This is a genomic window from Candidatus Poriferisodalis sp. (genome assembly GCF_965208485.1).
Taxonomy (GTDB): Bacteria; Actinomycetota; Acidimicrobiia; order Acidimicrobiales; family Poriferisodalaceae; genus Poriferisodalis.
The window spans coordinates 4,417,501-4,473,412 of sequence record NZ_OZ242344.1 but is presented as its reverse complement, the minus strand read 5'-3'; the positions used below and the strand labels follow the sequence as shown (position 1 = coordinate 4,473,412).

At 67.0% G+C, this 55,912-nt stretch carries 58 protein-coding genes, 1 tRNA gene and 2 rRNA genes (2 of these 61 running past the window's edge); 12 read left to right on the top strand and 49 right to left on the bottom strand.

The genetic code is table 11. The features are described from left to right. From atpF to ACOGXQ_RS20340, 15 genes are all read right to left on the bottom strand, one after another. Nucleotides 1-428 carry the 5' portion of a F0F1 ATP synthase subunit B gene (gene atpF, locus ACOGXQ_RS20410; protein ID WP_419945433.1) on the bottom strand. It extends 112 nt beyond the left edge of the window, so the window shows 428 of its 540 coding nt (coding positions 1-428); it begins with the start codon at nt 426-428; its stop codon lies beyond the left edge, outside the window. 9 nt (nt 429-437) lie between these two features. Next, nucleotides 438-692, bottom strand: coding sequence for an ATP synthase F0 subunit C (gene atpE / locus ACOGXQ_RS20405; protein ID WP_419910458.1), 255 nt, complete (start codon nt 690-692; stop codon nt 438-440). A gap of 80 nt (nt 693-772) precedes the next feature. Continuing rightward, the gene (atpB, locus tag ACOGXQ_RS20400; RefSeq protein ID WP_419945432.1) at nt 773-1,585 is read right to left on the bottom strand and encodes a F0F1 ATP synthase subunit A; all 813 of its coding nucleotides are present in this window, start codon (nt 1,583-1,585) and stop codon (nt 773-775) included. Then, nucleotides 1,582-2,019 carry an ATP synthase subunit I gene (locus ACOGXQ_RS20395; RefSeq protein ID WP_419945431.1) on the bottom strand — a complete coding sequence of 146 codons (438 nt, stop codon included), beginning with the start codon at nt 2,017-2,019 and terminating at the stop codon, nt 1,582-1,584. The genes atpB and ACOGXQ_RS20395 overlap by 4 nt, the downstream gene beginning before the upstream one ends. Further along, nucleotides 2,016-2,357 (bottom strand): hypothetical protein, encoded by a 342-nt coding sequence (locus ACOGXQ_RS20390; protein ID WP_419945430.1) that lies wholly within the window; start codon nt 2,355-2,357, stop codon nt 2,016-2,018. Before ACOGXQ_RS20390 ends, ACOGXQ_RS20395 begins: the two co-directional genes overlap by 4 nt. An 18-nt stretch (nt 2,358-2,375) precedes the next feature. After that, nucleotides 2,376-3,644, bottom strand: coding sequence for a serine hydroxymethyltransferase (gene glyA / locus ACOGXQ_RS20385; RefSeq protein WP_419945429.1), 1,269 nt, complete (start codon nt 3,642-3,644; stop codon nt 2,376-2,378). A gap of 72 nt (nt 3,645-3,716) precedes the next feature. Further along, nucleotides 3,717-4,190, bottom strand: a complete 474-nt coding sequence (gene rpiB / locus ACOGXQ_RS20380) for a ribose 5-phosphate isomerase B (protein ID WP_419945428.1) — start codon at nt 4,188-4,190, stop codon at nt 3,717-3,719. A gap of 29 nt (nt 4,191-4,219) precedes the next feature. Then, nucleotides 4,220-5,758 carry a peptide chain release factor N(5)-glutamine methyltransferase gene (gene prmC, locus ACOGXQ_RS20375; protein WP_419945427.1) on the bottom strand — a complete coding sequence of 513 codons (1,539 nt, stop codon included), beginning with the start codon at nt 5,756-5,758 and terminating at the stop codon, nt 4,220-4,222. A gap of 28 nt (nt 5,759-5,786) precedes the next feature. Then, complete coding sequence (gene prfA / locus ACOGXQ_RS20370) at nt 5,787-6,878, bottom strand: peptide chain release factor 1 (protein ID WP_419945426.1); 1,092 nt, start codon at nt 6,876-6,878, stop codon at nt 5,787-5,789. A gap of 32 nt (nt 6,879-6,910) precedes the next feature. Then, nucleotides 6,911-7,996, bottom strand: coding sequence for a hypothetical protein (locus tag ACOGXQ_RS20365; protein WP_419945425.1), 1,086 nt, complete (start codon nt 7,994-7,996; stop codon nt 6,911-6,913). A 93-nt stretch (nt 7,997-8,089) separates the two neighbouring features. Then, nucleotides 8,090-8,347: a type B 50S ribosomal protein L31 gene (locus tag ACOGXQ_RS20360; protein ID WP_419945424.1), complete on the bottom strand. Its 258-nt coding sequence runs from the start codon at nt 8,345-8,347 to the stop codon at nt 8,090-8,092. Nucleotides 8,348-8,431: 84 nt separating this feature from the next. Next, nucleotides 8,432-9,826 (bottom strand): hypothetical protein, encoded by a 1,395-nt coding sequence (locus tag ACOGXQ_RS20355; protein ID WP_419945423.1) that lies wholly within the window; start codon nt 9,824-9,826, stop codon nt 8,432-8,434. 194 nt (nt 9,827-10,020) lie between these two features. Continuing rightward, on the bottom strand, nt 10,021-11,421 hold the full coding sequence (gene thrC / locus ACOGXQ_RS20350) for a threonine synthase (RefSeq protein WP_419945422.1): 1,401 nt from the start codon (nt 11,419-11,421) through the stop codon (nt 10,021-10,023). Nucleotides 11,422-11,445: 24 nt separating this feature from the next. Further along, nucleotides 11,446-12,789 (bottom strand): homoserine dehydrogenase, encoded by a 1,344-nt coding sequence (locus ACOGXQ_RS20345; protein ID WP_419945421.1) that lies wholly within the window; start codon nt 12,787-12,789, stop codon nt 11,446-11,448. Between the two features lie 133 nt (nt 12,790-12,922). Continuing rightward, nucleotides 12,923-13,162: a hypothetical protein gene (locus ACOGXQ_RS20340; protein ID WP_419945420.1), complete on the bottom strand. Its 240-nt coding sequence runs from the start codon at nt 13,160-13,162 to the stop codon at nt 12,923-12,925. Nucleotides 13,163-13,272: 110 nt separating this feature from the next. Between ACOGXQ_RS20340 and ACOGXQ_RS20335 the strand changes: the two genes are divergently transcribed. After that, complete coding sequence (locus ACOGXQ_RS20335; RefSeq protein WP_419945419.1) at nt 13,273-13,509, top strand: hypothetical protein; 237 nt, start codon at nt 13,273-13,275, stop codon at nt 13,507-13,509. Next, entirely contained in the window at nt 13,496-13,837 is a 342-nt protein-coding gene (locus tag ACOGXQ_RS20330; protein WP_419945418.1) for a type II toxin-antitoxin system PemK/MazF family toxin, read from the top strand. Before ACOGXQ_RS20335 ends, ACOGXQ_RS20330 begins: the two co-directional genes overlap by 14 nt. A gap of 49 nt (nt 13,838-13,886) precedes the next feature. Here the strand turns inward: ACOGXQ_RS20330 and lysA are convergent, their stop codons facing one another. Both lysA and argS read right to left on the bottom strand, forming a co-directional pair. After that, on the bottom strand, nt 13,887-15,257 hold the full coding sequence (lysA, locus tag ACOGXQ_RS20325; RefSeq protein WP_419945417.1) for a diaminopimelate decarboxylase: 1,371 nt from the start codon (nt 15,255-15,257) through the stop codon (nt 13,887-13,889). A 19-nt stretch (nt 15,258-15,276) separates the two neighbouring features. Next, entirely contained in the window at nt 15,277-16,956 is a 1,680-nt protein-coding gene (gene argS / locus ACOGXQ_RS20320) for an arginine--tRNA ligase (RefSeq protein ID WP_419945416.1), read from the bottom strand. Between the two features lie 213 nt (nt 16,957-17,169). Between argS and ACOGXQ_RS20315 the strand changes: the two genes are divergently transcribed. Continuing rightward, nucleotides 17,170-17,241 (top strand) — tRNA-Arg (locus tag ACOGXQ_RS20315). 34 nt (nt 17,242-17,275) lie between these two features. Here ACOGXQ_RS20315 and ACOGXQ_RS20310 read toward each other — a convergent pair. The 3 genes from ACOGXQ_RS20310 to ACOGXQ_RS20300 form a co-directional block, all read right to left on the bottom strand. Beyond that, nucleotides 17,276-17,593, bottom strand: coding sequence for a hypothetical protein (locus ACOGXQ_RS20310; RefSeq protein WP_419945415.1), 318 nt, complete (start codon nt 17,591-17,593; stop codon nt 17,276-17,278). Then, nucleotides 17,593-18,144, bottom strand: coding sequence for a Panacea domain-containing protein (locus tag ACOGXQ_RS20305; protein ID WP_419945414.1), 552 nt, complete (start codon nt 18,142-18,144; stop codon nt 17,593-17,595). The genes ACOGXQ_RS20310 and ACOGXQ_RS20305 overlap by 1 nt, the downstream gene beginning before the upstream one ends. Nucleotides 18,145-18,308: 164 nt before the next feature. Continuing rightward, nucleotides 18,309-18,725 carry a TIGR03668 family PPOX class F420-dependent oxidoreductase gene (locus tag ACOGXQ_RS20300; RefSeq protein ID WP_419945413.1) on the bottom strand — a complete coding sequence of 139 codons (417 nt, stop codon included), beginning with the start codon at nt 18,723-18,725 and terminating at the stop codon, nt 18,309-18,311. Between the two features lie 118 nt (nt 18,726-18,843). Between ACOGXQ_RS20300 and ACOGXQ_RS20295 the strand changes: the two genes are divergently transcribed. Beyond that, a complete protein-coding gene (locus tag ACOGXQ_RS20295) occupies nt 18,844-20,028 on the top strand; it encodes a Coenzyme F420 hydrogenase/dehydrogenase, beta subunit C-terminal domain (RefSeq protein ID WP_419945412.1) in 1,185 nt (394 codons plus the stop codon). A gap of 21 nt (nt 20,029-20,049) precedes the next feature. Here the strand turns inward: ACOGXQ_RS20295 and ACOGXQ_RS20290 are convergent, their stop codons facing one another. Both ACOGXQ_RS20290 and ACOGXQ_RS20285 read right to left on the bottom strand, forming a co-directional pair. Further along, nucleotides 20,050-20,604 (bottom strand): hypothetical protein, encoded by a 555-nt coding sequence (locus ACOGXQ_RS20290; protein WP_419945411.1) that lies wholly within the window; start codon nt 20,602-20,604, stop codon nt 20,050-20,052. Nucleotides 20,605-20,665: 61 nt separating this feature from the next. Beyond that, nucleotides 20,666-21,418, bottom strand: a complete 753-nt coding sequence (locus ACOGXQ_RS20285; protein ID WP_419945410.1) for a uracil-DNA glycosylase — start codon at nt 21,416-21,418, stop codon at nt 20,666-20,668. 59 nt (nt 21,419-21,477) lie between these two features. Here ACOGXQ_RS20285 and ACOGXQ_RS20280 point away from each other — a divergent pair, with 59 nt between their 5' ends. From ACOGXQ_RS20280 to ACOGXQ_RS20270, 3 genes are all read left to right on the top strand, one after another. After that, nucleotides 21,478-22,116: an MSMEG_4193 family putative phosphomutase gene (locus tag ACOGXQ_RS20280; RefSeq protein ID WP_419945409.1), complete on the top strand. Its 639-nt coding sequence runs from the start codon at nt 21,478-21,480 to the stop codon at nt 22,114-22,116. Then, nucleotides 22,113-22,628 (top strand): DUF3090 family protein, encoded by a 516-nt coding sequence (locus tag ACOGXQ_RS20275; protein WP_419945408.1) that lies wholly within the window; start codon nt 22,113-22,115, stop codon nt 22,626-22,628. Before ACOGXQ_RS20280 ends, ACOGXQ_RS20275 begins: the two co-directional genes overlap by 4 nt. 122 nt (nt 22,629-22,750) lie before the next feature. Further along, nucleotides 22,751-23,524: an SCO1664 family protein gene (locus tag ACOGXQ_RS20270; RefSeq protein ID WP_419945407.1), complete on the top strand. Its 774-nt coding sequence runs from the start codon at nt 22,751-22,753 to the stop codon at nt 23,522-23,524. A gap of 150 nt (nt 23,525-23,674) precedes the next feature. Here the strand turns inward: ACOGXQ_RS20270 and ACOGXQ_RS20265 are convergent, their stop codons facing one another. Both ACOGXQ_RS20265 and ACOGXQ_RS20260 read right to left on the bottom strand, forming a co-directional pair. Next, entirely contained in the window at nt 23,675-24,637 is a 963-nt protein-coding gene (locus ACOGXQ_RS20265; protein WP_419945406.1) for an electron transfer flavoprotein subunit alpha/FixB family protein, read from the bottom strand. A 2-nt stretch (nt 24,638-24,639) separates the two neighbouring features. Then, nucleotides 24,640-25,419, bottom strand: coding sequence for an electron transfer flavoprotein subunit beta/FixA family protein (locus ACOGXQ_RS20260; protein ID WP_419945405.1), 780 nt, complete (start codon nt 25,417-25,419; stop codon nt 24,640-24,642). Nucleotides 25,420-25,481: 62 nt separating this feature from the next. Here ACOGXQ_RS20260 and ACOGXQ_RS20255 point away from each other — a divergent pair, with 62 nt between their 5' ends. The 3 genes from ACOGXQ_RS20255 (at nt 25,482) to ACOGXQ_RS20245 (ending at nt 27,830) form a co-directional block, all read left to right on the top strand. Then, nucleotides 25,482-26,420 carry a diacylglycerol/lipid kinase family protein gene (locus ACOGXQ_RS20255; RefSeq protein WP_419945404.1) on the top strand — a complete coding sequence of 313 codons (939 nt, stop codon included), beginning with the start codon at nt 25,482-25,484 and terminating at the stop codon, nt 26,418-26,420. 337 nt (nt 26,421-26,757) lie between these two features. After that, entirely contained in the window at nt 26,758-27,114 is a 357-nt protein-coding gene (locus ACOGXQ_RS20250; RefSeq protein ID WP_419945403.1) for a hypothetical protein, read from the top strand. A gap of 485 nt (nt 27,115-27,599) precedes the next feature. Next, on the top strand, nt 27,600-27,830 hold the full coding sequence (locus ACOGXQ_RS20245; protein ID WP_419945402.1) for a hypothetical protein: 231 nt from the start codon (nt 27,600-27,602) through the stop codon (nt 27,828-27,830). Between the two features lie 49 nt (nt 27,831-27,879). On the opposite strand, the gene ACOGXQ_RS20240 is transcribed toward ACOGXQ_RS20245, so the two are convergent. The 4 genes from ACOGXQ_RS20240 to ACOGXQ_RS20225 all read right to left on the bottom strand — a co-directional run bounded on the left by ACOGXQ_RS20240 (nt 27,880) and on the right by ACOGXQ_RS20225 (nt 31,207). Next, nucleotides 27,880-28,593 carry a recombinase family protein gene (locus ACOGXQ_RS20240; RefSeq protein ID WP_419945401.1) on the bottom strand — a complete coding sequence of 238 codons (714 nt, stop codon included), beginning with the start codon at nt 28,591-28,593 and terminating at the stop codon, nt 27,880-27,882. A gap of 77 nt (nt 28,594-28,670) precedes the next feature. Then, the gene (locus ACOGXQ_RS20235; protein WP_419943792.1) at nt 28,671-29,864 is read right to left on the bottom strand and encodes an ISL3 family transposase; all 1,194 of its coding nucleotides are present in this window, start codon (nt 29,862-29,864) and stop codon (nt 28,671-28,673) included. 197 nt (nt 29,865-30,061) lie between these two features. Beyond that, the gene (locus ACOGXQ_RS20230) at nt 30,062-30,364 is read right to left on the bottom strand and encodes a hypothetical protein (protein WP_419945400.1); all 303 of its coding nucleotides are present in this window, start codon (nt 30,362-30,364) and stop codon (nt 30,062-30,064) included. A 99-nt stretch (nt 30,365-30,463) separates the two neighbouring features. After that, nucleotides 30,464-31,207 (bottom strand): helix-turn-helix domain-containing protein, encoded by a 744-nt coding sequence (locus tag ACOGXQ_RS20225; protein ID WP_419945399.1) that lies wholly within the window; start codon nt 31,205-31,207, stop codon nt 30,464-30,466. 197 nt (nt 31,208-31,404) lie between these two features. On the opposite strand from ACOGXQ_RS20225, the gene ACOGXQ_RS20220 reads away from it, so the two are divergent. After that, the gene (locus tag ACOGXQ_RS20220) at nt 31,405-32,517 is read left to right on the top strand and encodes an LLM class flavin-dependent oxidoreductase (protein WP_419945398.1); all 1,113 of its coding nucleotides are present in this window, start codon (nt 31,405-31,407) and stop codon (nt 32,515-32,517) included. Nucleotides 32,518-32,560: 43 nt separating this feature from the next. Here ACOGXQ_RS20220 and ACOGXQ_RS20215 read toward each other — a convergent pair whose 3' ends face one another. The 8 genes from ACOGXQ_RS20215 to ACOGXQ_RS20180 form a co-directional block, all read right to left on the bottom strand. Continuing rightward, nucleotides 32,561-33,049 (bottom strand): type II toxin-antitoxin system HicB family antitoxin, encoded by a 489-nt coding sequence (locus ACOGXQ_RS20215; RefSeq protein ID WP_419945397.1) that lies wholly within the window; start codon nt 33,047-33,049, stop codon nt 32,561-32,563. A 3-nt stretch (nt 33,050-33,052) separates the two neighbouring features. After that, a complete protein-coding gene (locus ACOGXQ_RS20210) occupies nt 33,053-33,259 on the bottom strand; it encodes a type II toxin-antitoxin system HicA family toxin (RefSeq protein ID WP_419945396.1) in 207 nt (68 codons plus the stop codon). A gap of 72 nt (nt 33,260-33,331) precedes the next feature. Beyond that, nucleotides 33,332-34,618, bottom strand: coding sequence for an ATP-binding protein (locus ACOGXQ_RS20205; protein ID WP_419945395.1), 1,287 nt, complete (start codon nt 34,616-34,618; stop codon nt 33,332-33,334). Nucleotides 34,619-34,728: 110 nt separating this feature from the next. Next, nucleotides 34,729-35,256, bottom strand: coding sequence for a type II toxin-antitoxin system HicB family antitoxin (locus tag ACOGXQ_RS20200; RefSeq protein ID WP_419945394.1), 528 nt, complete (start codon nt 35,254-35,256; stop codon nt 34,729-34,731). Between the two features lie 5 nt (nt 35,257-35,261). Beyond that, nucleotides 35,262-35,483 carry a type II toxin-antitoxin system HicA family toxin gene (locus tag ACOGXQ_RS20195; protein WP_419945393.1) on the bottom strand — a complete coding sequence of 74 codons (222 nt, stop codon included), beginning with the start codon at nt 35,481-35,483 and terminating at the stop codon, nt 35,262-35,264. Between the two features lie 58 nt (nt 35,484-35,541). Beyond that, nucleotides 35,542-36,171, bottom strand: coding sequence for a DUF4143 domain-containing protein (locus tag ACOGXQ_RS20190; protein ID WP_419945392.1), 630 nt, complete (start codon nt 36,169-36,171; stop codon nt 35,542-35,544). A 59-nt stretch (nt 36,172-36,230) separates the two neighbouring features. Then, complete coding sequence (locus ACOGXQ_RS20185; protein ID WP_419945391.1) at nt 36,231-37,157, bottom strand: tyrosine recombinase; 927 nt, start codon at nt 37,155-37,157, stop codon at nt 36,231-36,233. 2 nt (nt 37,158-37,159) lie between these two features. Further along, a complete protein-coding gene (locus ACOGXQ_RS20180) occupies nt 37,160-38,839 on the bottom strand; it encodes a CTP synthase (RefSeq protein WP_419945390.1) in 1,680 nt (559 codons plus the stop codon). Nucleotides 38,840-39,042: 203 nt separating this feature from the next. On the opposite strand from ACOGXQ_RS20180, the gene ACOGXQ_RS20175 reads away from it, so the two are divergent. Continuing rightward, nucleotides 39,043-40,536 (top strand): amidohydrolase family protein, encoded by a 1,494-nt coding sequence (locus ACOGXQ_RS20175; RefSeq protein ID WP_419945389.1) that lies wholly within the window; start codon nt 39,043-39,045, stop codon nt 40,534-40,536. A 71-nt stretch (nt 40,537-40,607) separates the two neighbouring features. On the opposite strand, the gene ACOGXQ_RS20170 is transcribed toward ACOGXQ_RS20175, so the two are convergent. From ACOGXQ_RS20170 to ACOGXQ_RS20110, 13 genes are all read right to left on the bottom strand, one after another. Next, nucleotides 40,608-41,726 carry a hypothetical protein gene (locus tag ACOGXQ_RS20170; protein WP_419945388.1) on the bottom strand — a complete coding sequence of 373 codons (1,119 nt, stop codon included), beginning with the start codon at nt 41,724-41,726 and terminating at the stop codon, nt 40,608-40,610. Between the two features lie 37 nt (nt 41,727-41,763). Further along, nucleotides 41,764-42,741 carry a glycosyltransferase gene (locus ACOGXQ_RS20165; RefSeq protein ID WP_419945387.1) on the bottom strand — a complete coding sequence of 326 codons (978 nt, stop codon included), beginning with the start codon at nt 42,739-42,741 and terminating at the stop codon, nt 41,764-41,766. Beyond that, on the bottom strand, nt 42,738-43,793 hold the full coding sequence (locus ACOGXQ_RS20160) for a copper transporter (RefSeq protein ID WP_419945386.1): 1,056 nt from the start codon (nt 43,791-43,793) through the stop codon (nt 42,738-42,740). The genes ACOGXQ_RS20165 and ACOGXQ_RS20160 overlap by 4 nt, the downstream gene beginning before the upstream one ends. A gap of 12 nt (nt 43,794-43,805) precedes the next feature. After that, nucleotides 43,806-44,897, bottom strand: a complete 1,092-nt coding sequence (gene steA / locus ACOGXQ_RS20155; RefSeq protein WP_419945385.1) for a putative cytokinetic ring protein SteA — start codon at nt 44,895-44,897, stop codon at nt 43,806-43,808. An 89-nt stretch (nt 44,898-44,986) separates the two neighbouring features. After that, on the bottom strand, nt 44,987-46,633 hold the full coding sequence (recN, locus tag ACOGXQ_RS20150) for a DNA repair protein RecN (protein WP_419945384.1): 1,647 nt from the start codon (nt 46,631-46,633) through the stop codon (nt 44,987-44,989). Nucleotides 46,634-46,640: 7 nt separating this feature from the next. Then, nucleotides 46,641-47,513 carry an NAD(+)/NADH kinase gene (locus ACOGXQ_RS20145; protein WP_419945383.1) on the bottom strand — a complete coding sequence of 291 codons (873 nt, stop codon included), beginning with the start codon at nt 47,511-47,513 and terminating at the stop codon, nt 46,641-46,643. Beyond that, entirely contained in the window at nt 47,510-48,505 is a 996-nt protein-coding gene (locus ACOGXQ_RS20140; RefSeq protein WP_419945382.1) for a TlyA family RNA methyltransferase, read from the bottom strand. Before ACOGXQ_RS20140 ends, ACOGXQ_RS20145 begins: the two co-directional genes overlap by 4 nt. A 64-nt stretch (nt 48,506-48,569) precedes the next feature. After that, entirely contained in the window at nt 48,570-49,589 is a 1,020-nt protein-coding gene (locus ACOGXQ_RS20135; RefSeq protein ID WP_419945381.1) for a 2-oxoacid:ferredoxin oxidoreductase subunit beta, read from the bottom strand. Nucleotides 49,590-49,676: 87 nt separating this feature from the next. Continuing rightward, on the bottom strand, nt 49,677-51,557 hold the full coding sequence (locus tag ACOGXQ_RS20130; RefSeq protein WP_419945380.1) for a 2-oxoacid:acceptor oxidoreductase subunit alpha: 1,881 nt from the start codon (nt 51,555-51,557) through the stop codon (nt 49,677-49,679). A 95-nt stretch (nt 51,558-51,652) separates the two neighbouring features. Next, complete coding sequence (locus tag ACOGXQ_RS20125) at nt 51,653-52,711, bottom strand: class I fructose-bisphosphate aldolase (RefSeq protein WP_419945379.1); 1,059 nt, start codon at nt 52,709-52,711, stop codon at nt 51,653-51,655. 478 nt (nt 52,712-53,189) lie between these two features. Then, nucleotides 53,190-53,789, bottom strand: coding sequence for a hypothetical protein (locus ACOGXQ_RS20120; protein ID WP_419945378.1), 600 nt, complete (start codon nt 53,787-53,789; stop codon nt 53,190-53,192). Between the two features lie 637 nt (nt 53,790-54,426). Continuing rightward, a 5S ribosomal RNA gene (gene rrf, locus ACOGXQ_RS20115) occupies nt 54,427-54,543 on the bottom strand. 114 nt (nt 54,544-54,657) lie between these two features. Further along, nucleotides 54,658-55,912, bottom strand: a 23S ribosomal RNA gene (locus ACOGXQ_RS20110) (it continues 1,853 nt past the right edge of the window).

The following is a 55,912-nucleotide window of genomic DNA, read 5'->3' as shown; positions in this document are numbered from 1 at the left end:
GACCGCACCTCGGCCATGGCCCGTTCACGGGCGGCCTCGATGTCGGCTTCGGCCTGAGCCCGTCGCTCGGCGATCTCGGGCTCGATGGCCGCAAGCCGTTCCTGGCGGACGGCTTCCGCAGCTGCCCTGGCCTCCTCGATGATGCGCGCTGCCTCGGCATTCGCCTCGGCGATACGGCTGTCATAGGACGCACGCAGTTCCTCGGCCTCGGCTTTGGCGCTGGCAGCAGCGTCCAGGTCGCCCTGGATCCGCTCAGTGCGCGCCTCCATGGCCCGCCGGATCGGCGGCAGCGCCAGCTTCCACATGACGATCAAGAGGAGGAAGAACGCGATCGAACCCCAGATCACCTCGAACCATTCGGGGATGATCGGGTTGGATGTGGCCTCGCCCTCGGTCGCTGCGAGCAGGCTGGATGCCAGCGAGTTCATCGGTGCCTCCTACGCGAAGTTGAGCAGGATGAACACCACGAAACCGATGAGGGCCAATGCCTCAGTGAACGCGATGCCCAAGAACATGGTCGTACGGACCATGCCTGCTGATTCGGGTTGGCGCGCCATCGCTGTGATGGCATTGCCGACGACCAGGCCGATGCCGACGCCGGGGCCGATGGCCGCAAGGCCGTAGCCCAAACCGGCGCCGACAGCCTTGAGGCCGTCGACCGCGTTGTCCGCTTGTGCGAGCAATTCGATCACTCGTCTCTCCTGTTGTTCGGGAACTGTCGGGAACTGTTTGTGGGGATCTGTGGTTGGAGCCGCGGGTGCGGCGGTTGGGCCTAGTGCTCTGGGTGCAGTGCGCCGCCGATGTACACGGCAGTGAGGATCGTGAAGATGAACGCCTGCAGCACCGAGACCAGGATCTCGAAGGCCGTGAGCCCGATCAGCATCAGGAACGGCGCCGGCGTGATGATGACCAGCCACGTGGGCGTGCTGTCGGTGAGCGCCAGCCAGAACACGGTGTGCGACAGCACGGCGAACGTGACCAGCAGCAGGTGGCCGGCGAGCATGTTGGCGAAGAGCCGAACCGCCAGCGAGAACGGCCTGACCACGACCGTCGAGATGAACTCGATCGGCAAGACGATGATCAGCAGCGCCTTGGGGACCCCAGGGGGGACGGTGATGTTCTTCAAGTAGCCGAAGAACCCGTGGTTCTTGATGCCGATGGTGTTGTAGATCAGCCACACCAGCACGGCGAGCGTCAGCGGCATCGCCATGCGGGCATTGCCCGGGAAGTGAATGAGGGGGACTACCTCAGTGATGTTCGAAAACAGGATGAAGAAGAACATCGTCAGCAAGAACGGCAGGTAACGCATCCCATCGGGGCCGATGGTCTGCATGATGATGTTCTCGCGAATGAATTGCACCGAGGTCTCGGCCACCGTCTGGATGCCGCGGGGGGCAGTAATGACTTCCGCCCGGTCGTAGCGACGCTTCGCCATCACGAACATCACCACCGGGGCCACGAAGGCGAAGAGGTAGATGATGCCGACCTTGTTCAGCGCGAACACCGTGTCGTCAAGCCCCGGCAGGACGTTCGGCCACTCCAAGAGGTGTCCGATGTCAGGGAAGGTCAGCGCTAGCAAGTTCACTTCTGCTCCTTGCCGGGACGTTGAAGATCAAGGCCTGGGGCCGCGAGCCGCAGGGAAACATAGCGGATCTCCCACACAAGCAGACCGAGATGGCTCGTGATGATGGTGATCGCGATGGGCACAGGCTCGAAGAAGCTGAGCTGGGCGACGGCGAGCACGATGCACGCAAGCACCGCGAGGCGCGCGATGAAGCCGCCCAGCGTGGCCCCCATGAGCGCGACCGGCGATGTACGCGCACCCCACGCCATGAGCGCCGCGGCCGCCGCGAGATTGCCGATGACCAGCACATAACCAAGTGCCGAGGAGAACGCACCGCCCGTCCCCCAGATGAAACCGCTGACAACAACCCAAGCCGGCAACATCCACAGGCTCCGCCGCGCTATGTCCCGCGCGATGCCCCATTCCGGGGAGCGTTCGTCGCGTTCGGAGCTCACGCGAATGAGTCGGCGTCGACGTCGAGTGAGACACCCGTCGGCAGCGACGCCGACTCGTCGAGGCCCGCGGCGCGGTCTATGCCCCGCGGCTCCGAAGGCCGGCTCGAGGCCATCTCCTGCTCATGAGCCTGCATGCGCTCGGTGTAGCGGTACCACTCGACGAGCAGCTTCAAGATGAACGCCACCATGCCGAAGCTCAGAGCAAGCCACGGTCCTGTGCTCCACCAGTGGTCCAGCCCGAAGCCGGCTGCTGCGAAGATGGCCGGCGTCACGACGATCTCGATGGCCTTGGCCAGACCGTCTTCGCTGCCGCTGCCGCCAACGACGTCGCGTGCCATGTGCACAGGCTACGAGCGTCAGCGGTCGTAAGGCGGAAAGGCGGCGCAGAGTTCGGCGACTTCGGCTCGCACCTGGGCGATGACGCCTTCGTTGTCGGGGGCTCGCAGCACCCGTGCGGTGAATTCGGCGATCATCGCCATCTCGTCGGGGCCCATGCCCTGCGTGGTGACCGACGGGGTGCCCATGCGCAGGCCGCTGGTGACGAACGGCGAGCGCGGGTCGTCGGGGATGGCGTTGCGGTTCAGCGTGATCCCGGCCGAGTCGAGTGCTTCTTGGGCCACCCTGCCGGTCAGGTCGGCGTCGAATGTGCGCAGGTCGATCAGCAGCAGGTGATTGTCGGTGCCGCCCGATACCAACCGGAAGCCGTGATGGCCGAGTCCGTCGGCCAGCGCCGCAGCGTTGGAGACGATGCGTGCTTGGTATGCGGCGAACTCGGGGCGCGCCGCTTCGGCGAACCCCACCGCCTTGGCTGCAACCGCGTGATCGAGCGGGCCGCCTTGGCTGCCGGGGAAGACGGCCGAGTCGATGCGCTTGGCGTACTCCTGGGTGCACAGAATCGTCCCGCCACGCGGTCCGCGCATCGTCTTGTGGGTGGTGAACGTGACGATGTCCGCGTGCTCCACCGGATTGGGGTGCACGCCGCCCACGATCAGCCCGGCGATGTGTGCGGCGTCGAACATGAACACGGCGCCGGTCTCGTCGCAGATCTCGCGGAATGAGGCCGAGTCGATGCGACGGGGATACGCCGTCGCCCCTGCCACGATCAGCTTGGGGCGGTGCTCACGGGCCAGGTCGGCCACGGCCTCATAGTCGATGCGCTCGTCGCTGCGGGTCAGGCCGTAGCTGACGAAGCTGTAGAGCTTGCCGCTGGCGTTCACCGGCGACCCGTGGGTGAGGTGGCCGCCGTGGTCGAGGCTCATGCCCATCACGGTGTCGCCGATGTCGAGCAGTGCCAAGTACACCGCGGCATTGGCCTGCGATCCCGAGTGCGGCTGCACGTTGGCGTGCTCGGCGCCGAACAGCGCCTTGACCCGGTCGATCGCCAACAGCTCGGCCGTGTCGGCATTGGCGTTGCCGCCGTAGTAGCGACGGCGGGGGTAGCCCTCGCTGTACTTGTTGGTGAGCACGCTGCCGGTGGCGGCCATGACCGCCGGCGAGGCGAAGTTCTCCGAGGCGATGAGTTGGACCGTCGTCATCTGGCGCTCGAACTCGGCTGCCAGCACGGCATCGATCTCGGGATCGCCCAGCGACGCCCAGCTCGCTGCGGTCGGGTGCGTTCGGGTCATCAAGCGGTGTCTCCTTGGGTTGCCCGTCGTGTGTGCGGTGTGCCTCGGTTCGCCCTCAGACGCCAGAGCAACTCAGCACCGGCCGAGTGCGTCGATCTTGTCCACCCGTCGCTGGTGCCGTCCGCCTTCGAACGCCGCTGCGAGGTACGCATCCAGTGCGGCGACGGCCCCACGGTCATCCAAGAGGCGGGCGCCGAGGCAGATCACGTTGGCATCGTTGTGCTCGCGGGCGAGCCGGGCCGATGTCTCATCGTGCACGGTGGCCGCTCGGATGCCGGCCACCTTGCCGGCCGCCATAGCGATGCCGATGCCGCTGCCGCACACAGCTACACCGAGGTCTGCCGTCCGGCTCGCCACCGTCTTGCCGACGGCTTCGCCGAAATCGGGGTAATCGACCGATTCCGGGCCGCTCGTGCCCAAGTCGACAATGGCGTAGCCTCCGTTGCGGAGGTGTTCGGCCAAGCGATCCTTCAGCTCCCAACCGGCGTGATCGGACGCGAGCGCGATGACGGTTTCGCCCGGGGTGGACGAGCTGCGGGGGGCCACGGCGTCAGTCTCGCAGCGGTCGCTGCCGCTCAGGTGCCAGATTCGGCAGAAATCTCGGGTAACTCGAGTGAGCCGACCCCGACAGCGCCGTCTCGCAGCACAACGGGCTGGTCCCCGGTGACGTCCACCACCGTCGAAGCGGCGCCACCCGCCGCCCGCCCACCGATGACGCAGGCGAGTCTCGGCGGCGTGACGAGACTCGCCGCTGCCTCGTTGGCGTCTGCCGGTGTCTCGAAGCCGTGCCGGTTGGCGCTCGTGCCGGTCACCGGTCCGACCTCGTCGATGAGCCACCGCAGCCAGCCTGCCGCCGGCGCTCTCACGCCCAGAGTCTCGCGACCGTGCAGCGGGTCCGGACCGCCACGACGGCGGGCTACCAGCGTGAGTCCCCCGGGCCAGTGACGCTCGGCGAGCGTCCGTGCCTGCGCAGAGAACTCGACCAGCTCCTCAGCTTGGGCCAATCCCGACACGAGGATCGGCATCGGTTCGGTGCGGGGACGGTCCTTGGTCTTGCACACACGGGCGACCGCTTCGGTGTCTGCGTACCGAGCCATGATCCCGCAGAGCGTGTCGGTTGGGGCCACGACGAAGTGGCCCTCGCGCAGCAGCCTCGTCGCCTGTTCGATGACGAGACTGTCTGGTTCATTTTGGGGTCGAATGGCGACGAGCACGCGATCGAGGCCAGCAAGGTCGGGTTCGACGCTCACGTCTTGGTAGCCGCGAGCGCTCGCTATCTCGGAAACCGCTGCCCCCTGATCGGAGCCGATCTCCAGTGCCAGGAGCCCGCCTGGCGCCAGCCAGCCGCGGGCATCGCGCACAATCGTGCGCAACGCGCTGAGACCGTCGGTCCCCGCATACAGCGCCTCATGTGGCTCCCAGTTGTCGATTTCAGGCGGAAGAGCCTCCGCGTCTGCCACGTACGGCGGGTTGGACACGATGAGATCGAGCTGTCCTCGAAGCTCCGCTGCGCAGATGATGCCTTGCGGATCGAAGAAGCCCAAGAGCGCCTCGAACCAATCTCCCTGGCAGAGCGAGACCCGGCTCGCTGCACTCCCCAGCCCCGCCAGGTTCGCGGCCGCCAACGCCAGCGCCTCCGCAGAACTGTCGGTGGCCAGTACGTGCGCCTGGGGCACCTCGTGAGCGATCGACAGCGCAATCGCACCGCAGCCGGTGCCCAGATCGGCCACGACCACCTCCGACTGACGGCGGCGTCGCACGGTCTGGAACAGCCAGTCGATGGCGACACCCGCGACGACTTCAGTCTCGGGGCGCGGGATCAGCGCTCGATTGTCGACCGCCAAGTCGAGTTCGCGGAATCCCCATCTGCCGAGGACGTACTGCAGCGGCTCGCCGGCGACACGCCGTGCTGCCATGGCGTCGGCGTGGGACACCATCCGCACCGTCATCGGCGTCTTGGGTGCCAGGGCGATCTCGGCGACATCGCATCCGCTGGCCTCCGCAGCGATATGGCGTGCGCTCACGTCGGGCTCCGGCACTCCGGCCCCCGAGAACTGCTCGCGCAAACCCCGGTACAGGTCTCCCAACCTCAGAGCTTCCTTTGCCGGCGGCACTGGACCTCGCTCGTGGGCTGGGAGGATGTCAGTCGCCGGCGGCAGCCGCGGCGAGCTGTTCGGAACGCTCGGCTTGCTGCAGGGCATCGAAGATCTCGTCGAGCTCGCCGGCCAGCACCCGGTCCAGCTTGTAGATCGTCAATCCCACCCGGTGATCGGTGACGCGGTTCTCTTTGAAATTGTAGGTCCGGATCTTCTCCGAGCGACCTCCCCCGCGCACCTGATTCCGCTTGTGGGCGGCCACCTCTGCAGCGTGGGCCTCCTGGGACAGCTGCAGCAGCCGGGAGCGCAGCACCCGCATCGCCTTCGCGCGGTTTTGCAGCTGGCTCTTCTCGTCCTGCATCGACACGACCACACCTGTGGGCTTGTGGGTGACGCGCACGGCGGAGTCGGTCGTGTTCACAGATTGGCCGCCGGGACCCGACGAGCGGAAGGTGTCGACAATGAGGTCATTCGGATCGATCTCCACGTCCACCTCCTCGGCCTCAGGCAGAACGCTGACCGTCGCCGAGGACGTGTGGACACGTCCTTGGGACTCGGTCACCGGCACCCGCTGCACCCGGTGCGGTCCCCCCTCGTGCTTCAAGCCACGCCACACGCCCGGGCCGCGCACCGCAAAGGTGACGTTGGTGAACCCGCCCATGTCGCTGTCCTGGCGCCCGAGGAGTTCCAGCGACCATCCCGCCTGTGCTGAGACGTACGCGCGATACATCTCGAAGAGATCCCGGGCCCAGATGTTGGCTTCCTCGCCGCCTTCAGCACCCTGGATCTCCACGATGACGTCTCGCTCGTCGTTCGGATCGACGGGCAGGAGCAGGGTCTTGAGGCGCTCGTCGAGGTCCGCGGCGCGTCGCGACGCCGCCTCCAGCATCTGGGTCGCCTCGACGGCATCGTCGCCGTCGCTCGCATCGAGGAGGTCCTGGGCAGCTTCGGTGTCGGCGAGAGCGAGATGCGCCTCCTGGGCGACTTCGATGATCTCGCCGATGCGCGCCAGCCTCCGGCCGAGCTCCGCGAACTGCGCCCGGTCGCCGGACGCAGCACCCTCGCCCAGCTTCCGTTCAAGCTCCGCCCGCTCGGCTTCCAGCGCATCGAGCCGCAGAGATTCGACAGTGCCCGACACGTGTTCAGGCTAACTGGGGGCTTGCTGCCACCTCAGGTGCTCTCGCCCGAAAAAGTGCGCCATCCGTCATCGATCTCAACGATCTCGGCGGGGTTGTCGAGCCTTTCCGCCATGGCTCTGATGACCTCGTGAGCGTCGCGTTGGGGCACGGCAACGGCCAGCTCGGCATCGGGGTCCAAGAACAGCCGGGCGTCAGCCGCGAACGGCACCACATCGAGATCAATGCCGACGCCGGCCACGACGACGATGCGACGGCCATCGGGCGTCAGGCCGTATGCCACAGCCGGCGACGAGTCCTTGGGACCTCCGCGCTCGACGGGCGGCGACGCAGCGCGCAGGCGGCCTGCCCGCACCAGGTCCGGTCGGCGTATCAGCAGCGAACGCAGCCAGCGGGCTGCGCCCATCCGGTTCAGCGGATGGGGCGACGCTCCCGCGCAACGGTGCGTGCGCACCACGTCCGCGACGCGGCGAATGGCCTCGGCGGTGGGCTCGTCGGCATGCAGGAGCGCAAACGCCTCCCGATCGTGCGCACCGACGCCGACTTCGATCTGCCATGCCACCGCAGGGGCGTCGCCGCTGTCGGGATCACCGTCGCCGGGGCTTTCGTCGGTGCTGCTGGCGCCGGTGGCCGCCGCCGAGGCCACGATGCGCGCCACCTCGAGTCCTTCCACCTCACCGGTGATGACACCGTGCTCCACCGCGATCTCGACGCCAGCGCTGGCGAGCAGCGCCACGAGCTCAGGCACCCGCGGCGGGGCGGATTCGGTCGGCCGCGGTGACGGTTCTGCATGCACAGCCGTGTCGCCCTGGATCTGCCACACCGAGGGAGGCTTGGTGAAGCAGACAGCCCGCCTCGCCAACAGACCGCTGTGGTCGTCTGCGAAGACGTGCACAGCGTCGCAGCCGCTGCGAATCGCCAACGCCAGTGCGCCGCCGAGCGCCCGCTCGGGGCGTTCCTGCGCGAGGCAGACCACCGCAGGCTCAGCGCCGGCGGTGACGGCAAGGGCGCCGTCATCGGTGCCCGACACCTCGGCCAACTCCACATCGAGCACCGTGCGGGTCAGAACTCTCAGCTTGGCCGCATGCAGGACTCGGATGCGGTCAGCGTCAAGTGTCATGGCTGCTGTCCGCAGTCACGCGCCGCCGCCTAGCGGCGCTTGGTCATTCGCGATGCTCGCCGCGTCCTGGGACAACACCGTTCCGGAGCGGCGTCAGCTCCGCCGCTTCCTCTGACCGTAGCGCCGCTCGAAGCGCTCCACCCGACCGGCGGTGTCGACGATCTTCATCTGGCCGGTGAAGAAGGGGTGACTGGCGCTGGACAGCTCGACATTGGCCAGCGGGTAGGTGTTGCCGTCGGTCCATTCGATCGTGTGGTTGGTCTCGATCGTGGACTGTGTGAGGAAGGCGAAGTCGGCACTGGCGTCGCGGAACACGACGGGTCGGTAATTGGGATGGATGTCGCTCTTCATCGTGTTCCCTGCGTGGACGGCTTCGGGCAGATCAGCCGTTGATCAGGCTACGGGACTCAAGGCCCAACCGCATCTGTCCATCTTTCAGCGGCGTCCGCCGAGGCTGAAGCTGCGGTCGGAGTCAAGACGGATCTCGCCGGAGTCCAGTTCGGCGGAACCGGGCAGCCCGCCGACGAAGGCGATCTCCAGATTCGCCGCCTCGCGCAGCCGCGCAGCTGCGAGGTCATCGGCGGCGCTGCCGGTCGATGTGCGGGCCGTTGCCACCATGGTGACCGAACCGGCGTCTTCCAAGTTCCGGGCGCCTCCGAAGAAGCGCAGCGTCGATGTGATCGCAGCGCCCACGGCGTCGGCGGGCTGGTTCCGCCCGTTGCCGCTCGCCGCATATGCACGGGCGAGCCGCGTCAACCCGTCGAAGAGGATGACGACGTCTTCGCCCGCCTCCGCCATGCGCTTGGTGCGCTCCAGCGTGAGCTCGGCCACAGCGAGATGCTCCTCGGGCGGCCGATCGAACGTCGACGCCAAGACCTCGCCAGAGGTCTCCAGCCGTCGGGTCAACTCGGTGACGTCCTCAGGCCGCTCAGAAATCAGCAGGACGATCAGGTGAATGTCGGGATGACGCTCTCCGATGGCCGTGGCCATAGCCGCCACAAGCGGGGACGTCGGACGGGTTCCGTCGGCCATGAGCAGGCCGCGGGATCCGATGCCGATCGGGACGCCGGCGTCAATGGCTGCCAGCGGTCCGGTCTGCTGGGGGCCGCACAGCATCAGTGCTTCGGTCGGCAGCACCGCCGTGAGGCTGTCGAACAGCGGCCGGTCGGGCACCTCCGGGGGCGGCTCGCCGTTGAGCGTGTCCAAGCGCAGCAGAGCAGGATTTCGCTCGCTGCGGGCCGCCGGCCGGCTGACACCGGTGATGCGGTCGCCGCGGCGCAGGTCGTACTGGCGGACCTGCCGGGCCGCAACGTACACGTCGTCGGCGGAAGGCAACGGCCCGTTTGTGCGCAGGAAGCCGTACCCCTCGTCGCGCAGGTCCAGCAGCCCGTCGCAGTGGACGGTCTCGCCGACAATCGGCGTGTCGTCACGATCGCGTCCGCGGCGGCGGCTGCGACGGTTGCCTTCCTCGGCCACCGGCACCTCGGGCGAGTGGTCTGCGGCGTCCGGCGATCCCTCGTCTGCTGGAGCATCCTGCGACTTCACGGCGCGGGGTGAGGACGACGCCTTGGCAGCAGGTTCGTTGCGGCCAGAGCCGGGCACTGCTGGGGTACGAGTGCGCGTCGTGGTCGCAGGGGCGTGAGCGATGTCGGCCGTCGGATCGAGTTCATCGCCCGCAGCGCTGCCGACGGTGTCCGGGCCAAGAATGGCGCTGATGATCGTGGCCTTGCGGGCACGAGGTGGTACCTCGGCACCGAGCGCCGCGGCGATCTGGAGCAGCTCGTCTCGCTCCTTGGATTCGAGCAAAGCACGATCCGGTGTGTCCGACATGGCGACCTCAGAAGCTCTTGCCTAAGAGCGCAGCCCTGTTGGGCCGCGCAGCGAGTTTGCGTTTCCTGTGCCGGACTCTGTCGCCCGACCCAGCGATCCGGTCCCATGACGCCCGAGCGAACCCCTCACTGAGCACGCTCTGCACTGGGGAACCGTCGATCGGCGCCAACGCTACCGCCGCGCCGTTGGCACCGCTACTGCGATGCTGCTGCGATGACGAAGTCGCGCAGGGTGGCGAGGTCGTTCGGGAGCGCAGTGAGGTGCTCGTCACGATCAGCCAGGGCGGCGAGTGCCGGGGGCAACTCCGGCTCGATGCCTGTTGCCTCAGCTACTGCTTCGCCGAACTTGGCCGGATGGGCGGTGGACATGACCGCCATGGGCGTCGTCCAGCCTCCGGCGGGAGCGTCGCGGCGGGCCACCGTGCGCGCGACCGCTGTGTGAGGGTCGATGAGCCGGTCGTCGGACTCGTGCACAGCGGCGATGGTGGCCGACACCTCGTCCTCGCTCGCCGAGCCGACATCGAAGCCTGCGCGCAGTCTGGCGAGCACGTCGGGCGCCAGCACGAGCGCGTCATCGGTCCGGAAGCGGGCCATGTCGGCGGCGAGCGCGGCGCCGCGGCGGCCGCCCAGCTCGAACAGCAGACGCTCGAAGTTGCTGGACACCCCGATGTCCATGGCCGGGCTGGTGGACGGCCGCACTTCGGCGATGGCCATCTCGCCGGTGCGGTGCGCGCGGGCCAGGATGTCGTTGTGATTCGTGGCGACCACGAGTCGATCGATCGGCACGCCCATGCGGCGGGCCACGTCGCCTGCGAGCACATTGCCGAAATTGCCGGTCGGCACGCAGAACGACACCGCATTGACGGGTGCTCCGAGCCTCACGGCAGTGATCGCGTAATACACGGTCTGCGCTGCGACCCGGGCCCAGTTGATGCTGTTCACGGCGCCGAGTCTCATCCGCTCGCGGAACGGCCGGTCGGCGAACAGTGCCTTAACCAAATCCTGGCAGTCGTCGAACGTGCCGTCGATGGCCACGTTCGTGATGTTGGGACTGTCCACCGTGGTCATCTGCCGCCGCTGGATCTCAGTGACCCGGCCCGCCGGGTGCAGCATCACCAGTTCGATGCCCACCCGGTCGCGGCACGCTTCGATGGCAGCCGAACCCGTGTCGCCCGAGGTGGCGCCCACGATGGTCAGGGTGGTGCCTCGCCGGACAAGTTCGTGCTCGAACAGGCGGCCCAATAGCTGGAGCGCCACGTCCTTGAACGACAGCGTCGGACCCCAGTACAGCTCAGTGAGATGCTCGCCCGTCGACAGCTCGCTGGTGGGCACTACGTCGGGATGGCCGAAAGTCGAGTACGCGTCGCAGGTCAGCACCGCCAAGTCGTCGATGCTGAGCGACGGCGCAACGAAAGGCTCCAGCACCCGCGCCGCTACCTCGTGGTACGGCAGGCTCGCGAAGTCGGCCAGATCGCTGCGGCTGATGGCCGGCAGCTCGGCGGGCACATACAGCCCGCCGTCGGCCGCCAGACCTTCGAGCAGCACATCGCCGAAGTCCAAGACCGGGGCGTCGCCCCGGGTGCTCACGTAGCGCATGACCGAGCCAGCCGATCTCGCCGGCTACTCGCCGATCACACGGATCGCGTTGCCGATGCGCCGCACCGCATCAAGCTCGCGCACGTCGCGCAGCGTGGATGCTACGTCAGCCTCGCGAGCCCGGTGGGTGATGAACTCCAGGTGAGCGATGTCGTCGGCGGCTGCGCCCCGGGTGGTCTGCTCGACCGAGCGGATCGACACCCCGTGCTCGCCGAACACGCCGGCCACCGCAGCCAGCACGCCGGGCTTGTCGGTGACATCGAACTGCAGGTGGTAGGCGGTGCAGGTCTCGTCGATGGGGCGCAGGCGCGCAGCGGTCAGCGGACCGAACCCGTCGCACACGCCCCGGCGCAGGTTCTGCGAAACGGTGATGAGGTCGCCCAGCATGGCGCTCGCCGTCGGGAACCCTCCGGCGCCGCGCCCATACAGCATCAGGTCTTCGACGGCTTCGCCCTCAAGGAACACGGCGTTGAAGGCGTCGCGCACCGATGCCAGCGGGTGGTCGATCGGCACCATGGCCGGATGCACCCGCACGGCGATCTCGCCGTCCTGCCGCTCGGCCACGGCGAGCAGCTTGATGACATGGCCCATCCGGGCGGCGGCTGCGATGTCACCCCTGCCGATCGCGCTGATGCCTTCCTGGTGGACGTCTCCTGCCACGACCTTGGCGCCGAACGCGGTCATGGCCAAGATCGCTGCCTTGGCGCCGGCGTCGAAGCCCTCCACGTCGGCGGTCGGATCGGCTTCGGCATATCCGAGCCGCTGGGCCTCGCCCAGCACATCGGCATAGTCGGCACCGTCCTCGGTCATACGGGTGAGGATGTAGTTGGTCGTGCCGTTCACGATGCCCATCACCCTGGTGATGCGCTCGCCGATGAGCGAGTTGCGCAGCACCCCGATGAGCGGGATCCCGCCGGCCACGGCCGCTTCGAAAGCCAAGTCGACGCCGTTGGCCTCGGCGAGAGCGAACAGCTCGTCGCCGACGTTGGCGATCAGTTCCTTGTTGGCCGTCACGACCGGCTTGCCGGCTTCGAGAGCGGCGCTGACCAAGTGCCGGGCCGGCTCGATGCCGCCCATCGCCTCGACGACCACATCCACGTCGTCGGCGACCACCAGCGACTCGCTGTCGCTGGTCAGCACGTCGTCGGGAACTGCAACCGAACGCTCGGCACTGAGATTGCGGACCGCGACGCGGCTGACCGAGAAGTCGAGCGAGGTGCGACTCGCGAGGTGTGAGGCATCGCGCAGCAGCAGCGACACGAGGGACGCCCCGACGTTGCCGCAGCCGAGGATGCCGACGCGCACCGGTTGGGACGCTTCCGCATCGGGGGCGGCGAGGCGTGCTGACTCGGATCCGGCTCCAGGCACGACCGAAACGGTACCGTCAGTGCCCGCATCCTCCCGCAAGGATTTCCGCAGTCCACTGTCACCACGGCTCGTCGAGGATCGCCGCGGTGCCCGCTGCGGCCTGGGATGACGATGCCGACAACCGCAGCCGGCATCAATCGACGTGCATCAATCGACGCATTGAGGCCACCCACACCAGCGCCGCGCCTTGCACCGCCCACAGCCCGACGGCGACCAACAGCCCGAGTCGCAGCCAGACAGCAGATGTCTCTGCGAACACGAACCAGCCAGCACCCCACGCCAACGCGATGACCCACAACCGGGTACGCCAAGCCTCGAAGCACGACGAGCGTCGTAGCGACTCCGATCTGACCAACCCCCAGGCCGCCACCACGACCGCACCGAGTGCATCAGCAGCAGAGGTCAGACGAATTGGCCGATCGTAGCTGGCTCCCGTAGATATTTTGTAGACATTGATGCAGATGACCGCGCTAGCGTCAGCCCATGGAGACCACCACGATCCGCGTCGATCGCTGCACACATGCCCAGCTGGTCGAGATGAGCCGTGCCAACGGTGACAGTCTGACCGAGACGGTCCGTCAAGCCGCTGATGCGCTGCGCCGGCTGAGACTCGGATTGCGAGTGCAGGAGCAATACGCCGAATTGCGCAGCGACCCACAGGCGTGGGCCGACTACTTGGCCGAGGCCGAATCGACTCACGTGGGCAATGGCATCGATTGACGAGCTCTGGCTCACCGACTTCGGCGAGTCGTACCCGAGCGAACCTGCCTCCCGCCGGCCAGCGCTTGTGATCGGCCCGCCGGACATCTTCGGCTCTGACTTCCCGATCGCGATCGTGGCGCCCCTGACGACGACTCATCGGGGACTGGACCTCCATGTCGAAATCTCCGCAAATGCACGCACGGGCCTGCGCGAGACGAGCTACGTGCAATGCGAACTTCTGCGATCCGTCAACACCAACCGCCTAGTGCGCCCCCTTGGCGTGATCGACGTCAACACCAGCTGGCACGTCAGCGAGATCGTCAGGACGCTGCTGAACCACCCGTAACCCGCCGCGAGCGAGTCACCTCACGTCGGTCGACTGAATCCGCTGTGCTTCAGGAGAGCGCATCGAGCGCCAGCATGTCGTCGACGGTTTCGCGCCGGATCACGAGGCGAGCGTCGCCGTCGGCCACGAACACCACCGCTGGGCGGCCGATGCGGTTGTAGGACGAACCCATCGAGTAGCCGTACGCGCCGGTGACGGGCGTGGCCACCAAGTCGCCCGCATCGATGCCGACGGGAACCGGGGCTGAACGCACGATCACGTCACCGGATTCGCAGTGCTTGCCCACCAGCCGCACCCGGCTGGGCCGGGGCTCGCTGACCCGAGCGGGCATGAAGGCGGTGTAGTCGCTGCCATAGAGCATCGGGCGAGGGTTGTCGCCATAGCCGCCGTCGACCGCGACGTAGGTCCGCACCCTCGGAATCTCCTTGACGCTTCCCACCGTGTACAGCGTGACCGCGGCCGCTGCGGCAATGGCGCGCCCTGGCTCGGCCACCAGACGGGCACCCAAGCCGTGACGGGCGCTCAGCGTGCGCCAGCGATCGCTCAGCGCCACGCCCCACTCGGAGATCGTCGGGGCATGCTCGGCTTCCACGTAGGCAACGCCGAGGCCGCCGCCGATCGACAGATCCTCCAAGCAGCCGGCCGCCGGCCCGCCGTCGCCGAACAAAGGTGCGGCGAAGTCCGTGACCACCTCCAATGCCTTGGCCAGGCTCTCGGTCCGGAAGACCTGGCTGCCGATGTGGCAGTGAACGCCGGCCAGCTCGATCCCCTCTGCAGCCGCGGCACGCTCGACCGCTGCGGTCGCGGCACCAGAGCCGATGCCGAAGCCGAACTTCGAGTCAGCCTGCCCGGTGGAGATGTACTCGTGCGTCTCGGCGCGCACGTCAGGCGTCACACGCAGCAGCGCCCGCGGCACCATGCCGTCAGCACGGTGCAATTCGTCCAAGATGTCCAGCTCTTCGAACGAGTCGACGACAAGGCGGCCGACCCCTGCTGCGCGTGCCATCGCCAGCTCGGCAGCCGACTTGTTGTTGCCGTGCAGCACGACGCGCTCGGCCGCCTCGCGGGCACCGCCGTCGCCGAAGGACCGCAGGACCGTCTGCAGCTCGCCGCCGCTGGACACGTCGATGTCCATGCCTTCGGAGATCGCCAGGCGCGCCATCGCCGCGCACAGGAACGCCTTGGCGGCGTAGGCCGCTCCTCCATCGAAGGCCGCGACCGCTTCGCGGCATCGTGCGCGCAGGTGCACTTCGTCGTAGACGAACAGCGGCGTGCCGAACTCTGCGGCCAATTCGACGAGGTCGCATCCCCCGATGCGCAGGCGTCCCTGCCCGGACACCGCAGACGTGTCGGGGAGCAGCCGGAACGGGATCGGCCCGCTGGGATCGTCCGCCGCGGCTTGCGGTGCATCAGCACTCATCGCCAGACCTCCGCCACGCTCACATTGCCTCGGGCGCGTTCACGCCGAGCAACCCGAGACCGATCGCCAAGCCGATCCGCGTGCCCTCGGTGAGGCACAGCCGGGCGTCGCGCACCTCCGGCGGGTTGTCGCTGTGCAAGATCGGGCAGTCGTGGTAGAAGCCGTGGAAGGCTGCTGCAAGGTCGCGCACCCAGGTCGTCACTTTGTGGGGCGCCCGCTCGCGCAGCGCGATCTCGACCACTGACGGCAGCACTTCGAGCGCCCGCAGCAGCGCCACTTCCCGCCCGCCGATCAGCGTTCCCAGATCGGTGCCCGCCGGCGGCACGGGTGCGACCCCCATCGACTCGGCGCGCCGGGCGACCGAGGCAATCCGGGCGTGCGCGTACTGCACGTAGAAGACGGGATTCTCTGCCGCTTGGGCCGACAGCAGGTCGATGTCGATGGTCTGGCGCGAGTCGATCGACTGCAGCAGGAACGCAAAGCGCGCCACGTCTGGGCCCACAGCATCGATGAGCTCGCGCACCTCGACCATGGTGCCGGTGCGCTTGGACAGCTCGATGACCTCGCCGTCACGCATCAGCGTCACGTTCTGGCCGACGATGGCCTCATAGGACTCGGGCAGGTGCCCGAGCATCTGCATGGCAGCGGCGATGCGAGGCACGTAGCCGTGGTGGTCCGCCCCCAGCACGTCGATCACCAAGCCGATATCGCGGTCACCGCGACGGAACTTCTGGTGGTGGTACGCGATGTCGGGCAAGAAATACGTGGGCTCGCCGTCGCTGCGTCGCAGCACCCGGTCCTTGGAGTCCTCGAACTTGCTGGTCGCGAGCCATTCGGCGCCGTCAGAGGTGTAGGTCCAGCCGGCGTCGCTCAGGCGCCCGATGATGTCGTCCATGGCGCCGGAAGCCACCAGCTCGTTCTCGCTCTGCCAGTGGTCGAAGCCGACGTTCATCGCTTCAAGCGCTTCGCTCACATCACGAAGCGCCCGGTCACGTCCCCACGACGTCGCGTAGGCCGAGCCGCCGAGCGCATCGAGCGCCGCCCCGAGATCAGCCTCACCCAATGAAGGGCCAGCCCCCAGCTCTGTCGCGAGCTCCTTCGCCCACTCGGCGACGTACTCGCCGTGGTAACCGTCGTCGGGCACTGGCCGGCCAACCAGTCGGGCCGCCAAGGAACGCCCGAACAGCTCCATCTGGGTGCCGCGGTCATTGACGTAGTACTCGGTGTGGGTCTCGTAGCCGCAGCGGCGGAACAGGCGGGCCAGGCTGTCGCCGAAGGCCCCCCAGCGACCGCCGCCAGCATGCAGCGGCCCGGTGGGATTTGCCGACACGAACTCGAGATTGACCGTCTGGCCGGCACCGAGGTCGTGGCGCGCGTAGGCATCGGCGCCGAGGCGCAGCACCGCTCCGAGCACTTCGTGCAGCCAGGTCGGCGACAGGTACAGGTTCACGAAGCCGGGTCCCGCCACCTCGGCTCGCTCGAGATGTGGCAATCCGGCACCGTCGAGCTCTGCGGCAAGCCGCTCTGCCAGCTCGCGAGGCGCCATCCGGGCGCTCCTCGCGTTCACCAGCGCTGCGTTCGTGGACCAGTCGCCATGATCGACGCGTGCCGGACGTTCGAGGCCGAGGCGCGACGGGTCAACGTGCACGCCGAGGCACTCGAGTGCGCTCGAGATCGCAAGCCTCAACTCAGCTTCCATCATCGAAGCGACGCTACCCCTGCATCCCCACGAACTCGGGGCCATTTTCTGCCTCGCGAATGCAGTGCCGCGTGGCAGTCGCTGGGCCGCCGCTGCGGCGCTACGGGGCGGTGAGGCTGTGGAAACGAGCAGTCGCCGCCAGAGTGGGGCGCGAGAGCGGTCGATAGCTTGACCGGGCATCGGGTCCGGGAATCGAATCCAGCCGGACCTCTAGCCCTCGTAGCTCAGGGGATAGAGCAGTGGCCTCCGGAGCCATGTGCGCAGGTTCGAATCCTGCCGAGGGCGCTGCGCCGGCACCATGCCGGCCGGGGCAGTCGGTTCAGTCGTTCGGGTCGTCTTCGATCATGTCCCAATAGTCAGGGTCGACCTCGAAGTCGGCGATCTCGACCACACCTGGCTCCACGAGCACGCCAGCGAACACCAGAGCCCCAAAGACCGGGTCGATGATGTGGAGCGTACGGATCTCCGGGTAGAAGTCGAACAGCAGATTCTCGAAGTCCCGGAACCCGATGAGCGCAGCAGCGAGGGGTCCGGACCAGAAATCCCACTCCGACGGCCGCCCGCCCGCGCTTCGCTCGGGACCGTACGTCCTCGTGACCTTGTCGGCTGCGGCCTCGCCGACACGAACCTCGAACATCAACCGGCGGTCGCCAACCCGTATCGCTCCGCAACCGACTGGGAAAGCCGCTCGCTGGTCGGGGTCGCAGTTTGCGGAAAGTCGAGGAAGGCAGTCGAGAACGGGATCGTCTCGCCAATCTCGGTCAGCCGCCAACCTGGCTCCTGATGAGAAAGCTCGCTGACCTGCGTACCCGTCATCCCCTCCAGCTGGGCGAGCACATCGGAGACGGTCTGCATCTCCGCGTCCGTGAACCAAGTCAGATCTGCATCGCGCTTCGGCACCAATCGGTGCTGAGGGCGGCCGAGAAAGTCCTCCTCGATCAACTCAGCTGCGCCGGAGTCGATCAGCCGTCGCCGGACTGGGAGCAGCTGATGCGGAGCCGGCCCGTGAGGGAGCTTCTGGAACTGACAGCCCGATACCACCTCGTGATGCCGCCGCAAGTGCGTGAACTCGACGAAGAACAACACCTTATTGAGCTTTGTAGCGCCCCCTGCGAGGTCGCCCTGCAACCGAGCAGCGACATGCAGCAGCAGCTCAGCGAACTTGTCCTCGACGTAAGCGACATCCACGAGGTCCATCGTAGGAGGGGGGTGTGATTTGTTGGCGGAGCATCACAGCCGGCTGTGCCCCGACGAGTGGTTCGAGGATCCGTTCGCGAGCGGGCGATGCCTGCCTTCGGTGCCGGCCGAGCTCTATGCGCCGGCACTATGCCGGCCGGGGGCGCTGCGCCGGCTCAGGCCGTCGCTGACCAGCCGGTCAGTTCGGTGCGCTGGATGACGATGGCGGCGCCGACCGGCGGCTCGGCGGCGTACTGCGGGTAGCGCTCGCACAGCAGTTTGATCGCATTGCGATACTGCGTGCCTTCGGTGCGCACCGCGGCTCGGCCTCGCAGGCGCACCCACCACAGGCGCTCCCAGTTCTCGTCGTCGTAGTGCTCGATCAGCATGGTGACCTCGGGGAAGCGTCGAACGTTGTCCAGCCGCTTGAGATCCATGGTCGTCTTGGGCTTGTGGTCGACGGCGGTCACCACGACATCGTCCTCGAACGCATAGGTGCATGGCACCAAGTCGACGCGCCCGTCGGACCGGATTGTCGCGAGGGTTGCCACCCGTCCCTCAGACAGCAGCTCCAGCAGTTCAGCCTCGGTCACGGCGGGCCACCCTAGAGCCCTGAGCAGCGGTTTCAGCGTTCTGCGCGCCAAGACCGATCGTGTCGCCCTGCGAGGTGGTCGCTGTTCGTTCCTGAGACGGCTGCCGTAGTCTGGCGACATGGCAATGACCGGGGAAACGACTGAGGCCCCTCCCGCATCCAACGGAGCGCCGCAGCGCTGGACGTTCCAGTGGAAGGAGCTGTACGACGAGGTCATCACCACCGGACTGTGCACCGGCTGCGCCGGCTGCGTCATCTCCTGCCCGCACGACGTCATCGGCTACGAGCACATCGGGGGCGGCTTCACACCGTTCCATCTCGAAGACGAGCTCGGGCTCGCGGACTGCGGTCACGGCCAGAAGGGCTGCACGAGCTGCACCCGGGCCTGCCCCCGGTTCCGCACCTGGGAGGACGAGGCCGACGACTTCATGTTCGGCCGCCATCGCACCGCCGAAGAACCCTCGGGCGTCTTCAAGGACATCATCCTCACGCGGGCCTCTGACGAGTACGTCCACGAGATCGGCCAGGACGGCGGCCTGGTCTCGGCCATCCTCATCTGGGCGCTCGACCACGGCTACATCGACGCCGCCCTGACGTCCTACGTGGGCGAAGGCGAAGGCAACCAGTGGACTGCCTCGCCGGGGGTGGCCTTCAACCGGGAGGACGTGCTGCGGGGTGCCGGCAGCCGCTACACCTATTCGGCCAACACGCTGGCGTACAACGAAGCCGTCGAAGCCGGCGCCCGCAAGCTCGCCCTCGTCGGCATGAGCTGCCAGAGCTCGATCGTGCCGGTCGCCAAGTCACGCAAGGTCGGCAAGGTCGGCAACCGGTTCGTGCTGAACATCGGGCTGCTGTGCTCGAAGTCGTTCGACGAGGCGATCTTCGAAGAGCTCTTCGAGCAGAAGTACGGACTCGACCGTCATCGCATCCGCAAGACGAACATCAAGGGCGTGTTCCAGATCTGGACCCACGACGGCGGCTACTACGAGATCAACCTCAAGGAGTGCCATGCGTGGACGCGCGAGGGCTGCATCCACTGCCCCGACTTCGCTGCCGAGCACGCCGATATCTCCACCGGCGGCATCGGCAAGTACAACGACTGGACGCTCACGATCGTCCGCACCGACATCGGCCGCGAGATCATCATGAAGATGCTCGCCGACGGGTCGCTCATCGGCCGTCCCGGCGACGAAGACCCCGGTGCCATCGCGTTGATGCACAAGCTCAGCGAGAAGTCGCGGGTCCGCTGGCCGAAATTCGCGTGGGACAAGCCAGCGCTGCTGCCCGAACCAACCAAGAAATAGCTCCTCGCCGGCACGACACCCTCAGACGCACTCGTTGATGAAGTCGACGATGTCGGGCTGCACCTCGGTGCTCGCCAGGAAGTCGCCCAGCCGGTGTGCCGGCACGACGTCCTGAGCGCGGGCAAGCGAGCAGGCGCACAGGATCTTCAGGCGATCGGCGCCGGCAGAGCACTCGTCGAGGTACAGCTGCTGCCGAGCTTGGGACCACGCAGGCGGCGGCGGTGCGTCACGACAGTCGACCAGCGCGGACGCGAGGTCGGGCGAGAACTCCAACGCGCCTGTCATGCGGTCCTCGAACACCACGAGATCGATCTCGCTCAGGCTGCCCTCCATCCGCGAGGCGGCGCAATGGCAGGGCCCGACCAGACCGGCGTCGGCAACGCACGCATCCATGAACGCCGTCAGAGGTTCGATCGCGAGCAGCCCCGAACCGCTCTCAGCAGGCTGCGTCGGCGACGCAAGCGTGCCCGGATTGCCCAGTGGCACATCCGTGGGGGTCGCGCCCGCACCGGTGGGAGCGGGTTCCACCTCGACCACGGTCGCTGAACAGGCGGCGACGCCGAGCAGCACCAGCACCGATGCGGCCCTCCGGACGATCGGCCGCAATGCGGACCGCCGCGCCGACGCCCCAGAGAGCTCAGTCGACGAGCGGCAGGTTGGCCAGCCGGCGCGCATCGCGCAGCACCGTATCTGTCATGTCGGCGGTGAGACGGCCGGTGAACGTGTTCTGCTGGCTCGGATGGAACGAGCACACGATGTGCGAGATGCCGCCCAAGCCCCCAGCCCTGCCTGAGCGGTCTGCGGTAGGCATAGCGACGACGACGCCGTGGCCGAAACGAGGCCGGGGCCGGATGTGGGCCAGGGTGCACAGCACCCCGTACGCGAACGCACCGAGGACAATCGCGACGCGCGCATTGCCCAGCAGCGCCAGCTCACGCTCCAAGAAAGGCCGGCAGGCGTCCCGCTCTTCGGGCGCGGGCTTGTTGGCCGGCGGCGCGCAGCGCACCGCCGCAGTGATGTAGGCATCGCGCAGCTCGAGCCCGTCGCCGGCATGTACCGACGTGGGCTGGTTGGCAAAGCCGCAGCGGTGCAGGGCGGCGTAGAGGAAATCGCCCGAGCGATCGCCGGTGAACATGCGGCCCGTTCGGTTCGCGCCGTGCGCTGCGGGCGCGAGTCCCACCAGCACGACGGCGGCGCCGGGATCGCCGAACCCCGGCACACCGCAGCCCCAGTAGTCCTCGTCGGCAAATGCCGCACGCTTCTGCGTCGCTGTCTGGGTGCGCCATGCCACCAGCCGTTCGCAGCGCTTGCACGCCCCGATCTCAGCGCTCAGCAGGCGCAATGCCGCCGAACTGGGTGCGCCGGCGTCGCCTTTGGAATCAGCGGCCATCGTGGGAGTGTGCCAGCCGGCACCGAACTCGCACGACGCAGGCCAGTAGCGTCAGCACGGTGCCCCGGAGCCCCCGCCCCACGCTGTTGCTGCTCGTGCGCCACGGTCTGACCCCCACGACGGGCGTCGAACTGTACGGCCGGCGGGCGGGTGTGCATCTCTCTGATGCAGGACGACAGCAGGCACAACGAGCCGCCGAGCGCATCGCTGCGCTGCGCAAAGGGGTCGCGGCGGTCTACGCCAGCCCGCTGGAGCGGGCACAGGAGACTGCAGCCCCTATCGCTGCAGCGGTGAGCCGCACGGTGCGGACGCACGACGGCCTCAACGAGGCGGACATGGGCCGCTGGACAGGCCGAAAGCTCAACCAGCTGCGCAAGCTCGCCGCCTGGTCGCAGGTGCAGCGCTACCCCAGCGGCTTCGGCTTCCCCGAGGGCGAGACCTTCCGCCAGATGCAGGCGCGCATCGCCGCGACCGCCAGCGATCTGGCGAGTCGTCACCGCGGATCGACCGTGGTCGCCGTGAGTCATGCCGACCCCATCAGGGCGCTCGTTGCAGATGCGATGGGAACCCATCTCGATCTGTTCCAGCGGATCATGGTGTCGCCATGCTCGGTTACTGCGATCCTGTACGCCAATGACGGTCCCATGGTGCTGGCCACCAACAGCACGTCGGACCTCGCAGCACTCTCCCCGGCATGACTGACGACTTCGACCTGCGCAATCCGGACAGCTTCGTGGCGGGCACCGTCGGGCCGCCCGGCCAGCGGATCTTCTTCCTGCAGGCGGCAGAAGCAGGCCACATCGTGTCGCTCAAGCTCGAGAAGGGCCAGGTCTGGGCGCTGGCGAACCTGCTCAGCGAACTGCTGGAAAGCGAGAACTACGACGGTCCCGCGACCCCCGTCGGCGAACTGGCAGAGCCGGTGGCTGCCGCGTGGACCGTCGGTCGCCTGGCGACGGGCATGGACACCGAAGGCAAGGTGATCGTGGTCATCGCCGAAGAGATCGATGACAGCGAGACCGACGAAGCGCTCGGCCCCGACCCTGATGAGGACGAGGCCGCCGCAGTCGATGACGATGAGCACAGCGGGGGTCGCGCCCGCTTCCATCTCGACTACGCGTTGGCGCTGGGGTTCGCGCAGCAGGCACTGCTGCTGGTGGAAGAAGGGCGCGACTTCGGCATGCGCAACGGGCACCGGCCGCCGCGCGACTGAGAGGAAACGCGGAGAGTGAGCCTTCTCGCGGTCGCAGCAGTCGCTTCCCGCTCTTGTTCGCTGTCGCTCACGGGCCGCTCGGGCCACGGCTTCGCCTATCGGCTCAGCCTCTAGGGGTCGGCGTGAGCGAACCGGCCCCGCATCACCTGTTGCCGAAGAACGAAGACGGCACACAACTCGAGCTGCCGGTCATCTGGGATGCGTCGACAGCCAACGCACTGCGGCTGCTGCGCGAGGGCGAGATCTCGGTGCTCGGGCGGATGCCATACAGCAGCAATGCAACGTTCTTGGTGCAGGTCAGCCACCCGACAACCTCCACCGCTGCGATCTACAAGCCCGAGCGAGGCGAACGGCCGCTGTGGGACTTCCCCTCTGGGCTGTATCGCCGCGAGATCGCCGCCTTCGAGCTGTCCCACGCGCTCGGCTGGAGCGTCATCCCGCCCACCGTGGAGCGCGACGGTCCGTTCGGCGTGGGATCGGTCCAGCTGTTCATCGACGCACACTTCGAAGAGCACTACTTCACGCTGGTCTCCGAGGACCGGCACCACGCCGACCTTCGCAGGATCTGCGCGTTCGACCTCATCGCGAACAACACCGACCGCAAGTCGGGTCATTGCCTTGCGTCGCGTTGGGGGCCGATCTACGGGATCGACCAAGGGCTCTGCTTTGCGAGCGATTTCAAGCTGCGCACGGTCATCTGGGACTTCGGCGGCGAGGCATTCGACGACGATCTGGCTGCAGCTATCACGAGAGCTGCCGACCCGCCCGAATCGCTGGCCGACTGGCTGCGTCCGGCCGAGTTCGACGCGCTGACCGATCGGGCCGAGTGGCTGGCCTCGTTCGGCAAGTTCCCCGCTGACGACGGCGGTCGGCGCTGGCCCTGGCCGCTGGTCTAGCCAGCGGTAACGCGACAGCCGCTCGTCTAGCCAGCGGGAACGCGACAGCCGCTCGTCTAGCCAGCGGGAACGCGACAGCCGCTCGTCTAGCCAGCGGGAACGCGACAGCCGCTGGTCTAGCCAGCGGTAACGCGACAGCCGCTCGTCTGACTATCGGGACTTGAGCGCCTCGATCAGCGCCGGCATCACCTTGTGCACGTCGCCCACGATGCCGAGGTCGGCCACGCCAAAGATCGGTGCTTCAGGGTCCTTGTTGATCGCGACGATGTTCTTGGAGCCCTTCATGCCCACCAAGTGCTGGGTCGCGCCCGAGATGCCGCAGGCGATGTAGACGTTCGGCTTCACCACCTTGCCGGTTTGCCCGACCTGTTTCGCATACGGAACCCAGCCGGCGTCCACGATGGCCCGCGATGCGCCCGAAGCTGCATCCAGCAGCCCGGCGAGCTCGTCGACCATCGAGTACGCGTCGGGTTGGCCGAGTCCGCGGCCGCCCGACACGACGACCGCTGCATCGTCGAGCTGCGGACCTGAACGCTCTTCGGCGTGGCGGCCGGTCACCACCGCCCGGCCCGCTTCGCCTGGGTCGACCGCTGAGACGCTCTCGACAGCGGCGGCGGCATCACCGCTCGGCTCAGCCTCGAAGCTCTTCGGCCGGAACATGGCCAGCGCCGGCGCGGGCGCGCGGTACGCCGTGAAGATGTTCTGCGTGCCGCCGAAGATCGGCTCCTCGGTGATCAGCGTTCCGTCGAGGACGCTGACGCCGACATTGTTGGTCGACACGGGCCGGTCCGCCAGCACTGCCAGCCTCCCAGCGGTGTCGCGGCCGTCGGTCGTCTGGCCGAAGAACACGGCATCAGGTGCCGCTGCCTCGATGTGACCAGCGAGCGCTGCTGCGGCGTGCGCGCCCACCAGCCGATCGTCGAGGCCCTCGAGCGCGTAGACCGTCGATACCCCGTGCGCACCGAGTTCGGCAGCCATGGCGCCGCCGTGGGCCGGGGCGAATGCCGTCACGGTGTCGGCCAGATCTCGGGCCTTGGTGGCCAGCTCGAGCGTGAGACCGGAGGGACCCTCGGCGTCGCCCTCGGCGAACAGCAGAATCTGTGCAAGCGTCATGTTCAAATCACCTTGAGTTCGGCCAGGAATTCGACGATGTTCTGGTGGGCGTCGCCCTCGTCGGTGATGATCTCGCCGGCTTCGCGCTCGGGCGCATCGGTCACTTCGACGGTCTCCTGGCGAGCGCCTGCGGAGCCGACTGCGGCTGCGTCGATGCCGAGGGCCGTGATGTCTTTCTCGGCGACCGGCTTCTTCTTGGCCGCCATGATCCCCTTGAAGGAGGGGTAGCGCGGCTCGACTACGCCGGCGGTCACCGAGACAACGGCGGGCAGGGCGCATTCGACCTGGTCGTAGCCGGCCTCGGTCTGACGCTGGACGCTGGCTACGCCATCGGAGATCTCGATGTGCTTGGCGAAAGTGACCGAGGGCAGCCCCATCACGCCGGCGACCATCTCGGGCACCGTGCCGGTGTAGCCGTCGCTGGACTCGACGCCGGCGAGCACCAGGTCGGCCGACAGCTCGCCGATGGCGGCGCCGAGCACCTTGGCGGTGCCGAGCGCATCGCTGCCCGCCAGTGCGTCGTCGCTGATCAGCACCGCATCGTCGGCACCCATGGCCAGCGCGGTCCGCAGCCCGCTCGTCTCCGAGCGCGGCGCCATGGATACGAGCGACACCTCGCCGCCGCCCGCCGCTTCGACGAGCTGGAGTGCCATCTCGACGCCGTACGAGTCGGACTCGTCGAGAATCAGCTTGTCGTCCCTCGCCAGGGTGTTCGTTTCGGGATTGAGCTCGCCCGGGATCGCCGGATCCGGGATCTGCTTGACGCACACAACGACCTTCATGGGGCGAGAGTCTGCCGACTCACAGCAGCGTTGCCACACCACTTGTCTGTGAGACTTGCGCTGTGCGCGTCTTGCTGCTGGTCAACGACTCCGCGTCGTCCACAACTGCGCGTACCCGCGTGCTGATCCACACTGCGCTGTCCGAGCGGCACGACACCGAGGTGGCGTTCACCAACCGGCGCGGACATGCGGCGCGGCTGGCGCGCGGCGCGGCGACAACCGGCACCGATGCAGTCGTCGTGCTGGGCGGCGACGGCACGCTGAACGAGGCGGCGAACGGCATCGCCGGCACCGACTGCGTGCTGGCTGCGCTGCCGGGTGGCTCGACCAATGTGTTCGCCCGGACCATCGGCACACCCGACGACCCGCTCGACGCAACCGCTGCGGTGCTCGAGGCCCTCGACACCGGCAACGTCACGACCGCCGGGCTTGGCTACACCTGCGGCCGCTATTTCCTGTTTCACTGCGGGATGGGACTCGACGCCGCCATTGTCGAGCGGGTCGAGCGCCACCCGACGCTCAAGCGCTACGTGGGACATCCGCTGTTCCTGCTCGCGGGCATTGACACCCTGCTGAGACGGCATGACCGCAGCACCCCAACGCTGACGGTCCGGACTTCCTCATCGTCATCGAGCGAGATCGACGGCTGCTTCGTCGTCGTGGCGGCGAACACCGACCCGTACACGTTTCTCGGCAGCCGCCCGGTGAGCATCGCCCCGGCAGCGACGCTCCACAACGGGCTAACGGTCGTCGGGCTGCGCTCGCTGCGCTTCGCCGACGCAGTCGAGGTCATTCGAGCTGTCTTCGGCGCAAACGACAGTCTCAGCGACGTCGACTCGGCCGTGGTGCAGCGCATCGACGATGTCCACGACCTCAGCGTGAGGGGTGCGCACCCCTTCGGTCACCAGATCGACGGCGACCATCTCGGCAGCGTCGAAGAACTCCGCCTCGAATGGGTGCCCGACGTGCTGCGGCTCGCCATTCCCACAACATCTCGCTGAGTCTCGTGGCCTGCCGGTATCGGAACTTCGGCGAGGCACCGACTCCCGGACCTGCGGCTGCCGCCTAAAGCCGCTGGTCAAAAGCGGTTTTGGAGCGTACGTAAAACGTTCGTATTGTAGACAGACCCGCGGGCACCCGTCAAGCCGACGCACCAGCAGCCCAGCCCGAAGCCCGCACAGCGCCCCCAAGGCCGCAGACCCGCGCCACTGCTGAGGATCCCGCGTCCTAGCGTGACTGCCGCGCGCCGCTCGCCCGCTCCCTCCGACGTGTCCGTTTCTGTCCGATTCCCGCGTACCGAAAACGAAGGAATCCCGACCAGAAAGGACGGACCCGCGGATGACACTCACCGCATCACTGCCAACCAAGGCACTAGCGAGCCTGCTCGCAGCACTGCTGCTCAGCACCACCCTCGCCGTAGCACTGCCTGCGAGAACCGAGCTGCCAAGCGTGCTCAGCGCACTCGACGTCGCCACCGCCGACGCACACTCAAAACCGCACTGCTACGACGAGACGGTGCCAGTACGGAACATGGACGGCACCGGCGAAACCCGCACCACAACACGACGCGTGTGCGTCGAATTGGCACACAGCCACTGGTACCGACCCATCCATATGGGCGCTGCCCTAGGAGGGTGGTCGGAAAAGGGGATCTTGCCGACACAGCAAGTCCCTGACCTGCGGGTTTGCATCTGACAAACGCCGAAATAGCGGCTTTCCGACCAGCCTCCTAGGACTCTCCTGCGGAGCGCTTGGCCTCGCCATGGGCGGGGCGGTCGGTGCGTTGGTGCTCGCAACAACGTGCGGCGCTGCAGGCGGCGCACTCGGCGCCGTATCATGAACACGGCTGGAATAGTCTTCCAAGCGAGAGGACAGGCCGTGGGCATGGAACCAGATGACCCGAATGCGCCGAGGCGTGGCAGCCGGAGCGGCCGGGAGTTTCTGGCGGTCATGTTTGCCGCAGTGCTGACTTCGTCGCTGTGCAGCGTCTTCTTTGCCGTGATGGCGGGGTGGACGGCACTGTTGGCGAGTTTCGCCGTGGGGTGCGTCGGCACCTCAGGTGCGCTTTGGTGGCAGTTCCGTGGGCGTCAGAGGTTTCCGCTCAAGAAGCCGCCGCGGGTCAGCCTCCTCTCCGCTCGCCGAAGCAGTGACACGGAGCGCCTCGTGCGTTTTGTCTCGCAATGATCTTGGCGTCGTTGTCGCTCATCTCCTGTGCTCGAGCCCCCGGCGAGTCGCAGTCATGCCAGGCGGCGGCATTGCAGCAGACGCTCGCCGAGCAGGCCTATGGCACGGCGGTGGAGTCGCATGAGGCTGCTCACGATTCGGGCGTGGACCACTCGGACGATGAGATCTTCGACGCCCGTGTGGCGATGATCCTCGCTGGGGCTGAGACCCGGCACCAGTGCGGCTGAGGCCTCGCCCCATGGGGCGAGGCCTCTCCGCGCAGCGGAGCCAAGAGTGCTATTGCTCGTGTTGCTCAGCGTTGTAGCGAGCGGCGTTGTCTTCTGCTTCTTGGTCGAGCCGGGCGGTGCGCAGCAGGGATTGGACGCTGGAGGGTGACCAGATGCGCTTGCCCGTGGGTGTGCGCAGCCCGGCTTCCTCAAGCGCAGCGCCGATCTTGCGCAGGCTCAGACCCTCTGAGCGCAACTTCATTGCCAGTTCCTTGGCCTCTTGGGACTGCCGGCTCGGCCGACCGAGCCGCTCGCCTTGGCCATGTGCCACTGCGAGGGCTGCTCTGGTTCGTTCGCTGGTCATCGAGCGTTCAAGCTCGCCGAACGCGCCCACCACAGTGCGCATGAACGAGCCAACGGCCACGTCGGAATCACTGGGCAGGTTGAGGCAGATGAACTCCCAGCTGCCGCTCTCGGAGAGGGTCAGCAGGGTCTGCAGGTCGCACATGCGGCGAATGAAGCGATCGAGGCGTACTGCCACTATCGCATCGGCCTCACCGGCGTCGAGCCGCTCGAACGCTGCACCCAATGCGGGTCGACATGTGGGTTCGATATTGGACGACACACCGTCGTCGGTGCAGGTGTCGACGATCTGCCAGCCTCGTTGGAGTGCTGCCAATCGCACCGCCAGGTGTTGGGCTTCGATGCTCAGACCTGACATCGCCTGAGCGCCGGTGGAGACACGTGCGTAGGAAATGACGCGCATCGCCGTGGTCTCACTCATAGGATCATGCATGAGACGAACGTTAGTACTTGAGCCTTCGTCCTTTTGTGGGATTCGGGCTGCTGGGTTCGGCGGGGTCAGGTTAGTAGCAGGCCGCGGGCTTCGAAGTTCGTGTAGTTGGTGAAGCCGTGGGCTTTGCGGCGCAGGATCTGCAGCAGGTTGTTGGTTCCTTCGATGGGTCCGTTGCTGGGCCGGCCGGCTTGGTGCCAGTCGAGGATCTGGGGGTGCCACGCCAAGAAGGTGTCGACTGTGTCGCTGAACTCGGGGATCAGCCCGGTGCCGTAGATGTCCGCGAACCGGTCGAGCGCTTCGAGGGCGCCCTTTCGGTCCTTGGCGAGATAGAGGCCGTGCAGCTCGCCGAGCGCGTCCCACGCGGCTTTGAGCCGCGGGTGGGCGGCGAACAGCTCCTCGAGCCGTTGGCGTTCGGCGGCGTCGAGCTTGTCGGGCCGTCTCATGAGCAAGAACCTGGCCCGGAACACGTCGCGGTCGAACACAGGCTTGGAGCCTTCGGGGCGGCGCTGCACGTCTCGGCGCACCGCGGTCAGCCCGGCGGCGAACCATCGGATCACATGGAACCGGTCCAGCACGTGGCGGGCGTGGCCGAGCCGCGCCTCGATGGCGGCCTTGTATGCCTTGGAACCGTCGGACACCACGACTTTGACGCCTTTGCACCATTTGTGGCCCTGAGCAGCCAGAAACCCCGACAGGGCTTGGCTGTTGCGATGCGGCACCATGGCGAGCACCTCGCCGGTGTCGCCGTTCACGAGCACCGTCACATAGCGGTGCCGCTTGCGGATCGAGGTCTCGTCCACCAACAGAACACGGCACCGTCGGCGGCGTCGATGACCGGCGACCAGCCCCGCATAGGCGACCACCAAAGCATTGACCAGCTTCCAGCCCACCTGATGGCGCTTGGCTGCCGCGTTGACCGTCATCGCGCGTGCGTCCTGGACCACCCGCCGCGCCAGACGCGCCGTGACGCTGCCCTCGAACGCCGGATGGTCCTCCATGAACCGCCGCCCGCACGGCTCGCACACCATCCGCCGCCGATCCCACACCAACGTGGTCGGCCGGCCCGACACCTCCAAGTCGCGGATCTCGCGGTCCCGGCGGTCATGGACCCTCCCGCTCGGCGTCCCACAACCCGGGCACTCGGGGCGACGCACCGCCGAGCGCACCCGCACCACCAGCTCCAAAGGCGCGTCGACCGCGACCTCCAGCACCTCAATACGCGGCAGCCACAGCCGCACCGACATAACATCACGCTTCATCGAGGCCCCCTGGGGTTCGGCGTCTCTCAAACACCGATCCCAGCAGGGCCTCGACCCCTACAAGCGGACCCTCAACCGCCCCTCATCCCACAAAAAGGCGAAGGACCTAGTACTTACATACATTCATGGCAACAACAGACGTTTGACCACTGTCCTGCCATACCCTTGTGACGATGTCCGCTTCGTCGGCCCTCAACTCACGAAGCAGAACTGAACGCCAGTCGGTCGATCCGGTCGGGCTTGGCGGGGCGGAAGATGTCGGTGAGGCGGCGAGCGTGTGAGGGGCTCATGCCGATGCGGCGGGCCATCTCCGCCGCAGTGACGTTCGCATCGAGCATGGCTTCGTGGAGGGCGAACCGCGCCGCGACTGGCGGTGACACTGCCACGAGCACCTGACCGGGTTCCGGCTCGCTGGGCTCCGGCAGGGGTTCGTTGCTGTCGACGCAGAAGCTCAGCGCCGTTTCGAGGCAGTCTCGCAGGTTGTCGTTCACTTCCTGCACCGACCAGCCACAGTATGTGCCGCGTGGACGTCCGGAAAGACAGCGAGGCACCAAGACCTGCTCGCCGAGTGACGGATACGGCGCGGCGCGGCGTCCGAGCTACTCGTCGGGGTTGTGAAAGCGAGCGGCTTTGGCGAGCTCGCGGACCTCGGCGCGCTCATCCGGCGTGAGGCACTCGAAGTCAGGTGCGTGCAGCTTGTCGGTGAGCGATTCGATCTCGTCGCGTGCGTCAGCGAGGTGGCTGACGTCGGGATAGGGCTTGGGCCAGCCGAAGAACTCGGCGTTCCACTCGCCCGCCGGACCCGACAGGATTGCCTCGAGCGGGCCCATGCCAAGCGCTTGCACTGCGACAGCGTGACGGCCAAAACGCAGCTCTCGCATGATCTGGGCCATGAAGAACGCATGCGCGGCCCCGGGCCCGTCGGGCCGAGGCATGTCTCGCCAGCCGACGAACGTCGGTGCACCTTGGGGGACAGCGGCGTCCACAACTCGCTCGAGCAGCTCGCCCATGCGGCCGGCGCCTTCCATCCCGGCGAGCCGCTTCTCGCCGTACTCGGTGCAGATGTCCGCCCAGATCAGCGCCCCCTGCGACGGATTCATGACCGCACGGCCAGCTTCGGTCGCCGAGCGCATGGTGTCGGGATTCCAGAAGAAAGCTGCCCCGATCACGTTGTCGACAGGGCACTCGCCGAGCACACCCAGCCGGCCGGTTGCATACGCACCCAGGCCCTCTGCCATGCCGCGCTGCGCTGCTTTTTCCAGCGTGGACGGGTCCATCAACCAGTCCATCGCCAGCATTCCCACTGAGCCGCGCATGCTGCGCGCTACCGCCGTCGTCTCCATGACTGAGTTCCCCCCAGTGTTCTCCTGCTTCGAGTCGGCCTGACGCTAACCGCCCTGCCCTCGATCATGCATGGCTCGTCGCGTCCAGCCCGGCGCCCGGTTGGCGCCCTTGAATCGCCACGGCCGCGGCGTGGCGAGAATCTGCCTAACATTAGATTTTGGCCCCGACATCGGCGGCCGGACCCAGGGGGCACGTCATGCACGTCGGTTATTCGGCCGTCTTCCAGAACCCGGAGAATGCGCTCTCAGACCGGGAGGTTTGGGATCAAGAGATCCTCATGGTCGAAGAAGCTGAGGATCTCGGTTTCGATTCGATCTGGACGGTGGAGCACCACTTCACCGACTACACGATGTGCCCCGACCCGGTGCAATTCCTGACGTGGGTTGCCGGCAAGACGAACCTGCAGCTCGGCACGGCGGTGATCGTGCTGCCGTGGCACGACCCGATGCGAGTCGCCGAGCAGGTGACCGTGCTGGACAACCTGTCCGACGGCCGGCTCATCCTGGGCATCGGGCGCGGCCTTGCGCGGATCGAGTACGAGGGTTTCCGGGTGGACATGAACTCCAGCCGGGAGCGCTTCCTGGAGTACGCCAAGATGCTCATCGAGGGCCTCGAGCAGGGGTACGTGGAGCACGACGGCGACTTCGTGCAGCAGCCCCGCCGCGAGATCCGCCCCCGGCCCGAGCACTCCTTCAAGGGTCGCACCTACGCCGCGGCTGTTTCGCCCGAAGGCATGCCGCTCATGGCACAGCTCGGCATCGGTCTGCTGGTGATCCCCCAGAAGCCGTGGGAGATCGTCGAGGCCGACTTCGCCGCCTATCACGGCGAGTGGGTCAAGCATCACACCGCGCCGCCGCCCCCACCGCTGTCGGGCGGGTTCTGCTTCGTCGACACCAAGGCCGATCGTGCCGAGGAGAAGGCGATGGAGCACATCTGCAACTACTACGGCACGGTCATGAAGCACTACGAGTTCGGCCCCAAGCGGCCGCACGAGGGCGTCAAGGGCTACGAGTTCTACGAGGGCATTTCCAAGTACATCGATCGTCACGGCGCGCGTGGCGCTGCCGAGGACTTCGCCCGCCTGATGCCGTTCGGCACGCCCGATCAGGTGCTCGAGAAGATCCAGGTCATCAGAGACAAGATCGACATGGCGGCCTTCTTCCCGAACCTGAGCTTTGCCGGCATGACCTGGACCGAGGCCCGCCGCAACCGCGACCTGTTCGCCACCGAGGTGCTGCCCGTGCTCAAGGAATGGGACACCCCGCCCGTCGGCCTCGCAGCCACCGAACTCGCCACCGCCGCCGCATAAACGACTGCGCGGGCCACATGCCTGCCGCTTCGGGCGCTGCCGCCTAGACGGCCGGGGCAGGATCGGGGGTTGGTGCCCACTGTTCGAGCGGGGAGGCTTCGGTGACCATCTGGATGCCGACAGCGGCGAGTGCTCGTTCGATCCGGTCGGGTTTGGCGGGCTTGAAGATGTCGGTGAGGCGACGGGCATGGGAGGGGCGCATGCCGATGCGGCGGGCCATCTCCGCAGCAGTGACGTTCGCAGCGAGCATGGCGTCATGGAGGGCGAACTGCGCGGCGACCGGCGGCGACACCGCCACGAGCACCTGACCCGGTTCGGGTTCACTCGGTGTCGGTAGCGGCTCACCGTCGTGCAGGCAGCCGCTCAGCGCGGTCTCGAGGCAATCCCGCAATCGGCCGTGTGTTTCCTGCACAGTGTCGCCGCAGGTGTGCGCGCCGTGTACATCGGGAAACGTCGCGTTGTAGCCCTCGCGCCCTGTGTCGCGCAGGTGCTCTTCGTCAAGCCAGATCGTGCACGGATACTCGTACTTCATCGCTCAGAACTCCCGCTTGTCAATTCCGAGGTCACGCAGAACGCTGCGGAGCGTCCCCGGCTTCATCTCGCCTCTCGGCAAGTAGGTCCGTCGCTCTCCCAACCGCACTTCGGCGTGGCTGCCCTTGCCGAGTTCGGGCCGATAATCGACCGCCAAGCCACGATTGCGAGCGTAGCGGCGCAGTCTGCGCAGGAACTCCCGGTCGGTCATGCGCGGCAAGACCACTTCCGCAGCGACCTCGCGTCAACCGATTTTCTGAACGGGCACTTGGGATGCGGGCTGTCAGGGTGCGAGTTGATCGAGGGGGACGATGGCGATGCCGTCGGTGGTCTCGTATGCGTGTCCCGACGCGGTGATCACGATGAGCCGTCGGGGGGCGCCGACGCGCTCGGTGTCGACGTGGTCGCGCAGCCAGCGCAGCGACGTGACAGCCCGCTCAATGAGCACCGGGCCTCCGAGCTTGATCTCCGCCGCCGCCCAGTCTCGGTGGCCACGGGTGATGACGGCGTCGATCTCGTGGCCGGCGCTGTCCTGGCAGTAGCGGACCTCGGCTCTGCAGGCCTGCGCGTAGACGCGCAGATCGCGGATCGCGAGCGACTCGAACAGCAAGCCGAGCGTTTCGAGATCGCCGTGCAGACCGTGCGGGGTGGCGCCGATCGCCGCGGCCGCCAAAGACGGGTCGACGAAGTAGCGCTTGGGCTTGACTCGCAGCGTCGCCTTGCTGCGCAGATGCGTCGCCCACGCTGCGAGCGGCTCGATGACGAACGCCTCGATGAGCCGCGCGGTATGGCGCCGGACGGTTTCGCGGCTCGTGGCGCCGCCGGCACCGGCGGTGTCGTCGATCAGCGTCTTGACCGATGCTGCGGTCGCCTCGTTTCGTCCCAGCGAGGTGAGCAGGGCGCGCATCTTTGCCGGATCATGCGCCGGCGGGCCGCCGGTGGCGAGGTCGATGCGTGCGATGTCGTCGAGGTAGTCGCGCAGGCGGTCGAGCGCGTCCAGTGGGCTGAGCTCGATGAGGTCGGGCAGACCGCCGCGGCAGACGAGGTCAGCCGCTCGGCCGATGCCGGAAGCGCCCGCGCGGCCAGTGTCAGCGGCGCACGGCTCGCCGTCGAGGAGCCCTCGCAGCGATATGGCGCCTGTCGAGTCTCCGGACTCGAACAGCGACATCGGGCGCATCCGCAAGCGGGCGACTCGCCCGGCACCGCTGTGATCGGTCAGCTCGTGGGTGGGCTTGACCGAGCCGGTCAGGATGAACTGCCCCCGCAGAGCACGGTCGTCGCACGCGTGGCGCATCGCGTTCCACAAGCCCGACGCGAGGTGCCACTCGTCGAGCAGCCTCGGCGTGGCCCCCTCCAGGAAGGACCGCGGCTCGATGGCCAGCTGCAGCCGGGTGGAGTCGAGCTCGTCGAAGCGAACCTCGCTGGCCGCGAAGCGCCGGCCTGTCCACGTCTTGCCGCACGCTCTCGCGCCCTCTACGACCACCGCTGGCGCGACCTGAAGCAGCCGTTCCATCTGAGCGTCGACCACGCGGGGCAAATAGCCCGCCGGCGCCAGCAAACTTAGCTCCATCGAGCAAAATATAGCACTTGCATAGTGCAGAAAACATGAAATACACTATGCAAAAAACAAGTTCAGCACTGTGCAACTTGAAACCGCTGCCCGACAGCGGTCCATTTCGATCAATGAGCCGGCCCGCTCTTTCGAGCGGTGTGGGTTGACTCGAGGGCCGGGGCAGGATCGGGGGTTGGTGCCCACTGGTCGAGCGGGGAGGCCTCGCTGACCATCTGGAGGCCCACGGCGGCGAGTGCTCGTTCGATCTGGTCGGGCTTGGCGGGCTTGAAGATATCGGTGATGCGGCGAGCGTGGGAGGGGCGCATGCCGATGCGGCGGGCCATCTCCGCAGCAGTGACGTTCGCAGCGAGCATGGCGTCATGAAGGGCGAACTGCGCGGCGACCGGCGGCGACACCGCCACGAGCAGCTGGCCCGGTTCGGGCTCGCTGGGCTCCGGCAGCGGTTCGTTGCTGTCGATGCAGAAGCTCAGCGCCGTTTCGAGACAGTCCCGCAAGTTGTCGTTCACTTCCTGCACCGACCAGCCACCCGTATGTGCCGCGTGGACGTCCGGAAAGACAGCGAGGTAGCAGGTCCGTCCCGTTGCAGCAGCTTCCTCTTCGTCGCGTTCGATGATGCAGGGATACACGTAACGCATCGGCTTCAGAACTCCCTCTTGTCGATGTCGAGATCCCGCAGCATCGTGCGCAGCAAACCCGGTCCGAGTTCCCCACGCCGCACGGTAGTCGTACGATGGCCCAGTCGAATCTGCGCATGACTGCCCTTGCCGCGGTCGGGCAGGTACTCGACCCTCATGCCGTGTCTGCGCGCGTAGCGGCGAAGTCTGCGCAGGAACTCCTGGTCGGTCATGCGCCGCAACACCACTGCAGCAGGTTCCTCGCGTCAACCGATTTTCTGGACGGGTACCTCGGACGCTGAGTTGTCAGGGCGCCAGTTGATCGAGGGGGACGATGGCGATGCCGTCGGTGGTCTCATATGCGTGTCCCGACGCGGTGATCACCATGAGTCGTCGGGGGCGCCGAGGCGCTTGGTGTCGACGTTGTCGCGCAGCCAACGCAGCGACTTGACGGCCCTCTTGATGAGCACCGGGCCTCCGAGCTTGATCTCCGCCGCCGCCCAGTCTCGATGTCCACGGGTGATGATTGCGTCGACTTCGTGGCCGGCGCTGTCCTGGCAGTAGCGGATCTCGGCTCTGCAGGCCTGCGCGTAGACGCGCAGATCGCGGATCGCGGATCGCGAGCGACTCGAACAGCAAGCCGAGCGTTTCGAGATTGTCGTACAGACCGTGAGGGGTGGCGCCGATTGCTGCGGCTGCCAGCGACGGGTCGGCGAAGCAGCGCTTGGGCTTGACGCGCAGCGTCGCCTTGCTGCGCAGATGCGTTGCCCATGCCGCGAGCGGCTCGATGACAAATGCCTCGACGAGCCGTGCGATATGGCGCCGGACGGTTTCGCGGCTCGTGGCGCCGCCGGCACTGGCGGTGTCGTCGATCAGCGTCTTGACCGATGCTGCGGTCGCTTCGCTTCGTCCGAGCGAGGTGAGCGGAGCGCGCATCTTTGCCGGATCATGTTCATATTCGGCAACTGCCCAAGACCGGCTTTTTCGGCGCCCTGCTAGTAGCGGGCGCGGGGGTGGGCTTGGCGGTAGACCTCGGTCAGGCGTTCCTGCGAAACCGCCGTGTAGCGCTGGGTGCTGGAGATCGACGCATGACCCAGCATCTCCTGCACGCTGCGAATGTCTGCCCCGCCGTCGAGCATGTGAGTCGCACAAGAATGCCGCAGCACATGGGTCGTGAGCTGGTCCGGTCCGAGACCGACCCGCTCGCCGTGGCGCCGCACGATCAGCCACACCCCCTGGCGGGTGATCCGGCGACCCCGGGCATTCAGGAACAGCGCCGCCGCATCATCGCGGGATCGCCACTTGACAGGCTCGATGGCGCCCCGTCCGGCGCCGCTCAGCCACTCCCCTACGGCGAATGCAGCGTGCCGGCCCACCGGCACGACCCGCTCCTTGCCTCCCTTGCCCCACACCCTCATCAGCCGCTCGTCGAGGTCCACGTCGCCCAGCGACAGCGCCACCAGTTCGCTGGCACGCAGCCCCATGCCGTAGAGCACCTCCAGCATCGCTCGGTCCCGTCGCGCCAGCGGATCGTCCCCGACCGGGGAGGCCAGCAGATCGGCAACCTGGTCCTGGCGCAGCGCGCGTGGCAGCCCGGCCGGCGTGCGCGGCACATCCAGGGCTCCCGCGGGATCCGACGACGCGAAGTCCTCTGCGACGAGAAACCGGTACAGGCCGCGCAGGCTCACCGCTGTGCGCGCGACCGTTGAGGGGGCGCGCTGCAGCTCGTCGCGTAGGTGCGAGAGGTAGGCGGCGATATCGCCTGAACCGGCGGCCAGCAGATCGGCGTTCCGTTCGGTCAGCCACGCCGAGAACGCTTTGAGGTCGGCCCGGTAGGACGCCACCGTGCGCGCCGCCCGGCCGCGTTCGTTCGACAGCCAGCCCAAGTAGTCCTCTGCCTCTACGGCCAGTCCAGCGGCCACGGTCAGTCCGGCGGACGAATGCCTGGCGGTTCGGTGCCGAGCGCTCCCGCGGCAGGAGTTGCAGGCAGCAGTTGCGGGTTGCGTCCCTCTGCCCGGGCGAGCGCAGCGCCCACTAGGCCGCAGAACAGCGGTGCCGGCCGGTTGGGGCGACTCTTGAACTCGGGGTGCGCCTGGGTGCCCACCCAGAACGAGTGACCGTCCAGCTCGATGAACTCCGCCAGGCGACCGTCGGGCGAGAGCCCGCTGCACTGCAAGCCGGCCTCTGCCATGCGCTCGCGGTAGGTGCTGTTGACCTCGTAGCGGTGGCGATGCCGTTCGTTGACCAGTGTGTCGCCGTACATCGCGGCGACCCGGCTGCGAGGCGCCAGCCTCGCAACGTAGGCGCCGAGCCGCATCGTGCCGCCCTTGTCGGAGATGCCGCGCTGGGCGTGCATGAGGTCGATGACCGGGTGCAGCGTGTTGGGGTCGAACTCGGTCGAGTTGGCGCCCAGCAGGCCGAGTTCGTTGCGGCAGAACTCGACGACCATGACCTGCAGGCCCAGACACAGGCCGAGGCAGGGAATGTCGTTCTGGCGGGAGTAGGCGGCCGCGGCGATCTTGCCTTCGATGCCGCGTGAGCCGAACCCACCGGGGATCACCATGCCGTCGAGGTGCCGCAGCCGCCCAGCGGCGAGCAAGCCCTCGATTTCCTCGGAGCGGATCCACTCGATGTCGACTTCGACGCCGTGGTAAGAGGCGGCGTGGCGCAGCGCCTCGACGACCGAGAGGTAGGCGTCAGGCAGCGTGACGTACTTGCCGATGATGCCGATGCGCACCTTCGCCTGCGGCGCATTGATGCGTGCGAGCATCGCCTCCCATTCGGCGAGGTCCGGCTCGACGTCGTCCAAGCCCAAGATGCTCAAGAGGAAGCTGTCGAGTCCTTCGGATCGCAGCACCATCGGTATCTCGTACAGGATCGACGAATCCGGTGCGTTCACGACCCCGGCCAGCTCGACGTCGCTCAGATTGGAGATCTTGTTGCGGAGGCCATCCTCGATGGGTCCTTCACTGCGCAGCACGATGGCATCGGGCTGCACCCCGCGGCTGCGCAGCTCGGTGACCGAGTGCTGGGTGGGCTTGGTCTTCTGCTCGCCCGACGGGCCGATGAAGGGCACCAGCGTGACATGCACGTAGCAGATGTTCTGCCGGCCGACCTCGAGACGCATCTGGCGGATTGCCTCGAGGAACGGCAGGATCTCGATGTCGCCGACAGTGCCGCCGACCTCGGTGATGACCACGTCCACGTCGCTGGTCGCCAGCTTGCGGATGCGTTCTTTGATCTCGTCGGTGATGTGCGGGATGACCTGCACGGTCCGGCCGAGATACTCGCCGCGACGCTCGTCCGCGAGCACTTTCTGGTAGATCGATCCGGTCGTGGCGTTCGAGTCGCGGGTCAGCGACACGTCGATGAACCGCTCGTAGTGGCCGAGATCGAGGTCGGTCTCGCCGCCGTCGTCGGTGACGAACACCTCGCCGTGCTCGTAGGGGTTGAGCGTGCCGGGGTCGACGTTGATGTACGGGTCCAGCTTCTGCATCGTGACCCGCAGGCCCCGCGCCACGAGCAGGCGCCCGAGGGACGCTGCGGTGAGTCCTTTGCCAAGGGAGCTGGCTACTCCGCCGGTGACGAAAATGTGCTTAGCCACGCGGCTGGGCCTGTGGCCTGGCAGCGCGTGAACCCGTCTCCGACGAGGACGGGGAACGAGATCGGAGAGCAAGAGGTTCGTCGACAAAAACGCCGGGCCGAGACATGTTCCTTCCTCGCTGGCTCTCCCGCATGTGTTCTCAAGCTACCGTCGCTTCGGACAGGGCTGGCTGATGCAGGGCTGGCTGATGCAGGCGGGAGGCCATGAGCGACACCGGCGACCGACCAGAGGGCGTTGCACAGAACCCCGCGCCAGCGGATCTGCTCGTGCACAGCGCAGACCTGCTGGCCACATGCGACTCACAGCGTCGCGAGATCGCCGACGGCTGGGTCGCGATCACCGATGGGATGATCAGCGCAGTGGGCGGATCATCCGAGGCGCCTCCGCCCGCAACGCTCCGCATCGATGCGCGCGGCTGCTTGGTGACGCCTGGACTCATCAATACCCATCACCACATGTACCAGAACCTCACCCGCTCCTACGCTCCGGCGCTGCGGGGCGGCCTGTTCGACTGGCTCACCACGCTCTACCCGCTGTGGGCGCGCCTCGACGAACAAGGCGCGTACTTGTCGGCATGGGTCGGTCTGGCCGAGCTTGCCCTGGGAGGCTGTACCACCAGCACCGACCACCTCTATGTGCATCCCCGTGGCGCCGGGGACCTGATCGCTGCGGAGATCAGAGCGGCGACCGAACTGGGCATGCGCTTCCACCCCACCCGGGGCTCGATGTCGCTGGGCCAGTCCGGCGGCGGGTTGCCGCCCGATGAGGCCTGCCAGACGCGCGAGGAGATCCTGGAGGACTCGGAGCGGCTGGTCGCGACCCACCATGACCGTTCGCCGGACGCGATGGTCCGCATCGCGCTTGCGCCGTGCTCGCCGTTCTCGGTCTCGACGGATCTGATGACAGCAACAGCCGAGATGGCCGAACGCCTCGATGTGCGGCTGCACACCCACCTGTGCGAGGACCCGGGCGAGGACGGCTTCTGCGTCGAGATGTTCGGCATGCGGCCGGTGGAGTATTTCGAGCACTGCGGGTGGGGCACAAGTCGTTCGTGGATCGCGCACGGGGTGCAGCCCAACCCTTCCGAGATCGCTCGTCTGGGCAGATGGGGCACTGGCGTGGCGCACTGCCCGAGCTCGAACCTGCTGCTCGGCGTGGGTCTCGCGCCGGTGCGCGAGCTGCGAGCTGCCGGTGTGCCGGTGGGCCTCGGCGTGGACGGCTCGTCCAGCACCGATTCGGCATCTATGTGGACCGAAGCGCGCAACGCGCTGCTGGTCGGGCGGCTGCGCGACGGCCAGCGCAACCTGAGCGTCGAGAAAGGCCTGGACAGCGGTCGCCCTGCCGCTGACGCCAACCGAGACGGCCCCGAACAAGACAGCACCGTGTACTTCTCCGCCCGCGATGTCCTGGATGCGGCGACCCGAGGCAGTGCAGGGTGCTTAGGCCGGGAGGGCGAGATCGGAGAGCTGACTCCCGGTGCGTGCGGCGACCTGGTGGTGTGGCAGTTGGACGGGCCGGCTTTCGCCGGCGCACTGTCCGACCCGATCGAAGCCTGGCTGCGCTGCGGCCCGCTGTCCGCCCGCGAGACCATCGTGGCCGGCCAGCCCATCGTGACCGACGGCCGCATCGTCCATCCCGCCCTCGACGAACGACTCGCGGCGCATCGGCTCAGCGCCGCTGCCATGCAGCGGGCATAAGACCCAGCGCCGCTGCCATGCAGCGGGCATAAGACCCAGCGCCGCTGCCATGCAGCGGGCATGGCTGAAGCTCAGCAATGGCGGCAGGGCGAGCCAAGCCGATCCAGCCATCGCAGCGGGGGCACTGCGTCGATGACCCGGCTGAACGACCAGCGCTCGCTGGCAAGATTCAGCGCCGCCAATGCTGCCAGCACTGCCCATTCGACCGTCGCTGGGTACGCCGCGACGGTGGCCATTCCCAGCAGGGCACCGAGCGGATTCACTCCCACATCGCCCTGCATGTGCTGTTCGGCCATCTCGCTGCGCAGCAGCCCCACTGCGGCCCCCACTGCCGCCGCAGCCCAGATCACTGACTCGGCGGTGTCAGCTCCCAGTCCGAAGCGGCCGGGCGAACTGGACGCCACGATCGCCGCTGGCGCAAGTCCCACCAGCCACCACGCCAGCGCCGTCTTCGTGGCGCGCCCCGGTACCCGGTCCAGCAGGTTCAGCAGGTTCGCCCCGAGCGCAACGATCAGCGCACCACGCACCAGTGCCATCAGGCTCCACATCGCCTCGGGACCCGTGCGCAGCCCCAAGGCGTGCAACACCGGATCGAGCCAGTCCGCGGAATTCGCTCCGGCGATGCGACGAGCCTCCCCCGGGTCGCCCCAGAGGGCGACCTGCGCTCCGATCAGGGCCACGACGGCGCCGCCCACGGCTTTCTGCAGGCCGGTCGTCAACGCCCGCTGACGCCAGCTCAGACGAAGATGGCCGATGAACCCGCTCGATACGCGCTGATCCGCCTGGCTGCCACGTTGGTCGTCGCGGTAGCCGAGCCACCCGAATCCCACCAGCAGCACAAGCGCAGCGATGCACCCGGCGATCGTGGCCGCGTCCGGAGAGCGGGCCAGCAGCATTTCTTGCTGCGGCGGATGAACGGCCCACTGCCGTTCTCCTTCGGGCAGCGTGGCCGACACGATTGCTGCGATGACGACAACGACGGCAGAGGCAGCGATGACGATGAGACCTGAGACTGCGACCACCCGATGGTCTCGGTAGTTCGGTCGGATCCAGCGCTCTCGCCTCATGCGCCGCCTGAGCCAGCGCCAGATCACCGCTGCCAACGCCAGCGCAGAGACAAGCGTCGCGAGCAGCACCACCGATGCCTGCGGCCCGCTGGAGATGTAGGCCAAGCACGGTGCGGCAGTCATCGCCCGGTGTCGGCAGGCGCGGAAAAGACCTGCACGCTCACGAGTCGTTCGAGGAGCGGCGCAGCCGCAGTCTCAGCCAGGTCCGCGCCCGCTGGCGCCACCTCACGCCGAGTCGTGATTCGATACGCCGCCATTGGATCGACCTCAGCCGTGACGTGGCGTTGCGCAGCGACGGCTGCCGCAACGAGCGCAACCGCCGCCCAGGCCACGAGCGCAGCGCCGATCGCCGGCGACTCAACATGCGGCGACCTAGACGGCGCCGTTGCCCCGATGCCGGCTGAGACCTGCGTCGCCCAGAAGTCCGCACTCGGCTGAGCAGCGATGCCGCGAGGTGAAAGACCGTCTTGGAGCAGCCAGCGCGAGACACCGCCGCCCTCCAAACGTCCCGGCCGATGCGGGCACGGTGGACGAAGCCGCTGAGGTCGCGCCCGCTGGGTCGGTGCTCGAAAGCGATCTCGATCTCACGGATCGTGGCGCCACGGGCGGACGCGTCGAGTGTCAGACCGAATTCCAGCCCGAAACGCTCGGCGAGATCCACCGAGCGCAGCAGCGATCCCCGTACCGCGCGCTGACCTGACAGCGGTTCGGCCAGCTCCAGGCCCGTCTCGGCGCGAGCGACCTGGGCTGCGAGTGCCTTCACCAGGCCGAACCCGCTGGGCCGGTCCGGAGGGCCGAGCACCGCGATCGCCATGTCGGCCAGTCCTTGCGCGACCGGTTCCAGCAACCCGCCTGCCAGTGCTGCGCTGTCGCCCAAGTCAGCGTCGATGAGCAGGTACACCTCGGGGGCACCCGAGGCGGCGACCCCCGCCGCGATCGCATCCCCCTTGCCGCGGTTGCGGGCGAACTCGACAACGCGGGCCCCGGCGGCCGCCGCAACGGATGCGGTGCTGTCTGCCGATCCGTCGTCCACGACGATGACATCGAGCACGTCGGGCACCGTCCGCAGCGCCGTCACCGTGGCGCCAACGGTGTCAGCCCGGTTGTACGCCGGCACAATCGCTACCGCATGCGTCATGGGGGACCCAATCCGTGACTGACGACTGACGACGAGTAATGGGTGACGTCGGGCAGCTTCGTCAGCGCGACCAAGAGCGCCAAGTCTCCCGAGAACGTGTGCACCTGATCGACGGTCGAGAATGAGTTCCACAGCAGCGGGTCAGACTGGACCCGAGCAGTCACCGCGCCGTAGGCAGCGCTCGCTGCACCCACGGCGGGGACCTCGACGACGACACCGGTGCCGTCGTGCCCCTCATCGGCGATCGCGCGGAGCAGTTCGAACACAAAGTCCTCATTCAGCCCCGCAGCAGCAGCGTCAGTGACCACGACGAGCCGCAAACCCTCCCCGCCGAGCAGATGCAGCGCCACGGCGCCGGTGCCGTCGTGGGAGACCAATCCGAGATCGCGCAGCACGGTGAGCGCAGTGCGCGTCCGCGGCACCGAGGAGAACCCGCGCGAGAAGCCATCGAGGGCGCCGGCGTCGGTGATGGCACCGACATCGGCCGTGGCGCCCGATCCCGCTTCGGCGGGCCGGAACAGCGCCTGCGGCACGAGAAAGCGCAGGGCTCTCTGCACTGCAGCGCGGCTGCTGCCGGCAAGCGAGTACGCCTCGGCAATCTCGGTGCGCACCGTCTCGTCGTCGAGGCGCAGGTCGTCGCTGAGCCACAGCACCCCGCCGAGTTGGGTCTCGGTAGCGGAGATCCGGTCTCGGATTGCGGCGACGGTCGCGGGGTCGACGGTCTCCGCTGCGACGACCAGCGTCATGGTGTCGCTCAGGCGTCCCTGCGGGAGGTAGGGACGCACGAGATCCTCCACCTCGAATCGCTCCGAGCGCGCTCCTTCGACGCTTGCGAGTGCTTCATCGCGCGCAGCCAAGGCTTCGTCGCGGACCGCCTCAGCCTGCGCTGACCGGTCGATCGCATCCTGCGTATCGGCCTGGAGCTGGTCCACGCGCGATTCGAGGTTGCTCACCAGCACCGAGTCCACGAACGTCGAACCGAGCGCCAGGCCGATCGCCAAGGCCAGGAATACTGCTGCGATGGACACGATGTGGTAGCGGAGATTGATCACGCTGCAATCCCGTCAGAAGCCCATGTTGATCCACAGCGTGCGCAGCAGCAGGCGACCCGGCTCGGTCACGGCGGCGATGACGGCGATCGTGAGGAGGGCCGAGACGATGAGCATCGCCATGTCCCGTTTGCGCACCTGGGTGCGGTACAGCCGGCTCACGCCCTTGGCGTCCACCAGCGCTGATGAGACCTGCATGCGGGTGAGGAACGTCGATGCCATGCCGCTTCGACCCTTGTCGAAGAAATCGACCATGGAAGTGTGCGATCCGACTTCGACGATCTGTTCTGCTCGCTGCTCGAACGCCAGCCGCAAAGCAAGGTCCTCGCTGGTGCCCGGCGCCGCAATGACGTCGTAGTCAAGGCCCGCGTCCTCGAGTCTGCGAGCTCCCGGCGCGCCCCCGGAGGGGTAGCCGTGCACGATGAGCTGAGCCCCGCAATTCAACGCTCGCTGCGAGACCGAGTCGAAGTCGCCGATGATGATCTGGGGTGTGAGACCTGCTTCGAGCAGCGCGTCGGCGCCTCCGTCCACACCGATGATCACCGGCCGCATGTCGGCCATGTAACCCGAGCGCCGCAGCGCAGCCAGATCCTCCCGGTAGTCGATGCCGCGCACCACCACCAGCGCGTGCCGGTGCCGCAGATCATGGCGCAGCACGGGGACCTCCAACTCGTCGGTGAGTATCTGCGGCTCTTGATCCAAGTACTCCAGCGTGTTGCGGGCGAAACTCCCGAGCTCGCTGCGCACTGCGACGCGAGCCGTTTCGAGCACGCTCTCGAAGTACTCGGCATCGCGGCGGTAGCCAGTGCCGATCAGCACGCCCTCACGCAGCACCTCGTCGTCCGCGACCATGATCTCGTCGCCGTCTCGCAGGGCCTCGAACGCCTCGATGCCGACGTCGTCCAGCACCGGCACACCGGCTTGAGCGAGCGTGAGCCCGCCCAGCGCGGGATACCTGCCGCTCATCGTCGGCACGGCGTTGACCACAGCGGACGCTCCCGCAGCGAGGAGTCCGTCCGCAGCGACCCGATCCAGATCCAAGTGGTGAATGACGGCGACCTCGCCGCGTTCGAGACGCGGAAGCAGGTTCTTGGTGCGGCGATCCACGCGACACCGCCCGGCAACCCCCGCATGGCGGTTGTTCCGGCGGTGACGCCAGCGCCGACGTGCCGAGTTCGCTCGCCGGCGGGTCGTTCTCACGGGACTGGACTGCCGATGGACGGGCTCTCAGCGGATAGAGGCGCGGACTGCAGGTGCGGTCGCTGAGCAGCAGCGCTCTCGAGCAGATCGCTTGCATGCTGGCGACCGCTGTCCCAGGACGGCTGACCTGAGAGCATCCGCGCCAATTCGGTCACGCGATCCGTCCCGCTCACCACGACGAGATCGGAGGCCACCGAGACTCCGTCGTCGGACTTGCGCACGGCTACGTGATGGTGAGCAAAAGCCGCTACCTGCGGCAGATGCGTCACCACCACGACTTGGTGATGCTCCGTCAACGACACGAGGGCCTGACCGACCGCCAGCGCGGCCTCGCCGCCGATGCCGGCATCCACTTCGTCGAACACCAGAGTGGGCGGGCCGTCGGTGAGGACCAGCCGCAGCGCCAGCATCACCCGCGCCAGCTCACCGCCGGAAGCGGCCTTCGACAACGGTCCCGGCGGCGAGTCCCGGTTGGCGCTGAAGAGCAGCTCGACGCCGTCGCTTGGCGGATCACCGGCAACGCAGACCTCCAGTGTCCCACTGGCCAGCGCCAGCGACGTCAGATGCCGTCGAACTGCTTCGGCGAGACCGGGTGCTGCGGCCCGGCGAGCGGAGGCCACAGCCTGAGCTTCGTCGCCGACGCGGAGCTGCGCCGCAGCAATGCCCTCCTCCAACTCGGAGGCAAGCTCCGCATGACGCTCGAGCTGCGAGAGACGCTCTGCTGCCCGGGCGCCGAACGCTGCCACTTCCGAAAGCGTGTCGCCGTACTTGCGAGTCAGCTCGCGCAGCAACTGATGCCGCGCACGCACTTCGGCCAGCGCCCGCGGATCGTCCTCGATGGCGTCGAGCACGCCTCTCAGCTGCGTCACCGTGTCGTCCATCTCCGCTGCCGCTGCCGACAGCCGATCATGCACAAGCGCAAATGCCTTGCGGCCGGCCAGAGCTGCCGCAGCGCTGCCCAGTCTGTCGATGGCACCGTCGTCGCCGGACAGCGCGCTGCGTGCTGCGTGGCCGTCGACAAGGTGGGCTGCGGCATCCGCCAAGAGATCTTCCTGCGCAGCGATCTGTTCGAGCTCGCCAGGATCGTCCAACCGGGCAGATGAGATCTCGTCGACCTGGTACCGGAGCAGGTCCATCTCCTGCACTCTGGCGCGCGCATCCCCTCCGAGCGCCCGCAGATTGTCCGCCAGTGCGCGTAACTCGTCTCGTGCGATCCGCAGCGGCCGCAGGTCGATGCCGCCCCAGCGGTCCAATGCGTCGCGCTGGGTGCGGGGACGCAGCAACGACTGGTGCTGGTGCTGGCCGTGCAGATCCACGAGTCCGATGCCGAGCTCGGCAAGCTCAGGCGCCGACGCCATGGCGCCATCCAGATAGGCGCGACTGCGACCTGCGGCAGGAATGACACGGCGGAGCAAGCGCTCGGCGCCGTCGGGGCTGACGAACCGGCCCTCCACGACCGCTTCGTCTGCACCAGCTCGCACCATCGCGGGGCCCGCGCGGCCCCCCATGAGCAGCTGCACCGCTTGGACGACGAGCGTCTTGCCGGCACCGGTCTCGCCGGTCAGCGCCGTCATGCCGCCGCCGAGCACCAGCCTGGCGCTCGAGATCACGCCAAGATTGCGCACTGCCAGCTCGGCCAGCATCGTGGACTCAGCGATCCTTGAGGCCGAACTTGTGCTTCAGCACGCGATGGAAGCTGTCGCCCCCTGCGGTGACGAATCGAGCTGTGCAGGCGGCACGCGTGACCACGAGCTCGTCGCCGGTCTGCAGCATCGTGGCGGATCGACCGTCCACGGCCGCCAGTGCCGGCCGCTCGCTGATCACCCGGATGCCGATCTCGGTGTCCGCCCCCAGCAGCAGCGAGCGATCGAACAGCATGTGCGGCGCAACCGGCGTGACCTGCAGCGACGAGTGCGTCGGGGCAACGACGGCCCCACCTGCCGACAGGCTGTAAGCAGTGGAGCCAGTCGGCGTCGACACGATGATGCCGTCCGCTGCGTAGGTGGCGAACATGTCGCCGTCGAGCCGTACCTCCAATCTGACGGTGTGGCCCGTGTCGCGCTTTTCGAGGACGACCTCGTTCAAGCCTGTCCACACCGCACCCTCATCGGGGTCGTCGGGTTCGGCGCCCGACGCCCTGCACACTGTTGCGGCGACCATCATCCGCTCGGAGATGCCCAGTGATCCCGCGAGGGCCGATGCGACAACGTCGATCAGCTCGGCTGGCTCGAACTCTGTCAGGTAGCCGAGGTGGCCGACGTTCACCCCGAGCACGGGCACTCCCGCGGCAGCGACCAAGTCGAACGAGCGCAGCATGGTGCCGTCGCCCCCGACGCTCACGGCGAGGTCGAGAGCCGTGCGAATCGGCTCGGCTGCGATCAGATCGCTGCGACCGATGGCTACCGCTTCACTGCGTCCCATCTCGACGGCATGGCCCTCATCGGAGAGCCAGTCCACCAGCCCCTTGGACGCCGACAGCGCCTCTGAGCGCTCAGCGTGGGCGACGACGAGCACCGCACTCATCGGGCACGTCCTGAGCAGGCGGATGCAGAGCCGAGTCCTCTCGTCACGTCACCTGTTCCTTCCCGCCCTTGTTCCTCATTCTCATTGGATATGGACTCACGGGCCGCTCGGGCCACGGCTTCGCCTGCCGGCTCAGCCTCTGGCGCTGCGTGGATCAATTCGGCGCGCCGTACCGCTTCGGCGGAAGCGTCGGCAAAATCGAAGCCGTCCGTGCCAGCGGGGTGGCCGGCAGTCGGCGGCCCGCCGCTCGCTGTCCGTCGGCAGTGCAGGAAGAACTCGACGTTGCCTGCCGCACCGCGTACCGGAGAAGGGACGACACCCGCTGGCGCGACGTCATGGGAGGACGCCGACGCTGCAACCTCGGACAGCACTCGTCTCCACACCGCCGAATCGCGCACGACGCCCTTGCCCCGCGAGGCCTCGCGGCGGCCGGCTTCGAACTGCGGCTTGACGAGCAGCACGAGGTCGCCGCCTGGTGCGATGCACCGGGCCAGGTTTGCCATCACCGTCCGCAGCGAGATGAACGACAGATCGGCAGTCACGAAGTCGGCCGACCCGCCTATGTCATCGGGTCCGAGATGTCGCACATTGCAGCCTTCTCGTACTGTCACGCGGGGATCCGAGCGCAGGCCCGCATCGATCTGTCCGCGACCGACGTCGATTGCCACGACTTCGGCTGCGCCGCGCTGCAGCAGGCAATCGGTGAATCCCCCAGTGCTCGCACCGGCGTCGAGTGCGCGCCGGCCGCGAACGTCGATCTTGAAGGAATCGAGGGCTGCATCGAGCTTCTGACCACCCCGTGACACGAACCGAGCGCGCTCGCCGCTGATATGGACCGGTTCGGATGCAGCCACCATCCGCGACGCCTTGTGCGCGACCGCACCGCTGACAAGCACCCGGCCACCGGAAATGAGCTCCTGCGCGGCAGTTCGAGACGGTGCCATGGCTCGGCGCACTAGCTCTCTGTCAAGGCGTCGTCGCACGGCTGTCATATGGCCGAAAGTACCAGCGCACTCGGCCGCCGCCGCAGAGATTTCTGGGCGAAAAGAGAACTCGTCAGACGAGCCAAGTGCCGCGTGAGCGCAGCATCTGGCCGATGTCGGCGGGACCCTGCTTCTGCTGGGCCGCGGCCAGCTGCCGCGTCGTGGCCATGGCGTACTCGCTGCGCCGCACGGCGCGGAACACGCCGATCGGTGTCGGCTCGAAGGGGCCACGAGCCAGCCGGGCCAGCATGAATGCCGTCGAGGGGTCGTGCTTGGACTCGTCATGAACCAGCAACTCGCCGGGACTCACGTCAGCGGTGTGGACGACCCGGGCGCAGCCGGCCTCATCGATCACGCCGAATTCTCCGTCAGCTCCGAAACGAATGGACTCGCCGTTGCGCAGCGGGATGAGGTTGGCGTCGCGATTCTGCTTCTTCGTGACGCCCTCGAATGCGCCGTCGTTGAAGACATTGCAGTTCTGGAAGACCTCGACGAACGCCGCTCCGTCGTGGGCATGCGCCCGACGGAAAGTGTCCATCATGTGCTGGCGGTCCATGTCATGAGTCCGGGCCACGAACGAGGCCTCTGCCCCGAGCGCGACTGCCAGCGGGTTGAACGGCGCATCCAACGAGCCCATCGGCGAACTCTTGGTGACCTTGCCGATCTCGCTGGTCGGGCTGAATTGGCCCTTGGTGAGACCGTAGATCTGGTTGTTGAACAGCAGCAGCTTGATCTTGACGTTGCGCCGGAGCGCGTGGATCAGGTGGTTGCCGCCGATGGACAGCATGTCTCCGTCGCCGCCGATCACCCACACGTCAAGGTCGGGGCGAGCCATCGCCAAGCCGGTCGCAATGGCTGGTGCGCGTCCGTGGATCCCGTGAACGCCGTAGGTGTTCATGTAGTACGGGAATCTGGCGGCGCAACCGATGCCCGAGACGAACACCGTGTTGCGCGGCTCGGCGCCGAGGCTCGGCATCAGCATCCTCAGCGCGGTGAGGATGGAATAGTCGCCGCAGCCAGGACACCACCGCACCTCCTGGTCGGAGGCCCAGTCGCCGGGCTGAGTCGTCGCTGTGAAGGACGTGTCGGTCATCGTGGTGCTCGCCTCTATGGGTTCTCTATGTGCTCGATGCTGTCGGTTTGCGCAGTTTTGCGCAGTCTTGTCATGCCGTGCGGGTGCTCACACCGATGCAAGCGACTCGAGTCGCTTGCGAACGGCGTCCGTCACTTCGCCGGTGGTGAACGGCACACCATCGATCTTGCCGATGTGCTCGACGTCGATCAGATACTTGGCGCGCACGATGTCGCACAACTGCCCCTTGTTCATCTCGGGGCATACCACGGCGCGGTAACGCCGCAGCACCTCGCCGAGGTTGGCCGGAAGCGGATGCAGATGGCGCAGATGCACCTGCGCCACTTCGAAGCCGGCCTCGCGCAACCTGCCTGCCGCCGCGTCGATGGCGCCCCACGTCGATCCCCAGCCCAGCACGACCAAGTCGGCGTCGGCATCGCCGACGACCTCGACGTCAGGCACGTCGACGCCGTCGATCTTGGCCTGTCGCAGGTCGACCATCAGCTGGTGATTCTCGGGCTCGTAGGAGATGTTGCCGGTGCGGTCCTCTTTCTCGATGCCGCCGATTCGGTGCATCATCTCCGGCGTGCCGGGAATCGCCCACGGTCGGGCCAGCGTTTCAGGGTCGCGCAGGTACGGCAAGTAGATGCCGTCGCCGTCCTCGTTGGTGCCGTTGAATTCCGTGGCGAAGTCGACGCCGATATCGGGCAGCGAATCGACGTCAGGCAACAGCCACGGCTCGGAACTGTTGGCCAAGTAGCCGTCGGACAGCACGATCACCGGTGTCCGGTACTTGAGCGCGATGCGACATGCCTCTATCGCGATGTCGAAGCAGTCGGCCGGGCTGCGCGGGGCCACGACCGGCAGCGGCGACTCGGAGTGCCGCCCGTACATAGCCATCATCAGGTCGGCCTGCTCGGGCTTGGTGGGCAGGCCGGTGGACGGACCGCCGCGCTGGATGTCCAAGACCACCAGCGGCAGCTCCAGGCTCACCGCCAAGCTGAGCGTCTCGCCCTTGAGCGCCAAGCCCGGACCCGACGTGGAGGTGAACGCAAGCGCCCCCCCGAATGCCGCCCCAACCGCGGAGGCCGCAGCGGCGATCTCGTCCTCGGCTTGGAAGGTCCGCACGCCGAAGTTCTTCTTCATCGACATTTCATGCAGGATGTCCGAAGCAGGGGTGATGGGGTACGAACCCAAGAAGACCGGCAGGCGGGCCAGCTGTCCCGCAACGATGCAACCCCACGCCAAGGCCGTGTTGCCGTTGACGTTGGTGTACTCGCCGGGCGCCAGCGGCGCAGGCTTCACCTCGTAGTGCGCCTCGAAGATCTCGGCGGTTTCGCCGAAGTTGTATCCGGCCTTGAAGGCTGAGGTGTTGGCATCGATGACCTGGGCGCGGCCCCGGAACTTGGTGTTGATGAACTCGAGCGTCGGCTCGACGGGGCGGGTGTACATCCACGAGATCAGGCCGAGAGCGAAGAAGTTCTTGGATCTCTCCGCGTCACGCGGCTTCACGCCGTGCTCAGCCACCGCGTCGCGGGTGATCTGGCTCATGGGCACGGGATAGGTCCGGTAATCGTCGAGCGTCCCATCGTCGAGAGGATTGCTGGCGTATCCGGCCTTTTCCAGATTGCGCTCGTTGAACGCATCGGTATTCACGATCAGCGCTCCGCCCTGCGCGAGATTGTGCAATTGGGCCTTGAGCGCTGCGGGGTTCATGGCCACAAGCACGGTCGGTGCGTCACCAGGCGTGGTGATGTCGAAATCGGAGATGCGTACCTGGAACGCCGAGACGCCTGCCAGCGTCCCTTGCGGCGCCCGGATCTCAGCGGGGAACTCGGGCAGCGTCGACAGGTCGTTGCCGAGCGCCGCCGAGATGCTCGTGAACTGGTCGCCCGTCAGCTGCATGCCGTCGCCGGAATCGCCGGCGAAGCGGATGATGACCTCATCGATCTCCTGCAGCGGCAGTTCGCGCGATGCGGTGTCGGTCACGGTTGCTCCTCGAAGAAATAGGGCGCTGGAGGTTGCGGCCGCTTCAGGCGACCACGCTAGCCGCGTCCGCGACGATGCGGCGGTGGGGAATCACCTCAGGCGATAGTCACCGCCGGGTCCATGTAGACGTCCTGGATAGCGCCGAGCAGCTCGACGCCCTCGGCCATCGGCCGCTGAAAGGCCTTGCGGCCTGAAATGAGTCCAATACCGCCGGCTCGCTTGTTCACGACTGCTGTCGTCACCGCCTCAGCCAGGTCAGTGGCACCCGAACTGGCGCCGCCGGAGTTGATCAAGCCCACGCGTCCCATGTAGCAGTTGGCCACCTGCCAGCGGCACAGGTCAACGGGATGATCGCTGGTGAGCTGGTCGTAAACGGCTGCATGGGTCTTGGCGAAACCCGGAACCGAGACGAATGCACCGTTGTTTTCGGGCAGCTTCTGCTTGATGATGTCAGCCTCGATCGTCACCCCGAGGTGGTTGGCTTGGCCGGTGGCGTCGGCCGCCACATGGTGGTCGATGCCCTCGACGTTGATCGCCGAGTTGCGCAGGTAGCACCACAGCACGGTGAACATGCCGAGCCGGTGCGCCTCCTCGAATGCCGCGGCCACTTCTGTGATCTGGCGGCCGCTCTCGGCCGAGGCGAAGTAGATCGTCGCCCCGACTCCCGCAGCACCGAGCTCATGGGCGCGGGCGACCGATCCGAACATGATCTGGTCGTAGCTCGCCGGGTATGTCAGCAGCTCGTTGTGATTGAGCTTGACGATGAACGGGATCCGGTGGGCGTACCGACGCGACACTGCGCCGAGCACGCCGAAGGTGGCGGCTACTGCGTTGCATCCGCCCTCGATGCCCAATTCCACGATGGACGCCGGGTCGAAGTAGATCGGGTTCGGGGCGAACGAGGCCGCACCCGTGTGCTCGATTCCCTGGTCTACCGGCAGGATGGAGACGTAGCCAGTGCCGCCGAGCCGGCCGCTGTCGAACAGCGATTGGAGGCTCCGCATGACCTGCGGGGAGCGGTCGGTGCCGGCTACGACCTCGGTCACGAAGTCGGGGCCGGGCAGGGTCAGCAGGTCCCGTCCGATGCCTTCGCACTTGTGGTCCAGCAGATAGGAGGCCTGGTCGCCCAGCAGGCACTCGATGTCAACGGTCACGGTCGGTAGTCATGTCGGCTGCGTGTCTCGCACGTTCAGGCGTCGCTGGTCCCTTGGTCGGTACATGGGGGCGGCAGACGCCGATCAACGGGTTCACTCTACCCGCGCCCCAAGATGATCGGCTGATCCGCGTGCCGTCGAGACACATGCGGATCCACCGATCTCAGCAGTCGCTAGTGCGGTGTCCACATACCTGCGCATGGTGACACCGAAGCAAAACACTGGAACTGCGGGCAAATCTTAGGTTCGCAAGCGCGCGAACGTTTGTGGACATCGCACTAGGAGACTGCTGATTTATTCGGATCCGGGCAAGTCTGCAATGCTCTGACCTGCGGCTTTGTGTCCGTGAATCGGCGATTTCGGCAATTGCTCAGCAGTCTCCTAGTGGTGCGTCGCGGGTTTCGTTGCACGGTGCGCTGGTCTTCTGACCTGTGCAAACAGCGGATGGCACCCCGCGAGCAAACCTCAGGACACACCGCTAGTCGCCCTGCGAGCCGAGCGCGTCGAGCCTGTCCTGCACGTCCACAAACCCGGGTTCGACCTCGGCAATCCGGGAGAACCCGCGCCGGGCCCGCTGCAGGTCACCCACCCGGTCGTACAGGTCCGCGAGTGCGTACCAGAGTCGCAGGTGGTGCTCTTTGGGTCGCTTGGGACGCAGCGGGCCCGCCTCGAGCAGGCGGATGGCGTCAGCCGGTCTGCCCTCGTCGGCGAGTGCCCCGGCGGCCACGATCCGGCCCTCCGTCATCGTCTGTGCGTCTGGATCGGCATGCCGCAGCCGGTCCCAGACATCGTGCACCTCGTTGAGCCGGCCCAGCGCCCGGTAGCAGTCCGCAAGGACGGGCAGCTGATCGACGGAGCCAGTCAGCTCCTCGTACTGCTCGAGCCGGTGAGAAGCGGCCATCCACCGGCCTAAGCGGTACAGCGCAAGACCGTGCAGTTCCTGCACCTCAGCTACGGCTGCGTAGCGGGACGCGAGCGGGCGCAGGACTGCGTGTGCATCTCCGAATCGCTCAGCAAGGAAGTCCTCGCCGGCTTCACGCAGGCGCCGTGCCAGCCGCGCCTGTTGTTCAGGCGACATGCCGCGAACCCCTGGCCCCTCAAGCTGCGGCGTGTCCAGTCGCACATTCGGCCGTCGACGAGGCTGGGTGCTCTCAGCGGGACGCGGGGCGGGCTGGAGCCACAGTGGCGGTTCCGGTCGCCTGCTTTGACGTTCAGGGGTCTTGGCAGCGTAGGCGTCACCCCGATCCGCACCGGGAATCGGATGAAGCACCGACGCTCCCTTGCGGGCCACGCCGCCCCAATCGGTCCGTCGCGCTGCTTTGCCAGCGACATCGTCGACCGGTTTGTCCATCCGATGCGTCGTCCGCTGTCCGCCTTGGCCGCGCCCCCGATCAGGATCACGCCGTCGGCCGCTGTCAGAGTTGTCGCGACGAACTTGCCCGCTCGTCGGGCCTCGACTCCGCCGCTCACGTCGGCTGTCATCACGCTCGCCGTCTTGGCGACCGCGGCGAGCGCCGCTGGATTCGCGGTCGCCGCCGCGTGCGACCCCGTCCCGGCGATTGCGCATCTGCGCTCCGCCTTGGTCGCGCCGAGGGCGCCGTTGCTGAGCGCGCCGTTGTGGGTCCTTGCGAGACGGGCGCCGGTTGTCTGCCACCCTGCGAGGGTAGGCCCCGAACGCGAAGAACCCCCGCCGCAGATGCGACGGGGGTTCAGGGTTCCGGCAGCGACCTACTCTCCCAGGGGAATTGCCCCCAAGTACCATCGGCGCTGACAGGCTTAACTTCCGTGTTCGGAATGGGAACGGGTGTGGCCCTGCCGCCATAACCACCGGAGATCTGTCGGTCCAGATCGCTGCACTGCGTTCGGACCTGCCGAACGCAGCATTCTGCACAGCGATGCACGCACAGCGCACGTTCGTGACGTGCACTTCCTCGAGGCTGAGTACCGATACCAAGCCCTCGGCCGATTAGTACCGGTCTGCTGAACACATTGCTGTGCTTACACATCCGGCCTATCAACGTGGTTATCTGCCACGGGCCTTACCTGGTTGTACCAGTGGGAGATCTCATCTTGGAACAGGCTTCGCGCTTAGATGCTTTCAGCGCTTATCCCTTCCGCAGGTCGCCAACCAGCCGTGCTCCTGGCGGAACAACTGGCACACGAGAGCTGCGTCCATCCGGGTCCTCTCGTACTACGGACAGCTTTCCTCAAATCTCCTACGGCTACAGAGGATAGGGACCGAACTGTCTCACGACGTTCTAAACCCAGCTCGCGTACCGCTTTAATGGGCGAACAGCCCAACCCTTGGGACCTGCTTCAGCCCCAGGATGCGATGAGCCGACATCGAGGTGCCAAACCTTCCCGTCGATATGGACTCTTGGGGAAGATGAGCCTGTTATCCCCGGGGTACCTTTTATCCGTTGAGCAACGACGCTTCCACACGCAATCGCTGGATCACTATGCCCTGCTTTCGCACCTGCTCGACCTGTATGTCTCACAGTCAAGCTCCCTTGTGTCATTGCACTCGACGACTGATTGCCAACCAGTCTGAGGGAACCTTTGGGCGCCTCCGTTACCATTTGGGAGGCGACCGCCCCAGTCAAACTACCCGCCTGGCACTGTTCCCGAACCCGATCAGGGTCCTGGGTTAGAGTTACGACATGAGCAGGGTCGTATTTCAAGGGTGACTCCACGTATGCTGGCGCACACGCTTCCTCGTCTCCGACCTATCCTACACAACACGTGCCACAACCCAATACCAAGTTATAGTAAAGGTCCACGGGGTCTTTCCGTCCTTCTGTAGCCAACGAGCATCTTTACTCGTACTTCAATTTCGCCGGGTCTGTGGTTGAGACAGTGGGAAAGTCGTTACGCCATTCGTGCAGGTCGGAACTTACCCGACAAGGAATTTCGCTACCTTAGGACCGTTATAGTTACGGCCGCCGTTTACCGGGGCTTAGGTTCACAGCTTCGCTCCGAAGAGCTAACCGTTCCCCGTAACCTTCCGGCACCGGGCAGGCGTCACAGCGTATACATGGTCTTACGACTTCGCACGCTGCTGTGTTTTTAGTAAACAGTCGCTTTCCCCTATTTTGTGCCACCCGTTCAGGCTCGGACAGCAAGTGCCGTCACCATCATGGGGTCATCCTTCTCCCGAAGTTACGGATGCAATTTGCCGAGTTCCTTAACCACAGTTCTCCC

Coding starts and splice junctions, on each gene's coding strand:
- ACOGXQ_RS20390 (WP_419945430.1), bottom strand. CDS start 2,357: ATGGCACGCGACGTCGTTGGCGGCAGCGGCAGCGAAGACGGTCTGGCC.
- glyA (WP_419945429.1), bottom strand. CDS start 3,644: ATGACCCGAACGCACCCGACCGCAGCGAGCTGGGCGTCGCTGGGCGAT.
- ACOGXQ_RS20365 (WP_419945425.1), bottom strand. CDS start 7,996: ATGACACTTGACGCTGACCGCATCCGAGTCCTGCATGCGGCCAAGCTG.
- ACOGXQ_RS20360 (WP_419945424.1), bottom strand. CDS start 8,347: ATGAAGAGCGACATCCATCCCAATTACCGACCCGTCGTGTTCCGCGAC.
- ACOGXQ_RS20355 (WP_419945423.1), bottom strand. CDS start 9,826: ATGTCGGACACACCGGATCGTGCTTTGCTCGAATCCAAGGAGCGAGAC.
- thrC (WP_419945422.1), bottom strand. CDS start 11,421: ATGCGCTACGTGAGCACCCGGGGCGACGCCCCGGTCTTGGACTTCGGC.
- ACOGXQ_RS20335 (WP_419945419.1), top strand. CDS start 13,273: ATGGAGACCACCACGATCCGCGTCGATCGCTGCACACATGCCCAGCTG.
- ACOGXQ_RS20330 (WP_419945418.1), top strand. CDS start 13,496: ATGGCATCGATTGACGAGCTCTGGCTCACCGACTTCGGCGAGTCGTAC.
- lysA (WP_419945417.1), bottom strand. CDS start 15,257: ATGAGTGCTGATGCACCGCAAGCCGCGGCGGACGATCCCAGCGGGCCG.
- argS (WP_419945416.1), bottom strand. CDS start 16,956: ATGGAAGCTGAGTTGAGGCTTGCGATCTCGAGCGCACTCGAGTGCCTC.
- ACOGXQ_RS20310 (WP_419945415.1), bottom strand. CDS start 17,593: ATGTTCGAGGTTCGTGTCGGCGAGGCCGCAGCCGACAAGGTCACGAGG.
- ACOGXQ_RS20295 (WP_419945412.1), top strand. CDS start 18,844: ATGGCAATGACCGGGGAAACGACTGAGGCCCCTCCCGCATCCAACGGA.
- ACOGXQ_RS20285 (WP_419945410.1), bottom strand. CDS start 21,418: ATGGCCGCTGATTCCAAAGGCGACGCCGGCGCACCCAGTTCGGCGGCA.
- ACOGXQ_RS20275 (WP_419945408.1), top strand. CDS start 22,113: ATGACTGACGACTTCGACCTGCGCAATCCGGACAGCTTCGTGGCGGGC.
- ACOGXQ_RS20265 (WP_419945406.1), bottom strand. CDS start 24,637: ATGACGCTTGCACAGATTCTGCTGTTCGCCGAGGGCGACGCCGAGGGT.
- ACOGXQ_RS20260 (WP_419945405.1), bottom strand. CDS start 25,419: ATGAAGGTCGTTGTGTGCGTCAAGCAGATCCCGGATCCGGCGATCCCG.
- ACOGXQ_RS20250 (WP_419945403.1), top strand. CDS start 26,758: ATGACACTCACCGCATCACTGCCAACCAAGGCACTAGCGAGCCTGCTC.
- ACOGXQ_RS20245 (WP_419945402.1), top strand. CDS start 27,600: ATGATCTTGGCGTCGTTGTCGCTCATCTCCTGTGCTCGAGCCCCCGGC.
- ACOGXQ_RS20240 (WP_419945401.1), bottom strand. CDS start 28,593: ATGAGTGAGACCACGGCGATGCGCGTCATTTCCTACGCACGTGTCTCC.
- ACOGXQ_RS20235 (WP_419943792.1), bottom strand. CDS start 29,864: ATGAAGCGTGATGTTATGTCGGTGCGGCTGTGGCTGCCGCGTATTGAG.
- ACOGXQ_RS20225 (WP_419945399.1), bottom strand. CDS start 31,207: ATGGAGACGACGGCGGTAGCGCGCAGCATGCGCGGCTCAGTGGGAATG.
- ACOGXQ_RS20220 (WP_419945398.1), top strand. CDS start 31,405: ATGCACGTCGGTTATTCGGCCGTCTTCCAGAACCCGGAGAATGCGCTC.
- ACOGXQ_RS20215 (WP_419945397.1), bottom strand. CDS start 33,049: ATGAAGTACGAGTATCCGTGCACGATCTGGCTTGACGAAGAGCACCTG.
- ACOGXQ_RS20210 (WP_419945396.1), bottom strand. CDS start 33,259: ATGACCGACCGGGAGTTCCTGCGCAGACTGCGCCGCTACGCTCGCAAT.
- ACOGXQ_RS20205 (WP_419945395.1), bottom strand. CDS start 34,618: ATGGAGCTAAGTTTGCTGGCGCCGGCGGGCTATTTGCCCCGCGTGGTC.
- ACOGXQ_RS20200 (WP_419945394.1), bottom strand. CDS start 35,256: ATGCGTTACGTGTATCCCTGCATCATCGAACGCGACGAAGAGGAAGCT.
- ACOGXQ_RS20190 (WP_419945392.1), bottom strand. CDS start 36,171: ATGCGCGCTCCGCTCACCTCGCTCGGACGAAGCGAAGCGACCGCAGCA.
- ACOGXQ_RS20175 (WP_419945389.1), top strand. CDS start 39,043: ATGAGCGACACCGGCGACCGACCAGAGGGCGTTGCACAGAACCCCGCG.
- ACOGXQ_RS20170 (WP_419945388.1), bottom strand. CDS start 41,726: ATGACTGCCGCACCGTGCTTGGCCTACATCTCCAGCGGGCCGCAGGCA.
- ACOGXQ_RS20165 (WP_419945387.1), bottom strand. CDS start 42,741: ATGACGCATGCGGTAGCGATTGTGCCGGCGTACAACCGGGCTGACACC.
- recN (WP_419945384.1), bottom strand. CDS start 46,633: ATGCTGGCCGAGCTGGCAGTGCGCAATCTTGGCGTGATCTCGAGCGCC.
- ACOGXQ_RS20145 (WP_419945383.1), bottom strand. CDS start 47,513: ATGAGTGCGGTGCTCGTCGTCGCCCACGCTGAGCGCTCAGAGGCGCTG.
- ACOGXQ_RS20140 (WP_419945382.1), bottom strand. CDS start 48,505: ATGACAGCCGTGCGACGACGCCTTGACAGAGAGCTAGTGCGCCGAGCC.
- ACOGXQ_RS20135 (WP_419945381.1), bottom strand. CDS start 49,589: ATGACCGACACGTCCTTCACAGCGACGACTCAGCCCGGCGACTGGGCC.
- ACOGXQ_RS20120 (WP_419945378.1), bottom strand. CDS start 53,789: ATGTCGCCTGAACAACAGGCGCGGCTGGCACGGCGCCTGCGTGAAGCC.